Origin of the sequence: Microbispora sp. CL1-1, from assembly GCF_012034195.1 — a bacterium.
In the GTDB taxonomy this organism is placed as follows: domain Bacteria; phylum Actinomycetota; class Actinomycetes; order Streptosporangiales; family Streptosporangiaceae; genus Microbispora.
In genome coordinates this window covers 173,015-228,122 of sequence record NZ_JAATEK010000007.1, presented here as the reverse complement: position 1 = coordinate 228,122, position 55,108 = coordinate 173,015, and the positions used below count along the sequence as shown (strand labels likewise).

The following is a 55,108-nucleotide window of genomic DNA, read 5'->3' as shown; positions in this document are numbered from 1 at the left end:
CGATGTTCCAGCCGATGACGCCGTCGCACTCCAGCGCCACCCGGCGACGGGAGAACGAGCCCCAGCGGGTGACCAGATATCCGGACGTCAGAGCGTGGCCGAGCGAGTGGTAGCGGTCGGCGGCGAGCAGGGCGGTCAGCGGCAGCAGCGCGGCGGCCGTGAGCCACGTCCACGAGGGCAGCCCGGCCCACCACCACAGCGCGAGCAGCACGGCCAGCACCAGCGCGTGCACGCCGTACGCGCGGGTGAACCTGCGGCGCAGCGCGGCTGGGCCGTGGGGGATCAGGGGCGTGGTGACCGGCGAGGCATCGGAGCCTGCGGAGGCGGCTCCGGAGACACGGGGGAGCACGAGCCGGGCCACCGACACGGCCTCCGCGCGTGGCGCGGGCGGCAGCAGCAACGATCCGCCGCGCTGAGCGCCCTGCGCCGCCCGCAGGCCGGTCGTCACCGCGGACAGGCGGGCCCCGCGTACGGCACGCAGCAGCAGTGGCTCGGTGACCTCGACCCCGCGCAGCCGCCGTTCCTCGATGGTGGTGGCCCTCCTGGTCAGCAGCCCGCGGGTCACGTGGAGGGTGCCCTCGGGGTGCCGGGTCAGCCGGAAATGGCCGAAGGCCAGGACGTAGCCGAGCGTGGAGGCGACGCTGACGAACACCACCAGCACGAGCACCACCGTCGCGATCTCCAGCGGGAGCGACATCTCCCGGAACCACCGCCAGGTCTCCTGGACGGGTCCGACCTTGCCGAGATCGACGTTGCCCTCCGAGACCAGGCGGGACACGAACCCGGCGACGACGCCCACGGTGACGAGCCCGGACATCGTGAACGGCCCGAACCTCACCCACTCGGGACGCATCCGCGCGAGTTCGGCCTCCACGACCGGCATGCCGGAGGGGACGGCAGGCGCGGCGGAGGCGGCGGGGGCCGCGGCGGGAGCGCGGTGCAGCAGCTCCACGCGCAGGCGGGCGGCCTCGGCGGCGCTCAGCGCGTCGAGCTTGAGCCGGCCCTCGTGCCTGCGCTCCGACGTGCCCGTTCCCACCTCGACCCGGGCCAGGCCGAGCACCCGGTGCAGCACGTGGGAGGTGACGTCGACCGTGCGGACCCGGTCGCGGGGCACGGTCACGACCTTGCGGGTCACCAGGCCGCGGCGGACCTGCACGTGCTCAGGGGTGATGCGGTAGGTCGTGGTGAACCAGCGGAGCATGCCGAGCACGACCATGAGGCCGACGCCCGCGAGGCTCCACCAGTGGCCCTGCCCGCCGCTGCTCGTCCCCGCGATCAGCAGGCCGAGCAGCGCCGGGGCGGCCCGCACGACCTCCTGGACCGGATGGATCACCAGCATGCGCGGGCTCAGCCGCCGCCAGGCCAGGGTCGCATCGGCGACGTCGATCACGTGGCGTCACCCGCCGTCGCCTGCGCGGTGGCGGTGAGCTCGGCGACCAGGCGCTGGGCCGTGTCCCGGTCGAGGCCGCCGATCTTGATCGGGCCGGCCGCAGAGGCGGTGGTGACGGTGACGTTGGCCAGGCGGAAGAGCTGCTCCAGCGGGCCGCGCTCGCTGTCCACCGTCTGGATGCGGGAGACCGGGGCGATGCGCCACTCCTGCTTGAACCAGCCCGACTGGGTGAACACGGCCGCGGAGGTGGCCTCCCAGCGGTGCACCCGATAGCGCCATTGCGGCATGATCGTGACGTGCGCCACCGCGACGACGGCGGTGAGCACGAGAACGGTCACATGGCCGGCGACCGACAGACCGGTCCCGTCGCTGTCGGTCACGAGCCAGACGACCTGGGCCGCCAGGATGACCAGCCAGCCGATGGCGGCCCGTGCGGCCCAATACCAGACGGCGGTACGGCTCACGCGGTGCTGAGGAGATCGGAGGGTCGGCGTGTCCACGCCTCAACTCTGCCTGATCGCGCGCGCTATGGCGTAGTCAGGCCGATCCCGGTTTTCCCAGGACAAATGTCATGTCCCCCGTGGCGGGGTCAGAGGGCGGACAGCAGCTTGTGGACGTGCGAGAGCGGGTCGGCGCCGACCGGGCGGACGGCGACCGTGGACACGCCCGCCTCCCACATCGCCCTGACCAGGGTGGCCGCCTCCTCCGGCGAACCGGCCGCCATGACGACCTCCTCCGGGGCGACCTGGAGGAACCCGGCCTGCTCCTCGGCCGCCTTCCGCAGGGCCGCGCGTGCGTCGTCGCCGACGTAGAGATGGACGAACGCCACCACTTCATGATCTCCGGTCGCGCCGATCCCCTCGATCATCGACCGCAGCCGTTCCGGGGTGAAACCCTCGGGGAGGATGGTGCCCTGGGCGACCCGTCCCGACAGGGCCAGCGAGCGCGGGTTCACCACTCCGGCGAGCACGGGCGGCGGCTCGGCCGGCGGATGGACGAGGCGGACGCCGTCCAGGCCGACCTCGCGTCCGTGCAGGGTGACGGTCTCACCGCGCAGCAGCGCTCGTACGGACGTGATCGTCTCCTCCAGCAGCGACAGCGGCGACGCGGCTGCGGCGCCCACCTGGCGCATCCACGCCTGCACGCCGTGCCCGATCCCGGCGGCCAGCCGCCCGGGGTGGAGGCGGGCCAGGTTGGCCAGCTCCATCGCCAGCAGCATCGGATTGCGCAGGGGCGCCGGGGTGATGCCGATGCCCACGCGCAGCCGCGAGGTCGCGGCCAGCGCCGTGGCGGCCGAGGAGATCGCGCCCGTCCAGCCGAGGTCCTCCACCACCCACAGGTCGGAGACCGTCGTGCCGTCCAGCTCCGCGGCGAACGACGGGAGCGACTCCGGCGGGAGATCGCGGTCGAAGACGACTCCAAGCCTCACGGGCGGCCCTCCAGGAGAGATCGACTCTAGGGGCTTCGAGTATCCAGGACGGAGGGAACCAGTGCATACCAGGATGCTCCGCATAAATCGGCCGGGCTGCCGAGCGGCTGGGCAGCGCCCTGGAGCGGGTGGTTCGCCCGTCCCACAGGGGGAACAGAGGAGGGCCGGGCCGCGGTGGGCCCGGCCCGGATCATGGTGGCACCGGCCGTACGGCCGTCACTCGCCCGCGCCCTCGGCGGGGCGGTTGGCCTTCTTCGCCTGCTTCGCCGAGCGGGCTTCCTTGATGGCCATCCTCTTCGCCTTGCCGGTGGACTTCGCGGGCTTCTTCTTCTGAGCGTCGTCAGCCATGATTCCCCCGAATGTCGATGATGCGCCTTATGTGCGCATCTGAGGGGGTTGATACCCAAGTGGGCAGTAAGACACCCGGCGGCTCGCGCCTCGAAGACGCGAGCCGTACCGATGGGCCAGGTCAGACCATCTGGCGCTGCTCGGCGCTGAGCGGCGCGGCGATGTCCTCCAGCGAGCGCCGGGCGGCCTCCACACCCATGAACCACTGCACCAGCCCGGCCGCCATCATCAGGCCGGCGCCGATGACATAACCGACCACGACGTTGCCGACGACCCCGCTCTCCACCAGGCGGCCGAACAGCACGGGCCCGATGATGCCGCCGAGCCCGGTGCCCACGGCGTAGAACAGCGCGATCGCCAGTGCCCTGGTCTCCATCGGGAAGATCTCCGAGACCGTCAGGTAGGCGCTGCTCGCCCCGGCAGAGGCGAAGAAGAACACCACCATCCAGCAGGCCGTGAGGGTCATCGGGGTCAGCACGCGCGCGTCGAACAGCGCGGCGGTGCCCAGCAGGAGCAGGCCCGACAGCACGTAGGTGCCCGAGATCATCGTGCGGCGGCCGACCGTGTCGAAGAACCGGCCGAGCAGGACCGGGCCGAGGAAGTTCCCGATCGCGATCGGGACGAGATACCAGGGCGTGCTGCCGTCCGGCACCTTGAAGAACGTCGACAGCACCAGCGCGTACGTGAAGAAGATCGAGTTGTAGAGGAACGCCTGGCCGACGAACAACGACAGGCCGACGGTCGTGCGTTTGGGATAGCGGCGCAGCAGCGTGGCCGCCACCTCCGCCAGCGGGGTGTGGGTCCGCTGGTTGATCCTGATCTCCCCGTGCGCCGCTTCGAGCGCCCTGCCGCTCTCCTCGCGGACCTTCCTCTCGATGCCCCCCACGATCTGTTCGGCCTCTTCGCCGCGGCCGTGGATGAACAGCCAGCGCGGGCTCTCCGGCACGGTTCTGCGTACCAGCAGGATCGCCACGCCGAGCACGGCGCCCAGGCCGAACAGCAGGCGCCAGCCGAGACCGGCCGGCAGCAGGCTCGTGTCGAGCGCCGGGATCGCGATGAGCGCGCCGAGCGCGGTGCCGAGCCAGAAGGAGCCGTTCACCACCAGGTCGACCGTGCCGCGCACGCGGGCCGGGATGAGCTCGTCGATCGCCGAGTTGATCGCGGCGTACTCGCCCCCGATGCCGGCGCCGGTGAAGAACCGGCACAGGTAGAAGTACCAGGCGTCGTGCGAGAACGCCGTGGCCACGGTGGCGGCGAGATAGACGGCGAGCGTCACCAGGAAGAGCTTCTTGCGCCCGAACCGGTCCGTCAGGTGACCGAAGAAGAGAGCGCCGAGACACGCTCCCGCGACGTACACGCCGGCGGCGATCCCGACCTCGCTCTCGGTGAGCCCCAGCCCGCTGTCCGGGTTCGTGATCCGGGGGCCGATGACCCCGACGATGGTCACTTCGAGCCCGTCGAGGATCCAGACGGTGCCGAGTCCGATGAGCACGAGCCAGTGCCAGCGGGCCCAGGGGAGCCGATCCAGCCGCGCGGGAATGTCGGTGCTTATTTGCGCCATATCGTCCCCTTCTCCGGAAGATATGGCGCCCGTCTACCCCGGATCCGGCCAGAAATTCGTGTCAGGCCGTCGTCGTGCTCTCGCTCTCCACGCCTCTGGGCGGCGGTACGGCGGCGTCGTGCCCGACCTCGAACCACACGGAGACCCCGGTGCGGCTGGCCGACACGCCCCACCGGCGGGTGAACAGGTCCACGAGGTGGACGCCGCGGCCCGGCGTGAGCTCGGGAGACGTCCAGCACCCGCAGCCCTGGGTCGACAACGTGACGCGGGCCGCGGCGGGCGTGGCCAGGACCGACACGCCGTACCCCGGCGGGCGCCCGCACGAGGCGGCGTGCCGCAGCGACTCGGCGACCAGCTCGCCGATCAGTTGCACGGCGTCGTCGCGGCAGGGGTGGCCGTCACCGAGACGGTTCGCCACGAACCGCCGGGCGGCCCGCACCCGGGAGGGGTCTCCCGAGAAGGGGTGTGAGATCGCGATTCTCCCCGTGAGGTTGAGAATTGTCATCCCGTGATAACTCCCTGTGCACCCGCCTGCGGATGGCGATTCGAGGTCCGTGCAAGACTTCGTTCATCCTGCACTTTGCAAAACGGCTACGCAATATGGCGAATGCACGATTGCATAGTTTCCTTTTGCGGCGAAAGGGAGAGTTCGGTCCATGAGGGGAGTTGGCGGCCCTACTGTCCGGCTCCGTCGGCTTTCCGGCGAGCTGACGCGGCTGCGGCGCGAAGCGGGGTTCGCCCGCGAGGAGGTCGCGCGACGGCTCGGCATGGCGGCCTCCACCGTCTATCGGATCGAGACCGGCCACACCCGCCCGCATGCCCGGACCATCCGCGACCTGCTCGACCTCTACGCCGTCGAAGGCTCCGAACGCGACGCGCTGATCGCGCTGGCCAGGGACGCCGCCCGGCGGGGATGGTGGCGCGCCTACGACGACGTCCTGCCCGGGCCGTACGTCGGGCTGGAGTCCGAGGCGTCGTCGGTGCGCAACTACGAGCCGCTGCTGGTCCCCGGGCTGCTCCAGACGGAGGACTACGCCCGCGCGGTCATCGGCGCAGCCCTCGTCAAGGACCCGGCGGAGATCGAGCGCCGGGCGGCGGCCCGGATGGAGCGCCAGCGCCGCCTGACCGGGCCGACCCCGCTGGAGCTGTGGGCCGTCATCGACGAGGCCGCGCTGCGCCGCCCCGTCGGCGGGCCGGCCGTGATGGCCGAGCAGCTGCGCAGGCTGCAGGAGATGGCCGTCCAGCCGAACGTCACCGTGCAGGTGCTGCCGTTCGACGCGGGCGCCTACCTCGGCATGGGCAACCCCACGGCGATCCTGGCCTTCCCCGATCCCGGCGACGCCGCCGTCGTGCTCCTGGAGAACATGAGCGGCGAGCTCTACCTGGAGGACCCCGCCGAGATCCGCGGATACGTCCAGGTCTTCGATCATCTTCGTGCCGCCGCGCTCGGCCCGGAGAAGTCCATGGAAATGATCAACTCGGTCGAGAAGGAGATGGCAGGACGATGAGGGGACTCGTACCGGCGGACGACCTGGCCTGCGCGGTCTGGCGCAAGGCGGCGCGCTCGAACACCGTCGGCAACCAGTGCGTGGAGGTCGCGCGCCTGCGCGACGGCGTCGCCGTGCGCGACTCGAAGGATCCCCAGGGACCCCGGCTGATGTTCACCCCCGGGGAGTGGGAGGCGTTCATCGAAGGGGTGAAGGGCGGGGAGTTCGACCTGTCCTGAGCACTCCCGTCCCCGTAGGGCCCGTCTCCGTCGCTCGATGGAGCGGGCCGTACGGCTTGCTGGGGGATGCGGTGGGGCTCGGGTGGGAATGGGTGGCGCTTCGCCGGGCAGGAGACCTGGCATGCGACGAGAAGACGACCGATACATCGATACCGAGGGCGAGCCGGACTTCGCCGAGGAGTGGACTCCGTCCGCCACCGACCCGCCGAACGCTGAGCCGGACGACAAGAACCCCGACGAGCGCTGGGACAAGCCGACAGAGGTGTGAAGGAGGACCGCCATGACCATGGGAGTCGACCCGCGGGACCTGAGCGACGAGGACCTGATCCGCGAGCTGCGCCACCTGCACGAGACCCGGTCGGACACGCTCTTCCACGGATCGGACGACGCGCTGGAGCACCACACCTCGCGTATGCAGGAGCTGGAACGCGAATACCTCGAACGCTACCCGGACCGGCAGGTCGATCCGGAGCGACTCCGCGAGGGGGCGAGGCAGCGCAGTGCCTGACAAGGAGAGCGCGGCGCCTGACGCGGTGCCTGGCGGGGAGAGCGCGGTGCCTGGTGGGGAGAGCGGGGCGCCTGGTGGGGAGAGCGGGGCGCCTGGCGGGGAGAGCGGGACGCCTGACGAGGACAGCCTGGAGGACGTCCAGGAGATGACGACGGCGGATATGACGGTCTACGAGGCCGTCGCCGCTCTGAACATGGAAAACCGGCCCGCGACCGTCGCCGCCGTCGCCGCGATGACCGGGTTTCCCGAAGACTCCGTACGGCGATGCCTCGGCACGCTGACCGACGGCGGCAGGCTGGTGCCGGAAGGGGACGCCTACACCCTCGGCACCCACGACTGGGGGCTCGAATACTGAGCGCAGGGACGGCGTCGAAGTGGTGCTGCGGGACGGGGCGGGTGCCGCGTGCTGGGCTTCGTGAGGCTGTCGTGAAGCGGAGGGCTACACCGAGGCTGGTTGTGCTCGCGGCCGGCAAAGGTGGGTGTGCTCAAGAGCCCTTTTGATTCGTAGCCGCACTCCGCTTCGTGTTCACAGGCGGGCTTTGCTCTACCCGTTGCTCCACCCATCCTTTGCCCGACCACATTGCCCGACCGCGACGCTCACGGGCGGGCGGGTGCTCCGGCCGGCCGTGATAGTTGCGGTCTGGTGAGCCTCGGGAGCGGCCATCGCGGGCGCGGTGGTACAGGGCACGGTCTTACGCCGGCCTCCGCACCCGCCCGCCCCCGGCGCAGGCGCCGGCGGCGTGGCGGGGCGGGGCCGTAAAGATCATGAGCAGGCGGAGGCGAGCTGCTGGGTCGCCTGGATGGCCTTCTGGCCCGACTCCGCGAGCTTGGTCGCGGCGGCCGGGTCCGAAAGGTCGATCTTGAAGGACCCCCACGAGTCGGCCAGACCGGTGAGCGTCACCTTCAGGTCGCCGTCGGCCTTGCCCGACAGCTCCTTGAGCTGCGCGGCCAGATCACTGGTCGCGGCGTTGAGGCCCTTGATGTCGCCGGCCGCGCCGGCCGCCTTGGAGCTGTAGTCGGTGAACGCCTTGGTCGCCTCCTCGCAGACGGCCGTCTGGCCCCCGCTGCAGGCGGCGGTCAGACCGAGAAGGGCGGACGCCGCGACGACGGCGAGGCTGTTCCTGAGGATGTTCATGGTGCCTTCCTGGGAGATCTGCAACACGGCAGACGCTAGGAATCACCTCTTTCACAGTGCTTTCAGCCCGCTTGCAACCGTGTCATCGAAGATCCTTGGCACGGCCGTTCCGCGTCGTATGCTTGCCGCCATGACGCGACGGCTTGCGGAGGTTGCGAAGAAGGTCGGGGTCAGCGAGGCCACGGTGAGTCGCGTCCTCAACGGCAAGGCCGGGGTATCCGAGGCCACCCGAGAGGCCGTGCTGACGGCCCTCGACGTGCTCGGGTATGAGCGGCCCACGCAGTTGCGCGGCGAGCGTGCCCGCCTTGTCGGGCTCGTCCTGCCCGAGCTGCAGAACCCCATCTTCCCGGCGTTCGCCGAGGTCGTCGGCGGGGCGCTGGCCCAGCAGGGGTTCACCCCCGTGCTGTGCACCCGTACGGTCGGTGGGATCTCCGAGGCCGACTACGTCGATCTTCTGCTGCAGCAGCAGGTGTCCGGCGTGGTCTTCGCCGGGGGGCTCTACACCCAGACCGGCGTCGTCCACGAGCACTACCTGCGGCTGGTCGAACGGCGGCTGCCCACCGTGCTGGTCAACGCGGCCGCCGATCACTGGGACTTCCCCCGGGTCTCCTGCGACGACACGATCGCGGTGGAGCAGGCGCTCGGTCATCTGCGCGCGCTCGGCCACCAGCGGATCGGCCTCGTCGTCGGCCCCGCCGACCACATGCCGTCCATCCGCAAGCTGGAGGCGTTCCGGGCCGCGGGCGGCGAGCTGGTCGAGCACACGATGCACTCGCTGGAGGGCGGCCACGCGGCGGCGCTGAAGCTCGTGCGGCAGGACGTCACCGGGATCATCTGCGGCAGCGACCCGCTGGCCCTCGGGGCGATCCGCGCGGCGCGGCGGGCCGGCCGGCGCGTGCCCCAGGACATCTCTGTCGTGGGATATGACGACTCCGCGCTCATGACGTGCGTGGACCCGCCGCTGACTACCGTACGTCAGCCGATCGAGGCGATGGGCCGGGCCGCGGTGGAGCTGCTGGTCAGCCAGATCGAGGGCGCCGCCGTCGCCACCGGCGAGCTGTTGTTCGAGCCGGAGCTTGTCGTCCGCTCCTCCACCGGCCGCGTCGGCGTCCCCGTCTCCTGACGGCCCACCGAGGGGGTCATGCTGTGTGGGGGAGCCCGGAGGAGGAGGCGTCCACTCCTCCTCCGGGCGTCCCGTTCCGGGTTACGAGGCGTACGCCTCGAACTCGGAGATCTGGGCGGCCGGCCAGCCGGTGTTCCCGGTGACCGTCACCCGGACATACCGGACGTTGGCGGTGGAGAACGGGATGCTCACTGTGTTGCCCGAGGCGGGGTCGAACGTGCGGCCTGCCGAGGGGGACAAGGTGGTGTAGTTGGAGCCGTCGGTGCTGCCGAGGATGGACAGGGTTTGGGTGCGGGTGGCCCAGGCGGAGCTCGGCGGCAGTTTGAGCACTACCCGCTGGATCGGGGTCACCGCGCACAGATCGACGGTGATCGACTGGGGGAAGGCGTTGTTGGCCGACTCCCAGTAGGTCGAGGTGTCTCCGTCGGTGGCGTTGGCCGGGGCGTACGTCTGGGTGCTGCTGGTCGCCGTGACCGCCTTGCCCCGGGCGAGGTCGCCGCTGCCAGGAGCGCACGTCGTCGGGGTGGGCGAGGGAGAAGGACTGGGGGAGGCGGACGGCGAGGGGCTCGGGCCGGGGGTGGCGCCGGTGCCGTACACCTCGAAGGCCGACAGCTGCCCGGCCGGCCAGCCGGTGTTCCCGGTGACCGTTACCCGGACATACCGGACGTTGGCGGTGGAGAACGGGATGCTCACTGTGTTGCCCGAGGCGGGGTCGAACGTGCGGCCTGCCGAGGGGGACAAGGTGGTGTAGTTGGAGCCGTCGGTGCTGCCGAGGATGGACAGGGTTTGGGTGCGGGTGGCCCAGGCGGAGCTCGGCGGCAGTTTGAGCACTACCCGCTGGATCGGGGTCACCGCGCACAGATCGACGGTGATCGACTGGGGGAAGGCGTTGTTGGCCGACTCCCAGTAGGTCGAGGTGTCTCCGTCGGTGGCGTTGGCCGGGGCGTACGTCTGGGTGCTGCTGGTCGCCGTGACCGCCTTGCCCCGGGCGAGGTCGCCGCTGCCGGGAGCGCACGTCGTCGGGGTGGGCGAGGGAGAAGGACTGGGGGAGGCGGACGGCGAGGGGCTCGGGCTGGGGCCGCTGCCGTCGTAGATGTAGTTGGGCTCGGGCCACTGGCCGGTGCAGACGGTGGAGCTCAGGCTCCAGCCGGAGTTGCCCGTGCCGTACGCGGGGGCGAACCCGGTGCCGACGCAGTTGTGGATGGCCACGCCCGCGCCGATGTGGGCCGCGCTCACGTTGGTGAAGGTCGCCTTCGCCGCCGCCTGCGCCTGGATCAGGTACGTCCCGGTGCCGTCCACGTTCACGTTCGAGAAGTTGACGGTCTGGGTGCTGCCCTCGATGAACTGGATGGCCTCGTAGGAGCTGTCGATGACGTCGGTGTCGGTCACGTTGATCGTGGCGTTGACCGGCTCGTTGAGCGCGTCGAACCAGATCGCGCCGACGCCGAAGTTCCAGTTGTAGTCGCTGTTGCCGGCCCGGATCAGGGTGTTGCGGGCGACGCTGATCGTGCCGGCGACGGCCGTGCCCTGACCGGAGTTCACCCCGGGATAGCGGTTGGCGACGTGGATGCCGCCGCCGTTGGTGACGGTGTCGCTCACCACGTTGTCGGTGATCTTTATGTCCCGGCCGCCGTACGTGACGATGTTGTTGGCCAGCACCGGCGCGACCACGGTGTTGTGGGTGAACGCGTTGTTCACGTTGGCGATCCGGTCGGGCCACATCGCCAGGCCGTCGTCGCCGCTGTTGCGCACGAAGGTGTTGGTCACCGTCGAGTTGGTGACTCCCGTGTGGAAGTTCACGCCGTCGGCCGTCTGGTCGAGGATGCGGCTGTTCTTCAGCGTGAAGTTGTCCATCGGGCCGTCCATCCAGGCCCCGACCTTGGTGTGCTGGATCCACAGGTTGTCGACGACCGAGTCGGTCATCGCGCCCCCGAGGGCGTTGACCTGGTCATCGTCCACCCGCTCGGTGATGTCACCGATGATCGCGAAGTCCCGCAGGGTGACGTTGCGGCTCGGCCCGCCCGCCTCGTGCGGCCGGATCGGGCCGGTGTAGCCGCCGCCGCTCACGTACTTGCCGTAGATGCCGACGGCGCGGTTGCGCTGGGTGGGGTGGCGGCCGGTGAGCACGCTGTACCAGGGCCCGGCGCCGCGCAGCGTGACCCCGTCCACGACCACGTGATCCCACAGGGTGTACGTCCCCTCCGGGATGTAGACCTCCTTGCCCTGGGCCTTCCCGGCGTCGACGGCGGCCTGGAAGGCGGCGGTCGAGTCGCTCGTGCCGTTGCGATCGGCGCCGAAGTCGTCGACCGACAGCGACCCGGCGGGCCGGGGGATCGCGTCCGGCACGAGCTCGAAGTCGGCGACGTCCACGACGAACCACGGCGCTGTCGAGGTGGAGGCCACCTGAATCCTGACCTTGGTCCCCGCCGCCAAGGTGGACCCGAACATCGTCCGCGTCTCGTCGTAGAAGTGGTGCGGCTTGTCGCCGGGCGAGTTGCCGAACGGATAGCCGCCGTAGAACCAGCCATACCGGGAGGTGAACTGCAGGTCCTTGAGCTTCGTCCCGTTGATCCGCAGATCGACCGGCGCCGTGATGCCCGTTCCGGCCGCGTTGTCCGGCACGCTGTAGCGCACCGTCATCGCGTTGGCGGGCTTGGGCAGGGTGAACTCGACGTACTCTCCCGGCGCGTCGAGCCGTACGGCCCGGCGGCCCGACGCCTCGGACGGCAGGTGGGTGTAGACGCGGTCCGGGCCGATCTGCTCGCCGTTGGTCGCGGCGGCCTCGGCCTCGATCTCCGTGAACGGCACGGTCGCGCCTCTTCCCGGGATGGAGAAGGGCGACGGCGAGGTCGCGGCCGACGAGGTGCCGGGGAACGCCACCACGGTCCCCACGGCGATCAGCGCCCCCGCCACCGCGACGGCGGCTCCGGATCTTCTCATGAGCTTCCTTTCCCGCATGCGAGACCCGGGAGATGCGGCGTGGACGCTGGACCGCCACACCTCCGAAGAAGGTGAGTGGCCCACACGATAAGTTGACGAACATCCAACTGCAATATTGCGACGAGAATTCGCAAGATGACATGCGCGTTACGTCATCACATCTCCCCAGCACTCGGGTCCCTGGAACGCTCCCCATATCACCCCGAGGATCGCCGGACTCGTCCCGTGCCGATCACGTCAGCGGCGGGAGCCCCGCGGTCGCAAGACGGTGGCCTGACCTGCTGATCCTCCGCGCATGCGCAAGTGGATGAAAATGTTTGCGCGCGCTGTCGTATAGTTGCGTCCATGACACGACGGCTTGCGGAAGTGGCCAAGAAGGTGGGCGTGAGCGAGGCGACGGTGAGTCGCGTCCTCAACGGCAAGCCGGGAGTCTCCGACGCCACCAGAGAGGCCGTGCTCACCGCGCTCGACGTGCTGGGATACGAACGCCCCACCCAGCTGCGCGGCGACCGAGGCCGGCTCGTCGGCCTGGTCCTCCCGGAACTGCAGAACCCGATCTTCCCGGCGTTCGCCGAGGTCGTCGGAGGCGCGCTGGCCCAGCAGGGGTTCACGTCCGTCCTGTGCACCCGGACCGTGGGCGGCGTCTCCGAGTCCGACTACGTCGACCTGCTCCTCCAGCAGCACGTCTCGGGCATGGTCTTCGCCGGCGGCCTGTACGCCCAGGGGGACGCCTCCCACAGCCACTACCGCAGGGTCCTCGACCGCAAGCTGCCGACCGTGCTGGTCAACGCGGCGGTCGAGCATCTCGGGTTTCCGCAGGTCTCGTGCGACGACGTCGCCGCCGCCGAGATCGCGCTCGCCCACCTCATGGCGCTCGGGCACCGCCAGGTCGCGATGCTGCTCGGCCCGCCCGACCACGTGCCGTCCCAGCGCAAGCTCGCCGCGTTCCGCGCGTACGCCTCCGCCAACGGCCTGGAACTCGGCCCCGACCACGTCGAGCACACGATGTTCTCGCTGGAAGGCGGCCACGCCGCCGCCGCGCGCATGGTCGCCGCGGGCGTGACCGGCATCATCTGCGCCAGCGACGTGCTCGCCCTCGGCGCCATCAGGGCGGCCCGCCGGGCGGGACTGTCGGTGCCCGAAGACGTCTCCGTCATCGGCTACGACGACTCCGCGCTGATGAACTGCGTGGACCCGCCCCTGACCACCGTCCGCCAGCCCATCGACGCCATGGGCCGGGCCGCCGTCGAGCTGCTCGTCGCCCAGATCGACGCGGCCGTGGTGCCCGGCGACGAGCTGCTCTTCGAGCCCGAACTCGTCGTCCGCGCCTCCACCGCCCCCGCCCCCCGCCCCTGAGCCCGGCCGCACAGGCTTGGCCACAGGTCAGCGTGGGGAACCTTGGCCATGCCGTTCAGCGCATGGACCTTGGGCGTGCTGGTCAGGGCGATGAACCTTGGTGGGGTCGGATATCGCATGGACCCTGGGCGTGCTGGTCAGCATGGGGGACCTTGGCGGTGCTGTTCAGCGTGCTGGATGTTGGCGGTGCCGGCCAGCGCATGGACCTTGGGCAAGTCGGTCACTGCGCCGGAAGGAACCTCCGGTCCTCGCGAAACCCGCTCCGCTGGGCCTTCGCTGCGGTCCTCGCTCCCTTCCGCTCCGCTCCCTCCACCCCGGTGCTCTGGCAGCGTGGTGGGGTTCCCCGGCACATCGATGATGACGCGGAGCGCGGGGGCGGGCGGGTGCGGAGGCCGGCGTAAGACCGTGCCCTGTACCACCGCGCCCGCGATGGCCGCTCCCGAGGCTCACCAGACCGCAACTATCACGGCCGGCCGGAGCACCCGCCCGCCCGTGAGCGGCGGTGGAGCGATGTGGTCGAGCACAGGGTGGGTGGAGCAACGGGTAGAGCAAAGCCTGGCCATGAGCGGTGGAAGCAATGTGGTTGGGCAAAGGATGAGTTGGAGCAACGGGTAGAGCAAAGCCTGGCCATGAGCGGTGGGAGCGATGTGGTCGAGCACAGGGTGGGTGGAGCAACGGGTGGGGCGAAGCCCGCCCGTGAGTGCGCCCGTGAGTGGTGGAGCGACGGGTAGAGCAAAGCCTGCCCACGAGCCTCAAGGAACCAACCAGGCTCGCGAGCACAACCAGCCGTACAAGCCGTGAGCACGACCAGCCGTACAAGCCGGGTCTAGCCTCACGAGCATGCTCGTGAACGCGCTTGCGGCCGTCGTGCCAGCTTGCCGATCATGGCCTGCCAGTTGCAGAGCGATCACTGTCACTTTTTTGCACAGTTAATGACGAACTATTGCTCACTCCTGCATGCCTCTGTATGTTTCTCGCAACCGAGCGGATCGGGGCGCTCCAGTCGGCCCCGAGCCGTGTGCTTCGACGGGTCGTGGTGCGCGGTTCCAGAAGGGAACGAGGATGAAATCCCACAAGCTCTCGATACTGCTGGTCTCGGGACTTGCCATTGCAGCGGCCGCGGCGTGCGGCACCGACGACAGCGGTAGCGGTGGCGACAAGGCGAGTGCGGCGCCGGGCAACGCCGGGCCGGTGTCGATCAGCGTCAACTGCGAGCCGCCGAAGACGAACAAGGCGGAGCGGGCGACCTTCGAGGAGGACCTTGCGGCCTTCCAGCAGCAGAACCCCAACATCAAGATCTCGAAGGTCACCGACGCCTTCCCCTGCTACGACCCGCGCACGTTCGAGCCCAAGCTGGCCAGCGGTGACCTGGAGACGGTCTTCTACGTCAACTTCCCCAACGTGGCCCGTCTGATCGAAAGCGGCCAGGCCGCCGACATCACGCCGTACGTCAACGAGATCAAGACGTTCCAGGACTACAACAACTCGATCGACCTGTTCAAGAAGGACGGCAAGATCTACGGCCTGCCGACCGACGGCTACGGCATGGGCCTCGTCTACAACAAGGAGGTCTTCACCAAGGCCGGGCTCGACCCGAACAACCCGCCCAAGACCTGGGCCGAGGTGCAGGCCGCCGCGAAGAAGATCGCCGGGCTCGGTCCCGGTTACGTCGGGTACGGCGAGTACAGCGGCAACAACGTCGGCGGCTGGCACTTCACCGCCTCCCTCTACGGCCGGGGCGGGTCGGTCCTCACCGACGACGGCAAGAAGGCCGCCTTCAACACCCCCGAGGGCAAGGCCGTGCTGGAGAACCTCCACCAGATGCGGTGGGTCGACAACAGCATGGGCTCCCAGCTCTACATCGACTGGCCGGCCCTGATGAAGGCCATGGCCGGCGGCAAGATGGGCATGATGCTGGGCGCGCCCGACGTGCTCATCTCGCTGCGCAACGACTTCGGCGGCAAGTTCGAGAACTACGCCATCACCGCGCAGCCGGAGGCGAAGGCGCTGTTCAACGGCGGCGCCGGCTACATGATCAACCCGAAGGCCACCCCTGAGCAGATCAAGGCCGGCCTCAAGTGGATCGAGTACAAGTTCCTCACCCCCGGTAAGGGCCAGTTCGACTACGTGCGGGCCAAGGGCGCGAACCTGACCGTCGGCCAGCCGTACCCGGACCTGTACCGCCCGGACACCGAGTCAGGCAAGGCCGTGAACGACCTGCGCCAGCAGAACGCGAACATCGACGCTTCCCAGTTCGCCGGCTGGGTTGAGGGCTCCAAGGGCATCCCGCCCAAGGCCGAGCCCGGGCCGTACGCGCAGGAGATCTACAAGATCCTCGACACCCCGATGTCGGCCGTGCTGACCCGCAAGGACGCGAACATCGACCAGCTTCTGTCCGATGCCGAGTCGAAGGTCAACTCCCTGCTGGCCTCGAAGAGCTGACGCCCTGATGATCCGGGCCTAGGGAGTGGCTGACAAATGCCGCCCGTCGCGAGCCTGGGCCACGCGCAGCAGGGCCATGATTTGTCAGCCACGACCTAAACCCCGGGGCGCCGCCCGCCGCCGTACGTGTGCGGCCGGCGCCCCGGCAATCACGTCGAGATCGGATTCACAACGATGACCACAGCGAGCATTCCGGCAGCGGGCGGCAGGCGGCAGCGGCAGCCGACGAAACTACGGCGCGCCGTGCGGCGCAACGTGACCGCCTACGGCTTCCTGTGCGGCGCTCTGATCTGTTTCGCGTTCTTCTCCTGGTATCCGATGATCCGGGAGGTCATCCTCAGCTTCCAGAAGACCAACTTCGTGGACCCGCCCAAGTGGGTGGGGCTGGAGAACTTCCGCACCGTCGTCAGCGACCCGGCCTTCGGGCCGGCCTGGCTCAACACCGCGCTGTTCACGGTGCTCGCCCTGCTGTGCGGCTACGGGATCCCCTTCGTCACGGCGATCGTCCTCAACGAGCTGCGGCACGCACGCGCCTACCTGCGCTTCGTGGTCTACCTGCCGGTCATGCTGCCGCCCGCGGTGAGCGTGCTGCTGTTCCAGTGGTTCTACAACCCCGACTACGGGCTGTTCAACCAGGTCCTGGGCCTGGTGCACCTGCCCGGCCTGCAGTGGCTCAACTCGACCAGCACCGCGCTGATCTCGCTGGTCATCGTCTCCACCTGGATGAACATGGGCAGCGGCACGCTCATCTATCTCGCCGCCCTGCAGACGATCCCGAGCGAGCTGTACGAGGCCGCCGAGCTCGACGGCGCCGGCCTGTTCAAGCGGATCTGGCACGTCACGATCCCGCAGACCAAGCTCATCTTGTTAGTGATGCTGCTGCTCCAGATCGTGGCGACCATGCAGGTGTTCATCGAGCCCTACCTGCTCACCGGCGGCGGCCCGGAGAACGCCACGGTCAGCGTCGTCTACCTCATGTACCAGTACGCCTTCAACTTCGGCAATCTCAACGCGGGCAACGCGCTCGGCCTGATGCTCATGATCGTGCTCATGGTGTTCTCCGCTATCTACCTGCGCGTCTCGCGCGACAACACGGTGTGAGGGGAGCGACCATGTCGAACACCACCGTCATGCCCGACCGTTCGGCCGGGGCGCCGGCCATCTCCTCCCGGCAGGAGCGCCGCGGGCCGCGGCGGCCGCGCAAGCCGATGAACACGCAGTTCCGCACTGCCGTGTCGCCGCACCAGCTCAACACGACGCGGGGCCGGATCATCTACTGGATCGTGCTGGTGGTCGTGGTGGTGAGCTTCACCGCCGCGTTCGTCTTCCCGCTCTACTGGATGATCACCGGTGCGATGAAGTCGACCGAGGAACTCAACTCGATCCCGCCGACGTTCCTGCCGTCGCACTTCTCCCTGGACGGCTACCTGGAGGCGTGGGACCTGCTGGACCTGGGCAGGCTGCTCGGCAACACCGCCCTGTACGCCGGCGGTGCCTGGCTGCTGACCCTCGCGGTGGACGTCTCGGCGGCCTACGCGCTGTCGAAGCTCCGCCCGGCGCTCGGCAAGGTCGTGCTGGCTCTGATGCTGTCGACGCTGATGATCCCGCCCATGGTCATCATGCTCCCGGCGTACCTGACGGTGAAGGACGTGCCGTTCCTCCACTGGAACCTGCTCAACACGCCGTGGGCGATCTGGCTGCCGGCGGCGGCCAACGGCTTCAACGTCTTCCTGCTCAAACGGTTCTTCGACTCGATCCCGAGGGAGTTGCTCGAAGCCGCCGAGATCGACGGCGCGTCGCCTGGCCGCATCCTGTGGTCGATCGTGATCCCGATCTCCCGGCCCATCCTCGGCGTGGTCTCGATCCTGACCGTCGTCAACGTCTGGCGTGACTTCGTCTGGCCCCTGCTGGTCCTGCCGGACAGCGACAAGATGTCGGTGAGCATCGGCATCGCCTCGCTCTCCTCGCAGATGCCGCAGAACGTGCTGGTCGCCTCCCTGGTGATCGCGAGCATCCCGACCATCGTCGTGTTCTTCCTGTTCCAGCGGCACATCATGGCCGGTCTCACCGCCGGCAGCCTCAAGGGCTGAACGTCCCCCGCCGCTAACACCCGTAAGGAGTTGTATTCAGCATGCCCGGCAACACCTCGACCCCCGAATGGTGGCGCGGGGCCGCTATCTACCAGGTCTACCTGCGCAGCTTCGCCGACGGGAACGGCGACGGGACGGGTGACCTGGCGGGGCTGCGGTCACGCCTGCCCTACCTGGCGGGTCTCGGCGTCGACGCCATCTGGCTCAACCCGTGGTATCCCTCGCCGATGGCCGACGGCGGCTACGACGTCGCCGACTACCGCAGCATCGAGCCGGTCTTCGGCACCCTGGCGGAGGCGGAGAAGCTGATCGAGGAGGCCCACGGCCTGGGCATCCGTACGATCATCGACGTCGTGCCCAACCACGCGTCCGATCAGCACGCCTGGTTCCAGGAGGCGCTGGCGGCCGGTCCCGGTTCGGAGGCCCGGGAGCGGTTCTGGTTCCGCCCCGGCGTCGGCGACGGCCCGCCCAACGGCTGGAAGTCGATCTTCGGCGGCCCGGCGTGGACGCAGGTGCCCGACGGCGAGTGGTACCTCCACCTGTTCGCCCCCGAGCAGCCCGACTTCAACTGGAACAACCCCGAGGTACGCGAGGAGTTCCTCGACGTGCTGCGGTTCTGGTTCGACCGGGGCGTGGACGGCGTACGCATCGACTCGGCCGCCGTCATCGTCAAGGACCTCGACAGCGTCGAGGAGTCGTACACCGACCACGACGGGGTCCACGAGATCTACCGCGAGTGGCGGCGGGTGGCCGACTCCTACGACGCGCGGATCCTCATCGGTGAGGTGTGGCTGCCCGACCAGGAGCGGTTCGCCAAGTATCTGCGCCCCGACGAGCTCCACACCGCGTTCAACTTCGACTTCCTGTCGAGCGCGTGGGAGCCGGCCGCGCTGCGCGACAGCATCGACCTGACCCTCGCCACCCACGTGCCGATCGGCGCGCCGGCGACGTGGGTGCTGTCGAACCACGACGTCGCCCGTCCGGTCACCCGCTATGGCCGGGCCGTCACGTCCTGGGACAACGCGGAGCGCCGCGACGGCATGCCGTCCGACCTGGAGCTCGGCCGCCGCCGGGCGCGGGCGGCGGCGCTGCTCGCGATGGCGCTGCCCGGGAGCGTCTACGTCTACCAGGGGGAGGAGCTCGGCCTCAACGAGGTCGAGGACATCCCCGAGGAGCTCATCGACGACCCGATGTGGGAGCGTTCCGGCGGCAAGGTCCGCGGCCGCGACGGCTGCCGGGTGCCGCTGCCGTGGTCGGGCAGCGAGCCGCCCTTCGGCTACAGCACCGGCGAGCCCTGGCTGCCGCAGCCGGCCGGGTGGCGCGACCTCACCGTGGAGGCCCAGGAGGCCGACGCCGACTCGATGCTCTCCCTTTATCGCTCGGCCCTGCGGCTGCGCCGCGAGCTGCTCGGCGACGGCACGCTGACCTGGCTGCCATACGGGGACGAGGTGATCGCGTTCCGCCGCGACTCCGGCCTGGTGTGCGTGGTCAACCTCGGCGCCGAGCCGGTCGCGCTCCCGGAGACGGGCTCGGTGCTGCTGGCCAGTGGCCCCCTCGACGGCGGTCTGCTGCCGTCCGACACCGCCATCTGGATCATGGAGGCCTGATGAGAATCCTGCTGGCGGCGGCCCTGGCCGCCACCGGGCTCGTGGTCTTATCCACGCCCGCGTCCGCCACGGTGAAGCCCACGGTCGTGACGCGGGCCGCTCTCGACCCGGCGCTCGTCGCCGGACGTGGAGCCGACGTCGACTTCGCCGAACAGGAGGCGGAGAACGCGGCGACGAACGGCACGGTCATCGGCCCCGGCCGCGACGCCTACACGCTGCCCGCGGAGGCGTCCGGCCGCAAGGCCGTCAAGCTGACCCCCGGGCAGTACGTCGAGTTCCGGCTGCCCAAGGCGGCCAACGCGATCACCGTGCGCTACAGCATCCCGGACGCGCCCGGTGGCGGCGGCATCACCGCGCCGCTCGACGTCGCGGTGAACGGCCACAAGCGCGCCACGATGACCCTCACGTCGCAGTACGCCTGGCTCTACAACCAATATCCGTTCTCCAACGATCCGAACGCCGGGCTGCTGCACTCCGACTGGTGGATCACCGAGTGCTCCTGCGTGCCGGATGCCACCACCCCGACGCCGGAGATCACCAAGCCGTTCCGCCCGAACCACTTCTATGACGAGCAGCGCCTCCTGCTCGACCGTACGTACCGGGCGGGCGACACGGTGCGGCTGACGGTGCCTGCCGGGAGCAAGGCGGCCTGGACGGTCGTCGACCTGCTCGACTCGCACCTCGTCGGGCCGCCGCGCGTCGAGGTCCTCGCGGCGAACGTGCTGCTCTTCGGCGCCGACCCCACCGGCAAGCGCGACTCCGCCGGGGCGATCGACAAGGCGATCGCGTTCGCGAAGCGTACGCACCTGAAGGTCTACATCCCGCCGGGCACCTACCAGGTGAACCGTCACATCGTCGTGGACGACGTGACGATCACCGGTGCCGGAAGCTGGTACACGATCATCAAGGGACGTCAGGTCGACCTGGCCACCCCGGCCCCGGACGGTTCGGTGCACACCGGTGTCGGCTTCTATGGCAAGGACGCCGCGGCCGGCGGCAGCCGCAACGTGCACCTGTCCGGCTTCGCCATCGAGGGCGACGTACGGGAGCGCATCGACACCGACCAGGTCAACGGCGTCGGCGGCGCGATGAGCGACTCGACCATCGACGGGCTCTACATCCACCACACCAAGGTCGGCATGTGGTTCGACGGCCCGATGCGCAACATCAAGATCACCAACAACGTGATCGTCGACCAGATCGCGGACGGGCTCAACTTCCACACCGGCGTGACGGGCTCCGTCGTGTCGAACAACTTCTTCCGCAACACCGGTGACGACGCCCTCGCCATGTGGTCGGAGAAGACCGCCGACGCGGGCAACACGTTCGACCACAACACGATCCAGACGCCCGTGCTGGCCAACGGCATCGCGATCTACGGAGGCAAGGACAACATGGTCTCCAACAACCTGATCGCCGACCCGATCAGGGAGGGCAGCGCCATCCAGGTCGGCTCCCGGTTCGGCGCCGAGCCGTTCACCGGCAGGCTCCGCATCAACGGCAACACGACCGTGCGAGCCGGCACGTACGAGCTGAACTGGAACATCGGCCTGGGCGCCATCTGGTTCTACGCCCTGGAGAAGGACATCGACGCCGACATCGAGGTCAGCGGCGACCACTACCTGGACAGCACATACAACGCGATCATGCTGGTCAGCGAGTGGTCGGTGAAGGACCAGTACGCCATCCCGAAGGTCCGCTTCAAGGACATCCGGGTCGACGGCACGGGCACCTCCGTGCTCAGTGCCCGCGTGAAGGGCTCGGCGTCCTTCGAGAACGTGGACGCCCGCAACGTCGGCGCGGTGGGTGTCAACAACTGCGGGTCGTTCAACTTCCCGCCCACGGGGTCGGAGTTTTCCCTGACCGACCTCGGCGGCAACGACGGCGGCTGGCTCGCTCCCTGGATGCTGCCCAACACCATCACCTGCGACGACCGACCCCCGGTCGTCCCCCCACCCGCCCCGTCCCCCTGGTGAACCTCTTCACCCACTGAAAGGGCTTCCCCGGCCATCAGCCCGGGGAAGCCCTCACGCGTGCCCGTCGATGTCAGGACGGGTCGAACGCCCCGGTCTTGGCCTCCTGCAGGAATGCCCGCCATTCCTCGGCAGTGAAGGCCAGCACAGGACTGTCGTCGCCCTGCTTCCCGTCGCGAACGCCGACTCGCCCATCCTGAAAAGCCACTTCGACGCAGTTACCGCCGCCGCAGGCCCGCCGCCATGTCGCATCGCTGAACGTAGGTCGGCCTGCCATCCACCCTCCCGAACGTGAGTTGCGCAGCAACGGCGAAAGCGCCACTCCCATAAATTTACCTTTGCAGGCCCTCTTCGGGATAGTGGCGAGCGCGGCAGATCACTTCGTGAGGTCGTAGGCGCCCGCTTTCGCAGCCGCCACGAAGGCGTGCCATTCCTGGAGTGAGTAATAGAGCGCTCCGGCGTCCGGATTTTTCGAGTCCCGAAGGGCGACTCCCTCCGTCACCTGCGCGAACTGCACGCAGTTCCCACCGCTGCAGCGCGAGGAGACACGCCATTCCACGTTTCTCTCAATCGGTTTCATATGCTCCTGTCCCTCAGTAGAGTGTCCCGAGAGACGGTCGCTCCCTCTGTGATCTGGGTGGTCAGCTGGGGCTGAAGTCCGATTTAGCACGGGCAATGCGTTTGAGGGACTCGTTGGGAGAGAGCGCGATAGCGCGTAGGCGGTCGACCGCCTCACGGTAAACTTCTAACTCGTTGGGCTTCTCCAGATACTCCACTCGGTCCAGTGATTCGTGATAGACGACATCCGACAGATGTGAGTCGCGGAAGCGGAACATCACGAAGGGGTCGTCCGCACACATGTAGGGTCCCGCGGTGAAGGGGATTACCTGCACCGTCACATGCGGAGCCTGTCCCACGGCGAGCAGATGCTCCAGCTGGGCGGCCATGACCGCCGCGTCGCCGGTCACTCGGTGCAGTGCCGCCTCGTCGACAAAGGTCCAGTAGCGAGGGGGTTCGTGCTTCGCCAGGAGCTCTTGGCGCTTTATGCGAGCCTCGACGCGCCTGTCCAGCACCTCCTGCCTGATGCCCGGAAGTAGCCCTCGGATCAGCGCCCGGGCGTACTCCTCTGTCTGGAACAGTGCGGGAAGGTAGCTGATCTGCAGTTCGATGATCGAAGACGCCGCCGCCTCGAGGTCCATGTACGTGTAGATCGCGTCGTAGCCTAGGTCGCCGTACTCTTGGCGGAGCCCCGGCAGGCGCGACTCTCTGGCCCAGTTCATTAGCTGGCGAACCTGGTCCTCGTCCGTCACGCCGTAGATGCGGCACAGATCTCGTACGTCGCGCTGGCTGATGCCACGCTGCGCCTTTTCCATGCGCGTTATCTTGGCTGCGCTGCAGAGCAGCTGCTCCGCGACCTGCTCGGCCGTCATCCCTGCGGAAGTCCGCATCTCTCTGAGCCGGTTCGCCAACTGGCGCCGGCGGATGGTCACGTTCGTCCCGGCCATGAGCGGTCACCTTCTGAGCCCATGAAGCGCTAAGAGTCGCAGGTTAACACGCGGATGGCAGGTGCCGCAGGAAAATGTCGTTTGTCAATTGCCAACAGCTGATTGCCGCAGGCAAAGGACGGGTATGAGCCAGACATAAGCCTCAACGTGGCGGCTGGACCAGCCGGTTCCCGGAAGGAGGCGATGCGAGGCGGGGGCCCATCTTCTGGCCCTCTTTTCCCCGGAAACGCGCTGCTGGGCCGATGGTGGCACATCGACCCAGCGCAGACGACCATCCGACCTGCCTGCTCAGCAAAGGGATGATCCCGTGCACTCTAACAACAAGAACATGCGTGCTCCTTCCCCCACTGGATTACGGATGCGCATCATCGCCCTCCTGTGGAGGGTCGGTGAGGAGGCGTTCGCCGAGATCGACGCGTTCGCTTGGGTGCAGCGCTGGGAGATCCGGCGCACCTGGCACACGCACACCTACCGCGACACCCGGTTCGACGCGCTGGTCGCCTGTACGGTCTGCTCGGCGCAAGGGCAATGCCCGACGGGGCTGCCGTGCCGCCGATGCCGGGGCACCGGGCGGGTCAACCTGCTCGAACCGCCGGCCTCCCGCAGGCCGGAGCGCCCCTCGGGTGGCCGGGCATGAGGCACCTCGTCAGGCGGAATCCGCACCTGGTCCTGCGGTTCATCGAGCGGGAGACCTCTCCCGTCGCGCGCCCGGGACCGCTGGTGGTGCTGTGGAGGTGGCGTTACGAGGCGATGCTGCTGGCGGGTGGACCGGCGGTTGTGGCCGTCGCCGTACGGGCGGCGGGCCCGGCCGTGACGATCGTCGCCGGATCCCTGGTCTGCCTGCTCATCCTGGTGTGGCCGCAGGCACGCCGGGAGATGGCGGGCCGCTTCTGGTGCGTGGTGACCCCCCACCGCGTACGGAAGGCCTGCGCCGAGGCGTTGATCGTCAACCGGCGGGGCAAGCTGCCCATGATCCTCCGTACGAGGCCGGAGCCGTTCGGCGAGCGCCTGTGGGTGTGGTGCAGGGCGGGGACCAGCCCGGGCGACCTCGAACGGGCCCGGGACATGATCGCCGCCGCGTGCTGGCTGGCCCACGGGGTGCGGATCACCAGGGACCCGCACCGGACGTCGCTCGTCATCGTGGACGTGCTGCGGCGCGCCGGCCGCCCCGTTCCCGGGGAACTGCCGGAAACCGGAGAGCGGACGTTGAGCCGGTTCCGCCCCTGACGACGAGGACGGGCCCGCGGAGAGGTCAGGCAGGGGGCTTCTCGGCGGCGGGGACGATGGACAGTTCGGCTGTGCAGAAGGCGCAGCGCCTGGCGCCGACGGGGATGTCGGACAGGCACTCGGGGCACTTCTTCTCGGTGGCCTCCTTCTTGGTGTCGAAAAGGCTCAGGAAACGGGTCATCGGCAGGACGACCAGCCAGTAGATGACGGCGGCGATGATCAGGAATGTCAACAGGTGGTTGACGAAGTCGCCATACTTGAACACCGCGCCGTTGACGGTGAACGTGAAGCCGGAGAAGTCGGGTTGCCTCCCGCCGGTGACGGCCGCGATCAGGGGGGTGATCAGGTCCTCTACCAGGGCCTGGATGAGTCCACTGAACGTCGCGCCCACGACCACGGCGACGGCGAGCTCCACCAGATTGCCCCGCATGAGGAACTTCTTGAATCCGCTCATGAGGCAACGGCCTATCTGTTTTACCTCCCCTATGCAAGGGTGTGGCCCGTAGGGATCTGAAATAGACCCATGCGGGGAAGGGGACGACGATGTCCGAGCGACCGGAAAACCCCGCCGGTGATTCGTTCGGCGGACGGCCTCCGACCAGTCATGAACGTATGACGGGGCTGCCGTGGGACGCGTCGTATCACGACGGCCCCGCGCCATGGGACATCGGGGGTCCGCAGCCGGCGATCGTACGTCTGGCGGCCGAGGGCCGGTTCGCCGGAACGGTTCTCGACGCGGGCTGCGGGAGCGGAGAGAACGCCCTGCACGTCGCCGCGCTGGGCTTGCCGGTTCTGGGCGTCGACGTGGCCGAGACGGCACTGGCGAGAGCGCGGGCGAAGGCCGGCGAGCGGGGGATCGAGGCCGAGTTCGCCGTGGCCGACGCCCTCCACCTGGAACGCCTGGGGCGCAGGTTCGAGACGGTGCTCGACTGCGGGCTGTTCCATACTTTCGACGGCGACGAGCGCCTCGGATACGTGGCGAGCCTGGCGGCGGTGACCGAGCGCGACGGCATCGTGTTCGTGCTGTGCTTCAGCGACAGGGGTCCTGACACCGGCCCGCATCCGGTCGGTGAGGAAGAGCTGAGGGGGCGTTCGCCGCGGTCGGCGGATGGGATGTCGTGGCCGTCGAACCGGATCGGGTTCACACGCGATGTCACGACAACGGCGCACCGGCGTGGCTCGCGACGATCAAACGGATCTGAACACCGTCCGGGGGCTGGGCTTCGTCGGCCGGCCCTACGGCGGTAGAAGATGATTTCGGTCCCAGCTTGACCGATTAACGGACACGGCTGGACTTTCGGTCCTGACGGAACTCAACAGAGGGTTGTTCTGGGAGCGCTCCCACTTTAGGTATCGCTGGCCTCGCTGAGAGCGGCTTCAACCCGGTCGAGCGCGGCCAGCAGTTCCCCCTTCAGCGTGAGCGGCAGGCGTCCCTCCTGATAGCGGACCTCGACCTTGGTGCGCATGACGGCCAGTCCCTCGCCGTTGCCGACGGCGTTGCGCAGCACCTGCTTGAGGTCGAGCGCGACGTCGTCGTCGATGTCGTGGGTGGCCTCCGCGCCGTCCACGAGCAGGTTGAACTGCCGGACCGCGGTGTCGACCCGCATCGGCGCGGCCGTGGTGGCCAGCGGCAGCGGCGCCACGTCGGCCTTGCGGGTGGCCGAGGTCTCCGGCTGCCGCACCGTGTCGCCGGCGTGGCGGTCCTTCTTGACGACCCTCACCTTGACCGAGGGGGAGGGGCGGTGCCTGCCCGGCCCGGCCTCCTGCAGGGGGTCGGCGACGGGGGCGACGGTGTGCCGGAGTTCGGCGACGGCTCCGGCCTGCGGCGCCGGCGAGGCGGTGACCTGCGAGGCGGTGACCTGCGACTGCGCGGGCGAGGGGGTGGGCGGGACGGCGACGGCTCCGACCTCGGGGCCCTGCACCTGGGTGAACCACAGAATGCCGCCGAGGGCGGCTGCCCCGACGGCGGTGGCTCCCCAGCCGGCCCCGCGTGGGCCGGGCGGCTTCTTCATCGAGGTCAGCGCGGCGGCGACGGCCCGCGCGGTCGGCCGGTCGACCGGGTCGGGGCACAGGCAGCGCCGGCACAGGTCGGCGACCTCCTGCGGCAGGCCCGGCACCCCTTCCGGCGTCGGCGGCGGGCCTTCCCGCCGTGCCGCCTCGATGTCCTCCCAGGTCTTCTCCGGGTAGGGCAGGGTGCCCGTGAGCATCTCGAACAGCAGCACGCCGAGCGCGTAGACGTCCACGGCCGGGTCGGCCGTCGTCCCCTTCAGCCGCTCCGGCGCCACGTACGGCGGGGTGCCGAAGTCGGCGACGAGCTGGTCGTCGGCCTCGCCGATGAACGCGGCGATCCCGAAGTCGAGCAGCTTGGGCCCGTCGTCGGCGAGCAGCACGTTCTCCGGGGTGACGTCGCGGTGGACGATGCCCCGGTCGTGGGCCGCGGCCAGCACCTTCGCCAGCCCGGCGGCGATCTCCACCGCCTCGGCCCAGGGCAGCGGGCCCTCGATGATCCGGTCGGCCAGCGACCGGCCCTCCAGCAGGCGCATGACCACGAAGGACGCCAGCCTGCCGCCGTTCGTGACCGTCTCGCCGTAGTCGTAGACCTCGATCGCGTCCGGGTGGATGAGCCGGGCGGTGGCCCTGGCCTCCCGGCGCATGAGTTCCCGTCCGGGATTGTCGTCGCCGAGCGAGCCGTCCAGCACCTTGATCGCGACCAGGCGCTGGAGTGACTGGTCGAAGGCGCGCCAAATGACCGACATCCCGCCCGTCGCTATCCGCTCCTGGAGCAGATAGCGACGGGTCAGGACGTCGCCTTCTCGAAGCTCAGGCCGATTCACGAACCACCAGTTCCGTGGGCAGCACCGGATTGCCCTTGGGATTGTCCCCGTCCCCGAGTGTCATGAGAAGCAGTCGTGCGGCGAGCGTGGCCATTTCCTCGACGGGCTGCCTGACCGTGGTCAGCGTCGGCGAGGTGTGCCTGGCCACGGGCGCGTCGTCGTATCCGATGACGGCCACGTCGTCAGGCACTTTCCGCCCGGCGCGGCGCAGTGTCTGCATCGCCCCGGCCGCCATCACGTCCGACGCCGCGAACACGGCGTCGAGGTGCGGCGCCCGTTGCAGCAGCCACTGCATGGCGTGCGCACCCGAGGCGTGGGTGAAGTCGCCGTACGCCACCGGCATGTCGAGCACACCGGCGTCGCGAAGCGTCTGCCGGAAGCCCTCCAGCCGGTCGCGCGCGGCCGGCAGGGTCGGCGGCCCGGCGATGGTGGCGATGTGCTTGCGGTTGTTGAGCAGCAGGTGCTCGGCCGCCTGCCGTCCGCCGTCACGGTTGTCCATGTCGACGAACGGGAGGTCGATGCCGTCTGGCGGCCGCCCGGCACAGCGTACGGGGACGCCCGAGGCCGCCAGCGTGACCGCGAGGGGGTGCCGCGCGCGTGCCCCGATCAGCAGGACGCCGTCGACGGCGCCCGCGACCAGCGGCGGTGCGGCGATGGAGGCGGTCGCAGGGGTCGCGGTCATCACGACCATCGGCACCCCATGCGTCGTCAACACCTCCTCGCAGGCGGACAGGAGCCTGGCGTAGAACGGCTCGGTGAAAAGGCGTGGACTGTGCTCGCAGACGACCGCGGCGATGATCTGCTCGGCCCGCCTGCCCGCGGATCCCCGGGGGGCGCGGCGCCGTACATAGCCCAGACGCGACATCGCGTCGTGGACTTGTCGGCGGGTCGACGTGGTCACGCGTACCGAGCCGGTCAAGACCCGGGAAGCTGTTGCCGGGGAGACGCCGGCTGCGGCGGCTACCTCTGCGAGGGTGGGAAGATCGGCCATCCGGTCTCCTCGGCCCGAAGGTTCACACGGCTTGGGAGCGCTCCCAAGCGAAAGTATCACTGTTTCGCTCGTGTCAACAGAGGTTTCCTCGGTGTGAAACCTTTCGTAGAGTTTCGCTCCTGTTTGGCACAGTTGGAGGCTAGAGCACAAGGGTGATCCAGGGAAGTGAATGGGAATTTTGACACGCGATGCCCAGCTTGTCCGATAATCACCGTAAATATGCCGAAACGCCGTGCGGAGGGCGGCCGGAACTGCCCGGCGGTAGGGTCCTGCGGCAAGGGATCACGGACGGACCCGCTCGCCGGGCCCCGGTGGGCGTCGCGGCCGTCCCCGAGCCAGAACCGGAAAGGCCTTCCAGTGACGACCACTATCCGCCGTCTCCCCGCCGTCACGATCCGTGTGACGGGAGCATTAACGGGCATGCTCACGGCGGCCCTGCTCGCCGGATGCGGAACCCCGGACCTGGCGGGCGAGGCCGCCTCACCGGCTCCGGTGGGACAGGCCGCCGCCTCGCCCCCCGCCACGCCTGAGACGACGCCCACACCGAGCCCCGACGCCACTGATACTTCCGAGGCCGCCGCGGCACCGGACGAGACCGATGCGGCGCAGCAGCCCGGCGGGAGCAAGGCCGCCGACGTGGCGTTCGCCCGGAAGATGGTGCCGCACCACCTCCAGGCCCTGGAGATGGCCAGGATCGCGCAGACCCGGGCGGGCGACCCGTGGGTCGGGCAGTTCGCGGCGAAGGTCGCCACGGCCCGCGACGCCGACATCCGCACGTTCAAGGGCTGGCTCGACATGTGGGGCGCGGAGCCTCTGCCGCGCGACCACGCGATGCCCGGCACGCAGACGCGCGCCGAGATCGAGGCGCTGGCCAAGCTGAACGGCCCGTCCTTCGACCGGAAGTACGTGACGCTGATGATCGAGCACGACAACGGCGCGATCAAGCTCGCCCGGGCCGAGCAGGCCGACGGCTCCTTCGACGGGGCCAAGGCGCTGGCCACCGCCACCGTCACCGCGCTGGGCGCCGAGGTCAAGGAGCTCAAGAAATACCGCGACCTGCTCGACTGAGCCCCGCCGCCGGAACCCCTCAGTTCTCGTACGTGTCGAGCCTGGGGGGCAGGGCGTTCCAGGTGCAGAACGCCGACGACTCATGGGCGTCCCGGAGGAACGCGACCCGCAGCCACTGGTCCTCCTCCCAGACCTTGACCTCGTAGCCGTCGTTCGGGGTCGCCGTCACCACATGGCAGTCCGCGGAGGTCACCGCGATCGTCGCCCGGCCGCCCTTCAGCGTGAACGTGTGCAGGCTCTCCCCGTCGGCGGCCTTGCGCTGCCGGGGGGCGGGTGCGGACTCCGTCGTACGCGCCGGCCGCGTGGCCCGGGCCGGGCGCGGTGCCGGGGAGGTCCGCACGGTCCGCACCGGAGTGGCGGCGGGCCGGGAGGGAGACCGCCGGCCGGGTGTCGCGCCGCCGGAGGGCCGCGGCCCGGACGGCGCTGGGGACGGCTTCTCCGACACCCCCACCACGGTCGGCGAGACGGTCGGCGGGACCGGCGGCGAGACGGACGGGGGCGCGGCGACGGCCACCACGGGAGCGAGTGGAGCATCGTCGAGGATCGCGCTGCGCAACACGTCGCGCACGCCGAGCCAGGACACGCCGACGGCGACGGCGGTGGCCCCGCACCAGGCGATCACGTAACCGGCGGTCCTTCTCATGTGGCCGCTCACTCTAGTCCGTGATCGGAATTGTCGCTCGGTCCATTTTGGTCAACCTCTACTAATTTGAGCATGCCGTAAATGGCCATAAAGCCGCGTGTTTCGGATCGCTCTTCCCGGGACGCCGCGCCGGGTCGGAGTGTACGTTTCGGGTTCATGGCGACCGTTCTGGTGGTTGAGGACGACGAGTTCGTCCGATCCGCGATCATCCGCGACCTGACCGGGCGCAGCCACGCGGTCCGCAGCGCGGGCCGGGCGCTCGACGCCCTGCGCGAGATCGCCCACGTCGCCCCCGACGTGGTCGTCCTCGATCTGGGGCTGCCCGACCTCGACGGCGCGGAGGCGCTGAAGATGCTCCGCGCGATCTCCGACGTGCCGGTCATCGTGGCCACCGCGCGGGACGACGAGGCCGAGATCGTCCGCCTGCTGCGCGACGGCGCGGACGACTACCTGGTCAAGCCGTTCTCCGGCGACCACCTCAACGCCCGGCTTGAAGCCGTGCTGCGCCGGGCCAGGCCCGGGGCGTCGTCGTCGGTCGCGAGGGTCGGCGGCCTGGTCGTCGACGCCGACCGCCGGGAGGCCCGCCTCGACGGCGCGCCGCTCGACCTCACCCGCCGGGAGTTCGACCTGCTGGCCTACCTCGCCGCCCGTCCCGACCGCGTGATCTCGCGCAGGGAGCTGCTGGCGGAGGTGTGGCGGCAGTCGTACGGAGACGACCAGACGATCGATGTGCACCTGTCCTGGCTGCGGCGCAAGCTCGGCGAGAGCGCCTCCCGGCCCCGCTATCTGCACACGGTGCGGGGCGTCGGCGTGCGCCTCAGCCCCCCTGCAGAGGGCTGAACCCCGGCGTCTTGAGCGGGAGCGGCGGTGAGACGGAGCCTGGCCCTGGTGGCGGTGGCCGTGACGGCGATGGTCGCGCTGGCCTTCCTCATCCCGCTGGCCGTGGCCGTGAAGGAGATCGCCGAGAGCCGCGCGCTCGCCGACGCCGAGCGCCAGGCCGCCACGATCGTGCCCGCCCTCGTCGTGACCGACGACGCCGTCGCGCTGGAGCGCGCGCTGGCCAGCACCCCGGCGGGGACCTCGCGCCTGGCCGTCCATCTACCGGACGGGCGTACGGTGGGCCGCTCCCGGGTCACGGCGACCGACGTCGCGGGCGCGGCGGAAAGGGCCAGGACCGTGCCGGTAGGCAAGGGATATGTGCTGCTCAGGCCGGTCGCGCTGGGCGACGGGCGGTGGGCCGTCATCGAGGTGTACGCGCCCGAGGCCGACGCGAGGAAGGGCGTGTCCACCTCATGGGCCGTGCTGACCGGCGTCGCGGTCACCCTCGTGGTGGGGTCGGTGGTGGTGGCCGACCGGCTCGGGGCCCGGGTGGTGCGGGCGGCCCGCAGGCTCGGGCAGGCGGCTGCGGCCCTCGGCGCGGGCGACCTGACCGTGCGCATCACCCCTGACGGCCCGCCCGAGCTGGTGGCCGCCGGGCGGGCGTTCAACGCGATGGCCGACCAGGTCGCGGGACTGCTCGCGGCCGAGCGCGAGCTCGCCGCCGACCTGTCGCACCGGCTGCGCACCCCGCTGACCGCGCTGCGGCTCAACCTGGGCGGCACCGGACCCGAGGCCGAGCAGCGCAGGCTCGCCATCGACCGGCTCGAACGGGCCGTCGACGAGATCATCGAGGCCGCCCGGCGGCCGTCCCGGACGGTGCCCGCGGGCTGCGACGCCGCGCTCGTGCTCCGGGAACGGCTCGCCTTCTGGTCGGCGCTGGCCGAGGACCAGGCGCGGCCGTGGCAGCTCGTCGGCGCCGACGAGCCCAGCCCGGTGCCGGTCGCCGCGGCCGATCTCGGCGCGGTGGTCGACGCGCTGCTCGGCAACGTCTTCCGTCACACGCCGCAGGGCACGGCCTTCCGCGTCACACTGCACCGGGGGAGCGGCATGGTGGGCATCCTCGTCGCCGACGCGGGCCCGGGCATCCCCGATCCCGAGAAGGCGCTGCGGCGGGGCAACAGCGGGGCCGGCTCGACCGGGCTCGGTCTCGACATCGCCCGGCGGCTGGCCGAGTCGACGGGCGGCGGGGTGCGCATCGAGCCCTCGGCGCTCGGGGGGACCGGTGTCAACCTGTGGCTGCACACCGACGGCCGGGCCGCGGGCCCGCGCCGCCGCCTGCTGCGGCGCACCCGGGCCCACGGCTCCCGCCCCTGACTCCGCGCCGGGGATCGTCCGAAAACTCCTCCTGCCGTGAGGTGAATTCGGAGGACCGCAACCGGAGAGAAGCCGGGCGGGTGATCAGCCGTTCTTCAGGGCCTCCGCGAGGGTGTCGCGCAGCGGCGTGGTCGGCCTTTCGATGAGGCGGGACAGGTCGCCGGGGGTGGCGCCGAGCCAGCCGTCGGCGATGCCGGCGTCGGTCTGGGCGAACATCGCCGCGACCGGCTCGGGCAGGCCGTACGACTCCAGGACCTTGGCGTACTCCGCGACGGGCAGGTCCCGATATTCGACCGGCGCGCCGGACAGCTCGGAGACCAGGGCGGCCAGCTCGGGCAGGCTCCAGGCGACGTCGCCCGTCAGTTCGTACACCGCGCTGCGGTGGCCTTCACCGGTGAGGACGGCCGCCGCGGCGGCGGCGTAGTCGGCGCGTGCCGCCGAGGCGACGCGGCCGTCGCGCGCGCTGCCGGCGATGACGCCGCTCTGCACGGCCTGCCGGGCCGTCGCGACGTAGTTCTCGTGATACCAGCCGTTGCGCAGGAACGCGAAGGGCACCCCGCTCGCGCGGATGTACTCCTCGGTCGCCTTGTGCTCGGGCGCGAGCCCCAGCGGGGTGGTGTCGGCGTGCACGATGCTGGTGTAGGCGAGCAGCTCCACACCGGCGGCCTTGGCGGCGTCCACCACGGCCTTGTGCTGGCCGACGCGCCGGCCGACCTCGCTGCCGGAGATGAGCAGGACCTTGGTGGCGCCCTCGAACGCCGGTCCGAGCGTGTCGGGGCGGTCGTAGTCGGCCTCGCGCACCTGGACGCCGCGCTCGGCCAGGTCGGCCACCTTCTCCGGGCTGCGTACCGCCGCGACGATCCGCTCGGCGGGCACGCGCCCGGAGAGCTCCTCGACGACCAGACGGCCGAGGTGTCCGGAGGCTCCGGTCACGACGATCATGGTTTCTCCCTCCACGGGACTTTCCCTTGGTTAGTGCTTTCTATCAGAAAGCACTATGGGAGCGTAAGCTGGCGGACATGGAGGAGTTCGAGGACTTCGTCGCCGATGTCTTCTCGCGGAAATGCACATCGCGCTCGGTGCTGGAGACGATCACCGGCCGGTGGGCGATCCTGGCGCTGGCGGCCCTGTACGAGGCGCCCTACCGATTCAACGCGCTGCGCCGCCGCGTCGACGGGGTGAGCGAGAAGATGCTGTCCCAGACCCTCCAGGCACTCGAACGCGACGGCATGGTGCTGCGCGAGGCCGAGCACACGATCCCGCCCCGGGTCGAATACAGCATCACCCCGCTCGGGCGCGAGGCCGCCGAGCGCCTGCTTCCCCTCATCGCCTGGGCGGAGGAGCGCATGCCCGACGTCGTGGCGGCCCGCCTGCGCCACGAACGACGCTGACCGGGCGTCGGTGCAGGTCACCGGTGGTTTGCTCGCCGATGGGCGGTTCAACCCGTTGCCATACACGCAGTTAACGTGGCGAGACTGTCGAAGCCATTTCCGGGCAGGCACGATGTCTTGTGAACGACATTCAGCACCACGATCCCGCGCGCGGGGTGTCCGGGACCGGCCGGGCCGTGCGCGGGCGCGACCATAGAGCCGGTGGGCTCCGGGACCTTCCCGGCGCGACCGCCGAGCCGGAGGGCGAGGAGGTCCAGTGAGGGAGATCTGGCCGGGGGATTCCTATCCGCTCGGGGCGACGTACGACGGCGCGGGCACCAACTTCTCGCTCTTCTCCGAGGTGGCCGAGCGCGTCGAGCTGTGCCTTTTCGACGACGACGGCAACGAGGAACGCGTCACGCTGAGCGAGGTGGACGGCTTCGTCTGGCACTGCTACCTACCCGGTGTGGGGCCGGGCCAGCGGTACGGCTACCGCGTCCACGGGCCCTACTCGCCCGCCGACGGCCTGCGCTGCAACCCCGGCAAGCTGCTGCTCGACCCGTACGCCAAGGCGGTGGAGGGCTCGGTGCAGTGGGACCAGGCGGTCTACGGATACCGCTTCGGCGAGCCGGACAGCCGGGACGACAGCGACTCGGCGCCCTACGTGCCGAGGTCGATCGTCGTCAACCCCTTCTTCGGCTGGGGACACGACCGGCCGCCTGCCACGCCGTACCACGACACGGTGATCTACGAGGCGCACGTGCGCGGCCTGACGATCAGCCACCCGAAGATCCCCGAGCGGATCCGGGGCACGTACGCCGCCCTGGGCCACCCCGAGATCATCGACCACCTCACCTCGCTCGGCGTCACCGCGATCGAGCTCATGCCGGTGCACCAGTTCGTGACCGACCACATGCTGGAGAAGCGCGGGCTGTCCAACTACTGGGGCTACAACACGATCGGGTTCTTCGCGCCGCACAACGCGTACTCCAGCTCGGGGCAGCGCGGCGGGCAGGTGCTGGAGTTCAAGGCGATGGTGAAGGCCCTACACGAGGCGGGCATCGAGGTGATCCTCGACGTCGTCTACAACCACACGGCGGAGGGCAACCACCTGGGCCCGACCCTGTCGATGCGGGGCATCGACAACGCCAACTACTACCGCCTGGTCGAGGACGACCGGCGCTACTACATGGACACCACCGGCACCGGCAACAGCCTGCTGATGCGCAGCCCCCACGCGCTGCAGTTGATCATGGACTCGCTGCGTTACTGGGTCCGCGACATGCACGTGGACGGCTTCCGCTTCGACCTCGCGGCCTCCCTCGCCCGCGAGCTGCACGAGGTCGACCGGCTGAGCGCGTTCTTCGACCTCGTGCAGCAGGACCCGGTGCTGTCGCAGGTCAAGCTCATCGCCGAGCCGTGGGACGTCGGCCCCGGCGGCTACCAGGTCGGCAACTTCCCGGCCCGCTGGACCGAGTGGAACGGCCGCTATCGCGACACGATCCGCGACCTGTGGCGGGGCGAGCCCGCCGCGCTGCCGGAGTTCGCCAGCCGTCTCACCGGGTCGAGCGACCTCTACCAGGACGACAGCCGCCGCCCGGCCGCGTCGATCAACTTCGTCACCTGTCACGACGGGTTCACGCTCCAGGACCTCGTGTCGTACAACGACAAGCACAACGAGGCCAACGGCGAGGACAACCGCGACGGCGCCGACGACAACCGCGCCTGGAACTGCGGGGTGGAGGGCCCGGCCACCGGCCCGGTCGCCCAGCTCCGTGAACGGCAGAAGCGCAACTTCCTGGCCACGCTGTTCCTGTCGCAGGGCGTGCCGCTGCTGTCGCACGGCGACGAGATCGGCCGCACCCAGCAGGGCAACAACAACTCCTACTGCCAGGACAACGAGATCAGCTGGGTCGACTGGGGCGCGATCCTGGACGCCAATGCGCGGGCCGACGCGGGCACCAGGGAGAAGCGCCAGCTCCTCGACTTCACCCGGCGCCTGGCCCGGCTGCGCCGCGACCACCCGGTCTTCCGCCGCCGCCGCTTCTTCTACGGCCGGCCCGTACGCGGATCGCACGACGAGCTGAGCGACATCGCCTGGCTCACGCCGTCCGGCACGGAGATGACCGACGCCGACTGGACCAACGGCTACGCCAAGGCGCTGGCGGTGTTCCTGAACGGCGACGCAATCACCGAGCCCGACCGGCGCGGCCGGCGGATCAGCGACGACTCGTTCCTGCTGCTGTTCAACGCCCACCACGAGGTGATCAAGTTCACGATCCCGGACGACTACGGCGAGCTGTGGGCCACCGACCTGGACACCGCGATGCCGGTGATGCGCGAGTCGCGCGTGTGCCGGGCGGGCGAGGCCGTGCCGGTGAGCGGCCGGTCGGTGCGGGTGCTGCGCAGGGTCCGGCCGGGGCTGGGGTCCTGACCAGCGCCGATGCCCGAATAGAGTGCGCTTCGGCCGTCGGCCGGCGCGACACCGGGCAGGAGGGGAGCTGCTCGTGCGCTCCTCCTGCACGGTGCTTCTCCTGCACGGTGCTTCTCCTGTCCGGGCGGTGGTGGCAGGGGCGCGCCCGTGCCGTGCACTATGAACACGACCTCCGGAAACGCGCGGTGAAAGGCGGTTCGGTGACTTCTACCTATCGGGTGCAGCTGACGCCCGGCTTCGGATTCGCCCAGGCCGCGAGTCTCGTCGGATATCTCCGTGACCTGGGGGTGGGCCACCTTTATCTGTCGCCGATCCTCCAGTCGTGCCGGGAGTCGCAGCACGGCTACGACGTGACCGACCACAGCCGCGTACGCGAGGAGTTCGGCGGCGAGGAGGGCCTGCGGGCGCTGGCGGCCGAGGGCATGCCGCTGATCTCCGACATCGTGCCCAACCACATGACCGTCCCGGTGCCCGAGTCGGACAACGCCCAGCTATGGGCGGCGCTGCGCGACGGGCCGGGGTCGCCGGCCGCCCGGTGGTTCGACTTCCAATGGCCGGTCACCCTGCCGCTGCTCGGCGACGACGCGAGCGAGGCGCTGCGCGTGGACGGCGACGTGCTGCGTTATCACGACCACGCGTTCCCGATCAGGCCCGGCACCGGGCACCTGCCGCTGCCGGAACTGCTGGAGGCCCAGCACTACCGGCTGGCCCACTGGCGGGAAAGCCCCGGTTATCGGCGGTTCTTCGACGTGTCGTCGCTGATGGGCCTGCGCGTGGAGGACCCCGAGGTCTTCGAGGCCACCCACGCCGTCACCTTCCGCCTCATCGAGGAGGGACTGATCCACGGACTGCGCGTCGACCACCCCGACGGCCTGGCCGACCCCCGCGGCTACCTGCGGCGGCTGCGCCCCCACGTGCCCGGGCCGCTGTGGGTGGAGAAGATCCTCATCGACGGCGAACGGCTGCCCGCCGACTGGCCGTGCGACGGCACCACCGGATATGACGCGCTCAACATGGTCACCCGGCTGTTCGTCGACCCGGCCGGCCGCGACGCGCTGGTCGAGACGTTCGGCCGTCACACCGGTGTGCGCGACGACTACGAGACCGTGCGTCACGACTCCAAGAAGCACGTGATCGACCTGTTCTTCTCCGGCGAGATCGACCGGCTGACCGGTGATCTCGGCGATCCGGCGCTGCGCGAGGCAGTCGTGGAGCTGCTGGCCGCGATGCCCGTCTACCGGGCGTACGTGAACCCGGGCGAGCAGCCGTCCGCCGAGTCGGAGGCGATCATCCGGGAGGCGGCCGGGGTGGCGGCCACCAGGACCGACCCCGCCGCGGTGGCCAAGGTCGCCGACCTGGTCCTGTACGGCCCGCCGGAGGCGGTCACCCGCTTCCAGCAGACCTGCGGGCCGGTGATGGCCAAGGGCGTGGAGGACACCGCGCTCTATCGGTGGTATCCGCTGGCCTGCCTCAACGAGGTCGGCGGGGAACCGGACAGGTTCGGGGTGTCGCCCGCCGAGTTCCACGCGTTCTGCGCCGGCCTGCCGCCGCGCACCATGACCACGCTGTCCACCCACGACACCAAGCGGTCGGAGGACGTGCGCGCCCGCCTGGCCGTGCTGTCGGAGCTGCCCGAGGAGTGGACGGCGGCCGTCGACTCCTGGGCCGCGGCCGTGTCGTTCGATCCCCGGCTCGACTACCTCGCCTGGCAGTCGCTGATGGCGGCCTGGCCGATCCGGCTCGACCGCTTCACCGACTATCTGCTCAAGGCGGCACGCGAGGCCAAGACGTCGATCTCCTGGCTGAACCCCGACCTGGCGTACGAGGAGGGCGTCAGGGACTTCGCCCGGCGGGCCATCGACGCCTGCGGCTACTCGGTCGCCGCGTTCACCGAGATCGTGGACCGCTACGCGCGGGTCAACTCGCTGGGGCAGAAGGCCGTCCAGCTCCTCATGCCGGGCATACCAGACGTCTACCAGGGCAACGAGATCACCGACTTCTCGCTGGTCGATCCGGACAACCGGCGGCCGGTGGACTTCGAACGCCGCCGCCGGCTGCTCGCCGAGCCCGACGACAGCTGGGACGGTCAGAAGATCCGCGTCACCGCCGCCGCCCTCCGGCTGCGGCGGCGGCTCGACCCCGAGGCGCCGTACGCGCCGATCGAGGCGGGGGAGCACGCGGTGGCGTTCACGCGCGGCGTTCCCGGGCAAGGGACGGCCGCCGTCGTGGTCGCGACCCGGCTGCCGGTCGGGCTGGAGCGCAAGGGCGGCTGGGGGAGTGAGACGATCACGCTGCCGCCGGGGCGCTGGCGCGACCTGCTCACCGGCGCCGAGCACGCCGGCGAGGTGCGGATGGCCGCCCTGCTGTCGGCCTGTCCGGTCGCGATTCTCGAAGCCTGATCAGCGGGGGGAGACGACGCATGTTCGAGGTGTGGGCGCCGGCGGCGGCGCGGGTCGAGGTCGAGCACGGGGGTGCCCGGCACCCGATGGCGCGAAGCGAGGGCGGCCGGTGGACCGCCCCCGGCGACGAGCACGACCTCGACTACACCTTCTGGGTGGACGGCGACGGGCCGTTCCCCGACCCCCGCACGCGGCGGCAGCCGTACGGGGTGAACGGCCCGAGCCGGGTCTACCACCACGACAGGTTCGCCTGGACCGACCAGAGCTGGCACGGACGCGACCTGCGCGGCGGGGTGATCTACGAGCTGCACGTCGGCACGTTCTCGCCCGAGGGCACCTTCCAGGGGGTGGCCGACCGGCTCGATCACCTGGCCGGTCTCGGCGTCGACTTCGTCGAGATCATGCCGGTGCCGCCGGTGCCGGGGAGGCGCAACTGGGGCTACGACGGCGTGGACCTCTACGCGGTCTTCGAGGAGTACGGCGGGCCCGACGGGCTGAAGAGCCTGGTGGACGCCTGCCACCGGGCCGGTATCGGCGTGATCCTCGACGTCGTCTACAACCACCTCGGGCCGTCCGGCAACTACCTGGCCAGGTTCGGGCCCTACTTCCACGACGCGAAGGGGTCCTACTGGGGCGACGCGGTCAACCTCGACGGGCCCGGCTCGGACGAGGTGCGCCGCTACTTCATCGAGAACGCCCTGCAGTGGCTGCGCGACTACCACGTCGACGGGCTGCGCCTCGACGCCGTGCACGCCCTGCACGACAAGCGCGCCGTCCACTTCCTGGAGGAGCTGTCGGCCGAGGTCGACGCGCTGTCTGCCGCCGTGGGCCGTCCGCTGACGCTCATCGCCGAGTCGGACCTCAACGACCCCCGCATGGTCACCCCGCGCGAGGCCGGCGGCCTCGGTATGCACGCGGCCTGGAACGACGACGTCCACCACGCCATCCACGCGAACGTCACGGGGGAGAGCAACGCCTACTACGGCGACTTCGCCACCCTGTCGTCCCTGGCCAAGGTGCTTACGTCCGGCTATTTCCACGACGGCACCTACTCGTCGTTCCGCGGCCGTTCGCACGGCAGGCCGGCGACCGGGGTGCCCGGCCACCGGTTCGTCTGCTGCGCGCAGAACCACGACCAGATCGGCAACCGGCCCGAGGGCGACCGCATGCGGCCCGACCAGCTCCGCCTCGCCTCCGGGCTGCTGCTGACCTCGCCGTTCACCCCGATGCTGTTCATGGGCGAGGAGTGGGGGGCGACCACGCCGTTCTACTTCTTCACCGACCACTTCGAGCCGCACCTGGCGGCGGGCGAGGGCGAACGGCGCAGGAGGGAGTTCGAGGGCTTCGGCTACGACTGGAAGGCCCCCGAGCCGGGCGACGAGACGACATTCCTGAGCTCCAAGCTCGACTGGGAGGAGCCGGCCAAGGGCGAGCACGCCGCGCTGCTGGGCTGGTATCGCGACCTGATCGCGCTCCGCAAGTCGCGTCCCGACCTCACCGATCCCCGCCTCGACCGGGTGCGGGTCGAGGTGGACGAGGACCGGCGCGTCGTGGTGATCGAACGCGGCTCACTGCGGATCGCCGCCAACTTCGCCGAAGGCCCGGTGCCCGTACGGCTGGCCGCGTCACGGCTCCTGCTCGCCTCCGACGACTCCGTCCGCCTGACCGGTCATGTCCTCGACCTCCCCGCCCGCTCCCTGGCTGTCCTGGAGGTGTAGCTCAGGGGCGCGGAGCGAGCACGTCGACGATGATCCGACGTGCGGTCGCGACCACCTCGTCGCGGCCGTACGGCGCGCCGCCGGCCAGCGCCTCGTGAAGCGTGCCGTGCGCGCCGTGGTAGACCACGTTCGCGAAGGCCGCCGGGTCGCAGGGCCGCAGGGCGCCCGCGTCCACACCGCGCCGGATCGCCTCGGCGATCACCTCGACCACCCTCTGGTCGATCTCCCGGCAGAGGGCGAGAGCCCGGGCGTCGGCGGAGCCGTACACGATGCGGTGCAGGTCGGCGTGCGCCACGGCGTGGTCGATCAGCCGTTCCAAGAGGGCGGTCAACGCGCCTGCGGCGGTGGGATCCGCGAGCGCCTTGCCGGCCAGGTCGAGGAAGCCGTTCACGTATCGCTCCCACAGCGCCGCCACCAGGTGGTCCTTCGACGGGAAGTACAGGTAGAAGGTGCCTTCGGCCACGTCGGCGCGGGTGGTGATGTCGCTGACGGTGGCCTCGTCGACGCCGCGTTCGGCGAAGACCGCCAGCGCGGCGTCCAGCAGATCCGCCCGCCGCTCCTCGCCTGGCTTGATCACCCGTCTTCTCGCCACCGCGTCCTCCCATTCGACGCCCTCGGCGTGGACCGTTCGGTGACGCTCGTCGCGCTGGCGTTCGGTGCGGGAGCGCCTCGTGCCGGAGCTCCGCTACCGGGGCTTCAAGCGCGCCCTGCTGTCGGCCGTCCGCAACCTGCCGATCCACCGGGCGGAAGACCTTTACCGCAGGGTCGATGCGAGCGACCTGCCCGTCCAGCTCGTCTGGGGCCGTCAGGACCCCGTGACCCCCATGCCGCCCGAGAGCCGTGTCCACGAGGTGTTCTCGAACGCCGACATCCGATTGCTGGACGGGGTGGGCCATCTGCCTCACTGGGAACGCCCCGGCGAGACCGCCCGAAATCCTCCTGGAGTTTCTCAGCGTGCGGGATTGAGCACCCTCCGCACTCACGATGCCGGTCGCGGCGAGACGCTCACGCCCTGCCGAGGATGAGGTCGGCGGCGTGCCAGGCCATCGCCATGATGGGGCCGTTCAGGTTGCCCGAGATCATGGTGGGCAGCACCGAGCAGTCGACGATCCGCAGGTTGTCGAGTCCTCGCACGCGCAGCCGCGAGTCGACCACGTCGTCGTCGTGCGGGCCCATGGCGCAGGTGCCCATCGCGTGGTAGCCGCAGTAGCCGCCGCCGAGCGCCGCGTCGATGATCTCCTCGTCCGAGTCGACCCCGGGACCGGGGAACGTCTCGGACGCCAGCCGTCCCGCGATGGGCTCCTGGGCGAAGTACTCGCGCATGCGGCGGAACAGGTCGACGCCGACCTGCCGGTCGTGCTCGGAGCCGAAGTAGTTGGGCTCGATGTGGAGCGGCGCGGCGGGGTCTCCGGAGGTGATGGCCACGCTGCCCTCCGCGGTCGGGCGGAGGATCTCGGCGACGACCGAGACTCCGGGTTGCCGCTCGACCGTGACCGTCTCGCCCGCCCGGTAGGTCGCCACCGACCACGGCCCCATCAGCAACTGGGCGTCCGGCCGGTCCAGCTCGGGGCGGGTCTTGAGGAAGGCGATCACATCGTAGGCCGGGGCGGCGAGCGGGCCCCTGTGGTTCATCAGGTAGCGCAGCGCGGTGAGGCCCTGCCGCAACGGCGTGGACAGCATGCGGTTGTAGCCCAGGTCGTCCTTCAGCCGGAACTTCAGCGCCAGGCACCGGTGCTCGCGCATGCGGGCGCCGACCATCGGCCGGTCCAGCCGGACCTCCACGCCGGCCGCCCGCAGCACCTCCGCGGGGCCGATGCCGGACGACTGCAGCAGCTTCGGCGTGCCCAGGCTGCCCAGCGACAGGACGACCTCGCGGGCCGCCCGATATTCGACGGTGGCGCCGCCGGCGTCGCGGGCGGTGACCCCGACGACCTTGTCGCCGTCGAACAGCAGCCCGGTCACCGTCGTCCCGGTCACGACGGTGAGGTTGCTCCGGTGGCGTACGGGGTGGAGGAAGGCACGGGCCGTGCTGAACCGCCGCCCGTCCTTGATGGTCGCCATCGCGTGGCCGACGCGTTCGTCGTCGGACTCGTTGATGTCCGGCATCGCGGTCAGGCCGAGCGCGGCGCCGGATGCGATCATCTCGTCGCAGAGCGGATCGGGGTCGCGCGGAGGGGACACGTGCAGCGGCCCGCCTGCCCCGCGCGTCGCCGTGGCGCCCAGGGCGTTGTCCTCCATCGCCCGGAAGATCGGCAGGATCGTGTCCCAGCCCCAGCCGGGGTTGCCGAGCCGTACGAGCTCGTCGTAGTCGGCGCGGTGGCCGCGGTTGTACACCATGCCGTTGATGGAGCTCGACCCGCCGAGCACCCGGCCGCGCGGCCAGATCTCGGCCTGTCCGTCGGGCCCGAACGGCTGTGTCCGGTAGTGCCAGACCTTCCGCGGATCGTCGAAGAGCTTCCCGAACCCCTTGGGCACCTGGTAGAGCGGGTGACGGTCGGCGCCGCCCGCCTCGACGAGCAGCACGCGGACGGCGGGATCCTCCGACAGCCGGTTCGCCAGGACACATCCGGCCGAACCGGCGCCGATCACCAAATAGTCGATCATTCACCCCATCTTGCCCACATCGCTCGGGCGGGGATAGATCTCAGGCGGCCTGGGCGGCGGGCAGTTCGAAAGTGACGGTGTCGGGGACGGCGGTGTAGAGCCGCCAGCTCAGGCAGGTGCGCTGGGCGACGACGGTCACGTGCAGGCCGCGGCCCGCAAGCCAGAGGGCGAGGTCGGCGAAGTAGCCGTCGCCCGACCCGATCACCGCCCGCTCGAACCGCAGGTCCACCCGGGTCGTACGGGCCGCGTCGTCGAGGGCATGGTCGGCGCCGTCCGGGCCCGAACGGGCCAGCAACTGCACCCCGCTCAGCACGATCCCCACGGGGACGAGCGCGTTGTGGTTGACCGCCACGATGAACTGGTCGAGCGGCCCGACCGGCACCGTCCGCTGGTAGGTGCTCATCACCCGCCGTACGTCATGGCTGCTCGGCAGGGGAGATCCGGTCAGGTTCTCGATGTCCAGGAGATGGATCGCGCGCCCGCGACGCAGTGACCTGAGGCGAGTGATGGGGGTGCTCACGATCCTTGCTCCCTTCCATGCCGACTCCAGGCGTCCATTAGAGCATGTGTTGACACAATCAACCAGACCTTGGCGCGACGTTGCCCAGGTCCAGGGCATCGGATATCGTCCGGTCGGATCGAAGAACCAGCGGAAGGGCGGAGCGGCGTGCGGCGAGACGTACACGTCACCGCGGCGGACATCGCCCGCCTGGCCGGCGTGGGACGTGCGGCGGTCAGCAACTGGCGGCGCAGGCACGACGACTTCCCCGAGCCCGTGGGAGGCACGTCCACCAGCCCGGCCTTCTCCCTCGCCGAGATCCGCGAGTGGCTGCGCGGCCACACCGAGGGCAGGGACCTCCCCCTGGACGAATGGCTCTGGCAGGACCTGCGCACCACCGTCGTCGACGACGACCTCGCCGACCTGATCGCCGACCTCGGGGCCTTCCTCGTGTACGTGCAGCACGAGGCCGACGACTGGGCCAGGCTCTCGGCCGGGACCGACGAGGAGGTGGCGCGGGAGCTTCCGGCCCGGGTGCGCGCGGCGTGCGCGGAGACCGTCAGCGCGGAGGCGTTCCCGGAGACCGTTCCGGTGACCCGCGTGCCGCTGGTCCGCTCGATCGCCCGGCTGGCCGCCGAACGCGGCGCCCGCGACACCTTCGAGTTCCTGCGTGAGCGTTACTTCGAGGTGCACACCCGGCGCGTCTACTCCACGCCCGTCGAGATCGTGATGCTGACGCTCGACCTCGTGGGCGACGGGTTCCGCTCCCTGCTCGACCCCGCCTGCGGCTCGGGCCGCATCCTCGGCCGGGCGCTCGAACGCGCGCCGGGGGCCCGGCTGCTCGGCCAGGACGTCGATCCCGTGGCCGCCCGGCTCACCGCCGTACGGCTCGCGCTGCGCTGCGACACCGCGCGGATCAGGCCGGGAGACTCCCTGCGCGCGGACGCCTTCCCCAGCGAGCTGGTGGACGCGGTGGTGTGCAACCCGCCGTTCAACGACCGCAACTGGGGTTACGAGGAGCTGACGGCCGACCCCCGCTGGGAGTACGGCCTGCCGCCGCGCGTGGAGCCGGAGCTGGCCTGGGTGCAGCACGCGCTCGCCCACCTGGCGCCCAGAGGCGTGGCCGTGCTCCTCATGCCTCCAGCCGTCGCCTCCCGCAGATCGGGCCGCCGGATCAGGTCCCAGCTGCTGCGGCGCGGCGCGCTGCGCGCGGTCATCGCGCTTCCGCAGGGCGCCGTGCCCAACGTGGCGGTCGGCCTGACGCTGTGGATCCTGTGCCCGCCGCCCGAGGGCGGCACGCCGAGTCATGTGCTGATGGTGGACACCTCCGGCAGGCCGGACGACTACGCCGGGGTGGCCGCCGCTGCCTGGCGCGAGTTCAGCGCCGGTCGCGAGCTGGACGAGCCGGGCGTCAGCAGGTCGGTCCCGCTCGTCGATCTACTTGACGAGGACGTGGACCTCACCCCCGCCCGCTACCTGTCCACGGTCGCCGACGACCTGTCACCGGAGCGCATCGCCGGAGCCCGATCCCGGCTCGACGAGCTGCTGGGGAGCGTCGCCCGGCTGCTGCCGTCCGTCGCGGCGGCGCCGGCGGACGAGCTCGCCCTGGTCCCGCTGCCCGAGCTGGTGCGGCGCGGCATGCTCGTGGTCGAGCAGCAGACGCCGGCCCGGCCGGGGGACGAACCGCTTCGGGGCGCGCCGGTGCTCACCGTCGATGACGTGCTGGCGGACCGGACCGCGACGGGATCCTCGGAGCAGGCCGGAGCCCGGCCGATCGTCACCCGGCCCGGCGACGTCGTGGTGCCGCAGGTCGTGGCCGCCCCGGTCGCGCGGGTGGTGACGAAGGGCGACGCCCTGCTCGGCCCCCACCTGTCCCTGCTGCGGCCCGATCCCGAGGTGCTCGACCCCGACTTTCTCGCCGGTTTCCTCTGCGCGTCCGTGAACGTCCGCCACTACACCTCCATGTCCTCGCGCTATCGGGTCGACGTACGGCGTGCCGAGCTGCCGCTGCTGCCGTTGGAGGAGCAACGCCGATATGGCGCGGTGTTCCGGCGCCTGGCCGACTTCCGGTCGGCCCTGCGGGAGGCGGCGATGCTCGGCGAGGACCTGGTCAGGCTGGTGGCCGACGGCCTCACGCACGGCGCCGTACGGCCGCCGAGTAGGGTCGGCTGACGTGAGCGGTGAGCTGGAGCACCTGGCCGCCCGGCTGCGCGAGTTCGTCCGCGAGCGCGACTGGGAGAGGTTCCACACGCCCAAGAACCTGGCGATGGCCCTCGCCGGAGAGGCGGGGGAGCTGGTCGCCGAGTTCCAGTGGCTGACGGCCGAGGAGTCGTGCGACCTCGGCGAGGACGCCCTGCGCAGGGTCCGCGCCGAGCTCGGGGACGTGACGCTGTATCTGGTCAGGCTGGCCGACGCGCTGGGCGTCGACCTCGCCGAGGCGGCGCACGCCAAGCTGGACGAGAACGAACGCCGCTACGATCCCGAGACCTATCGCGGCTCGGCCAGGAAGGCGCCCCCGCTGACCTCGTGACGGCGTCCGGTCACGACTCCGGGCGGCGCGGCGGGGGCGGCGTCATCGATGCCTTCTGCGGCCTGGCGGCCGACGGCCAGGCGAGGAGCTGGAACCAGACGGACTTGCCGTACGGCGTGAGGGTCCAGCCCCAGTGGTGGGAGCATGCCTGGACGATCGCGAGCCCCCGGCCGTACGGGTCGAGTGCGCCGGCACGGCGCAGCCGGGGGAGCGCGGGGCAGGGGTCGTGGACGTCCACGACGAGCAGGTCGTTCTCCCGGCTGACCGTGACCCGGACCGTGCTCGCCGCCGATGCCGCGCCGATGCCGGTAGTGCCGTGGACGAGCGCGTTGGTGACGAGTTCCGAGGCCAGGAGTTCGGCGACCTCCGGGACGTCGCCGGCCGCGTTCCAGTCGGTGGCCACATCCTTGACGAACCGCCGGGCCGAGGCGACGCAGCGGATGTCGCGGGGCAGCCATTTCTCGCCGAGGACGGGGACGAGCCGGTCGGGCGTGTAGCGATATTCGGCCAGCACCGTGCGGGCCGCGATTGCCTCGGTCATCGGCGTACTCCCGTTGTCGAAAATCCACGTCCGGACTGTCTGCTCACGACTACTGTAAGTGTCGATTTCGTTACCAAGAACGACATTTGAAGGTCGTGTCCATTCGTTGAACTCCGACACGAGGGGACGTTGTGGTCGATATCTACTCACCACAGGCGATATGGGGCAGAGAATTACGGCACTACCGGCAGGCGGCGGGGCTGACCCAGGCCCAGATGGCCCACAAGGTGCATTTCAGCGAGTCGCTGATCAGCGGTGTCGAGACGGGCCAGCTTCCGGCCAGCGCGGAGTTCGCGCGGTGCTGCGATGAGGCGCTGTCCACAGGCGGCGCGCTCTATCGCCTGCTCGACTGGCGCAAGGGCCAGGTCTCCCCCTCCTGGTTCGGCAAGTGGCGCGACAAGGAACAGGTCGCCACCACACTTCGCTCCTATCAGCCGCTTGTCATACCCGGCCTGCTGCAGACAGAGGCGTACGCCCGCGTGCTGTTGTCGGGGGACGAGACGGCGGTGGCCGCACGGCTGGACCGTCAGCGGATCCTCACCCGCGAGGATCCGCACCCTCCGATCCTCCGATGCGTCATCGACGAGGCCGTTTTGCATCGGCCGATCGGGGCACCGCTGGTCATGCGCGAACAACTGCATCACCTGCTGGCGATGGTGGGCCCGAGGCTGAGCATTCAGGTCGTCCCGCATGGGATGCATTCGGGCTTGCTCGGTGGGTTCTCCATTGCGACGCTGGACGGAGGAAACGATCTGGTCTATATGGAGACGGCCGTCCGAGGCCTCACTACGAGCGACCAAGAGGACGTCACGGCAGCCATCGAGTGCTTCGAATCCATCCGCACCGAGGCGTTGCCGCTGAGCATGTCCACCGACCTCATCAGAAAGACAGTGGAGGAGAGATGGACCTGAGCCGGGCGCGCTGGCGCAAGTCGAGCTACTCGGGAAGCAATGGCGGGGACTGCGTCGAGGTGGCGGAGATCGATGGCGACGGACCCGAGCACAAGAGCGGCCGGTTGATCGCCGTACGGGACTCGAAGGACCCCGACGGCCCGGTGCTGTTCTTCACACCTGAGGAGTGGAAGGCGTTCCTGCTCGGCGTCCACGCCGGCGAGTTCGAGCCCACCCCCTGAGGCCGCGGCCCGTCCAGTAGGCCGTGCCGTTGCGGGGTCCTAAGGTTCAAGAAGGCATGGCACGACCAGGGAACGGGAGTGGACGATGTACCTCGCCGAGGTCAAGGTCTCCGGCATTCGCGGGTTCTCCGGCCCCCGGAGCGTGGACCTTCGGCTTACCCGTCCCGACGGCAGCCATGCGGGCTGGACGGTCCTGGCCGGCCGCAACGGTTCGGGCAAGACGACATTGCTCCGTGCGATGGCGCTGGCGATGGCAGGCCCGTTCGTCGCTCGGAGCCTGGTGCCGGCCTTCGACGGCTGGATCTCCGATGACGAGCAGAAGGGCACCGTCGGAGCGGAAATCGCATTCGACGAGAAATGGGACGGATTTGCGTCTGTCAGGCGGGATGCGAGGAATCCTTTCCCGGTTCGCCTGACCTGGGCCCGGCAGCGGCTCGACGAGTCAGGGCAGTACGGCGCGCAGCCGGCATTGCACGCCGGTGAAAAGACTCCCGCTATGCGGGGGCCGTGGAGGGAAAACCCGCAGGGGTGGTTTGTCGCCGGTTATGGGCCTTTCCGTCGGTTGGTTGGAGGCTCGGCGGATGCCCAGCGGCTCATGCTGGGCACGGGTGCCGTTTCTCGTCTGGCCAGCCTCTTTCACGAGGACGCTTCTCTCGCGGAGAGCGTGAGCTGGCTGATCGACCTGCATTTGCGTCGGCTGGAAGGGCGGCCGGGCGCCGAGCAGTTGCTCTCCTTCGTCATCGACCTCCTGAACGACGGACTTCTGCCCGATGGTTTCCGCGTCGTACGGGTGGACAGCGAGGGCTTGTGGGCCGAGCGGGACGGCCGGTTGATCGCGCTCAGAGAGATGAGCGACGGCTACCGGACCGTCACCGCACTGGTTCTCGACCTGCTGAGGCACATGAGAGATATGTACGGGGGTGCTATCACCGAGGTCTTCCTTGGAGCAGAGCGGTCGGAGGCGGGAAATCCGGTTGTTCATATGCCGGGCGTCGTGCTGATCGATGAGATCGACGTGCATCTGCATGTGAGCTGGCAGAAAAGAATCGGCGAGTGGCTGAAGGCCCACTTTCCGGCTGTTCAGTTCATCGTCACCTCTCACAGCCCGTACATTTGCCAGAGCGCCGACCCCGGCGGGTTGATCAGGCTTGCGGGAGTGGACGAAGACGTTCCTCCACGCGTCGTGGAGCCGGACCTGTATGACCGCATCGTGTACGGCAGCGGTGACGACGCGCTGCTCACGGACCTCTTCGGCATCGACTCGCCCTACTCGGAACGCGCCGAAGAGTTGCGGCGTCGGCTGACCGTGCTCGAACGCGCCGTGCTGCGCGGCAGAGCGACGCCTGCGGAACTGGCCGAGTATGACCGTCTACGCGAAAGGCTCAGCAGCACGTTGACCACGAGAGTGGGCGAGGTGGCCCGGAGGATCGCCGACACGCCATGATCCGCCTATATCGTCTGGCGCTTCCCCCTGAGCTGGCCGAGCAGCTTGATGATCGCACGGGAAAGTTACGAGAGAAACGTGCAGACGGCTCGGTAGCGCGAGCTGAGTGGAAGTCCGCCAGGAACGTCCGGACGCAGCTGACGGTGCATCTCACCGGCATGACCACCGGCATCAGACGATGCATGTACTGCGGTGACGGCCTCGGTACGGACATCGACCACTTCGAGCCGCTCGCCGAGGCGCCGTTACGCGCCTTCGACTGGCCCAACCACCTGCTGGCCTGCTCCCACTGCAACAGCCACCAGAAGCGCGAGCTGTTCCCTCGGGACGAGGACGGCGCACCACTGCTCGTGGACCCTACGGCCGAGGATCCGTACGAGCATCTCGAACTCGTGCTAAGCACCGGCGTCTACGAGGCGTTGACGCGCAGGGGAGACATCACGATCGAGGTCTTCGGCCTTAACCGAGCCGATCTCGTACGGGGCCGCGCCTCCGCCTTCGTCCGGACCGTCTCCATGCTCCGTGATCGGGCCAGGCTGCTCGGCTCGGACGCTGAAGAGGCGGCCGAAATCGTCACGTCCCTGCGCGATCAGCCGTTCGCCGATGTGCTCTACGCCATGCTCCGCTACCGGAGCCTTCCCGGGGCGCATCTTGTCCTGCGCGGCGGGGAAGTCGTCGACGCCCTCGGTGATCCGGCCCTCCAGTTCTGGCCGCACGCCGGCGAGTTCGAGCCGAGCCGGTGACCGGCCCTCGCGCTGATCCGTACGCGAGGGCCGGGCGGGGTGGTCAGCTCTCGATGAGCTGGTGATCGGTCCTGATCCGGCCGTCCTCGCCGAGCGTGAGGAAGTCGAACCCGACCGAGTCCACCTCGCCGGAGGCCGTACGCACCATCTCCCAGTTGAAGCGGACCGCGCCGTGGTGGCCGTTCGCGTTCTCCACGGCCCGGAAGACGTACGTGCCCGGAGCCACCCACTTGTCGTACGACGTGGCGATGCGCTCCTCCAGCTCCGCGTGGCCGTGGGCCTCCATCGACGGGGTGTAGTGGGCGGCGTCGGGGGCGAACAGCCGGGCGATCGACTCGCGGCGTACGGCGGGGTCGGGCTCGTTCCACACGGCGGCGTAGCGGCGGGCCAGGTCGTTGAGATCGTTCATGGTTCTCCTTCGCTGATGACGGGTCAGGCCGTGGCCCTGGCGCGCGGAAGCCACTGGACGAGAGCGGCGATGGCCAGGGTGATGACGATGAGGTGGACGAGCCCGTGCTGGAACGCGACGGTGCCGCCGCCGTGGATAGAACGATCGGTATGCACCGCCCAATTAGATAGACTGGTTGATCTACTGTCAAGTGCGTGCCAGAATCGGCATGTGACGACGAGACCCGGTCCCCGCCAGCGGCTGCTCGACGCCGCCAGGGAGCTCACCTACAGCCAGGGCGTACAGGTGGGCGTCGACGCGATCCTCAAGCAGGCGGACGTCGCGAGACGCTCGCTCTATCAGCACTTCGGCGGCAAGGACGGCCTCGTGGCCGAGGTGCTGCGCAGCGACGGCGGGCTGGACCGCTACCGCCAGGTCATGGACGCGGCGGGGGACGATCCGCGCGAGCGGGTGCTGGCCGTGTTCGACGAGCTCGACGTGATCACCTCGCAGCCGGCCTTCCGCGGGTGCCGTTACACCGCGGCCGAGCTCGCGCTCACCGACCCCGCGCATCCGGCGCACGGGGAGGTGCGGTCCTTCAAGGAGGGCCTGCACCGGTTGATGGCGGCGGAGCTGACCCGCCACGGGCATCCCGCTCCCGACGCGGGCGCCGACCAGCTCCTCGTGCTCATCGACGGCGTGCTCGCCCACGCCGTCACCCGGCCCGCCGCCCGTCCGGCCCTGGCCGCGCGGGCGCTCGCGGAAGCCGTGTTCGCCACGTCGAGATGATTGGCCTCGCCCGAATTTGACTGTTTCGGTCATCTCCTGGTTGATGATCCGCAAAGATGATCGCCAGGACGCCGCCCGGACCGAGGGCGGCGGTTGGGAAAGGACAACGTATGCGCAGGTCCGCGAGTACGGTCGTCGTCGCTGCGGCGCTGGCCGTCGGAGGGCTCGTCGCCAACCCGGCATACGCGATCTCCGCCGGCTACACCCCCGAGGGCGTGTGCGGCTCCGGCTTCGGCCGGGTCAGCGATGACGGCAGCCGGGCGGTGAAGACCCCTTCGGGGCGGGTCTTCGGGCGGGTCTACCTGCTCTACAACCGCAAGACCGGGCAGAACTGCGTCGTCACCATCAAGTCGTCGTACGCCGGCACGGCCACCCGGACGTCCGCGACCCTGGTGACGCAGGTCAGGCGCCACCGCGACGAGCCGGTGACCACCGCGCACAAGAGCGACAGCGGGAAGTACAAGTACTACGCCGGTCCGATCAAGCTGTACGCCAAGGGCCTGTGTGTCAAATACTCGGGCACGATCGCCGACACCCGCATCAACGGCGAGGTCGCGAGCGGCGGTCGCAGCGGATGGGGCAACTGCGGCTGATTCCGGACGTCCGCACCACGGCCCGGTGAGGCCGGCTTGTGGGGGCCGCCCGGCCTGCGCCGGGCGGCCCCTCTCACGTGCGGCTTTCGGGCCGGCCGAAAATGATTGGCGGGCCGGACGGCAGGTCCGATAGAACAGGCGGACCTTCGAGGACGAGAGGAGGGACGAGCCGATGTACACCGAAAACGTCGTGCCGGTTCCTTCCCGGGGTGTGGCCGGACGCTGACCCCTGGGCGCGAGCGGCGCACCTCACCCGAGGAAGTGCAGTGAACCCCGAAAACCTGATCATTCGCCCCATCGCGGGGCGTTCGGAACTCGACCTTTTCCGCCGTCTGCCCTACGTACTGAACGACGAGCTGGACGACGACCTCGCCGCCGGTCGGCGGCGGCCCGAGTGGATGTGGATGGCGTTGCGCGGCGACCACCTCGTCGCACGGTTGTCCTGGTGGGCCCCGCGTGCGGGCGAGCCGCCGGAGCTGCTGGACATCCTCGATCTCGACGACGCCACGCCCGCACCGGCGAGCATCGACGCCGGGGTCCGGCTGTTCGAGACCGCGAGCGCCGCGGTGCTGCCCGCCGGGGTTCGCCCACCGGAGCACAACGCGTACGTCCCCCCGCGGTGGCGCGACGACGCGGAGGCGAGGCGTGCGGTCGAGGGCCGCATCGCCGTACTGGAGCGAACCGGTGCCCGGCCGCTCGTCGAACGGCTGCGGCTGGAGTGGCGTCCGGGCGCGCCCATCGCACCGCCGAGCGGCCGGCTGGCCTTCCGCCCCGTGTCCGGGAGGGAGGAGCTGGTCGCGCTGATGACCCTCGTCCTCGACGGCACGCTCGACGCCCACAGCCGCGCCGACCTCGTCCGCATGCCCGCCGAGCAGGCCGCGGCCCTGCACTACGACGACGAGCTCGCCCACTATCCGAGCCCACGGGAATGGTGGCGGATCGGCACATCACCCGAAGGCGAACCCGTGGGATTCGTCATCCCGGCGCGCAACTCCTACAACGCGATGATCGCGTACATCGGGGTCGTGCCCGCGCACCGCGGCAAGGGCTACATCGACGACCTGCTGGCCGAGGGGACGCGGATCCTCGCGGAGCAGGACGTCCCGCGTGTCCGCGCCGCCACGGATGTCGGGAACGTCCCGATGGCCCAGGCGTTCCTCCGTGCCGGATACGAGGTCATCGGGCGGCGTATCGACATGACCTGGAGCGAAGGCGAGTCCCAGTAGTTCGTCACCCCCGGACCCCGGCGCTCACCGGGTCCGGGGGCCTCCGGGGACCCCTCAGGGCGCCCTTCACGGAGCGTCGCCGCGCGGCGTGCTCACCCGCACACGACCGTCCACACCGGAGACCGTCATCGTGCCGTCGGCGACGAGGCCCGTGATCGAGGCGTCGCGCGGCACGGTGATGTCGTACGCGACACGACACGGGCGGATTCTCGGCTGGCACGCCAGCGTGCAGGAGGAGCGGCCGCCCCACGTCGTCGGGTTCGTCGTCCTGCTGTGCCTCGTGGTCATGCTGGTCGCGTTCCGCTCAATCCTCGTCACCCTGGTCACCGGCCTGCTCAACCTGATCTCCGTGGCGGCGGCCTACTGCATCCTCGTGCTCGTCTTCCAGAATGACTGGGCCGAGCCTGTCCTGGGATTCCAGTCGAACGGCGCCGTCGTCTCGTGGATCCCGTTGATCCTCTTCGTCGTCCTGTTCGGCCTGTCCATGGACTACCACGTGTTCGTGCTCAGCCGGATTCGCGAGGCGGTCGTCAGGGGCGAGGGGGTCAAGGACGCCGTCCGGAGCGGCATCGTCAGGGCCGCGGGGTCGTCACCAGCGCCGCCGTCATCATGGTTGCGGTGTTCGCCCTCCTCGCGACCCTCTCGACGCTGGAGATGAAGCAGCTCGGAGGCGGCCTGGCGGTGGCGATCCTGCTGGACGCGACCGTCGTCCGGGGCCTGCTGCGGCCGGGGCTCCTGGCCCTCCTCGGCCGTCCGGCCTGGCGGGAGGTGCGGTTTCTTCGCAGGCTTCCGTCGGTCGCGCACGACTGACACCGTCCTCGGGCGCCGGGAACGGCGGAGGACACGCGCGGAAAATGGTTTGCGGGTCCCGCCGTCGTCCTCGCTAGGGTGACGCTCATGGGCTGCTTCGCATGCTTCACGAGGATCCGCCGCTCATAGCGGCGGATCCCTTCCTTTCGTACGGCTCCGCCGCCATCGGTGTCCTCGCCGGTGCGGCGCTTCGTGCTGCCCGGCTCCGATCGCGCACTCGCGGAGCACTTTCATGGTTCATCAGGGCGGACGGCACGAGCTCGGCCAGAACTTCCTCGTCGACCGCATGGTGGTCGCACGCATAGGGGACCTCGTCGCCGGGACGACCGGCCCGATCGTCGAGGTCGGCGCGGGCGACGGCGCGCTCACGCTTCCCCTCAGCCGGTACGGCAGGCCGGTGACGGCCGTCGAGGTCGATCCCGGGCGGGCACGCCGGCTGGCCCGGCGCGTCCCGGCCAACGTCACCGTCGTCGCCGCCGACATCCTGCGGTTCCGGTTTCCCCGGCATCCTCACGTGGTCGTCGGAAACCTGCCGTTCCATCTCACGACCTCGATCATGCGGCGGCTCCTCGCGGCGTCCGGCTGGAGAACGTCGGTGCTGCTGGTGCAGTGGGAGGTCGCCCGGCGGCGGGCCGGCGTCGGCGGCGCCAGCATGCTGACCGCCGCCTGGTGGCCGTGGTACGCGTTCGAGGTGCATGCGCGGGTGCCCGCCCGTTCGTTCCGGCCCACCCCCTCGGTCGACGGCGGGCTGCTCACCATGACGCGCAGGGCCGCACCTCTCGTCGATGAGCGGGAGCCCTACCAGGACCTCGTACGCCGGGTCTTCACCGGCCGAGGGCGCGGCCTCGCGGAGATCCTCGAACGCACCGGATGCCTGGACCGCCGGGCCGTACGCGCCTGGGCGCGTGAGGCCGGGGTGGCGCCCAACGCGCTGCCCAAGGACCTGACCGCCGATCAGTGGGCGTCCCTCTGGCGGGAAGTGGCGCGGAACCGGCGGCCAGGCCTGTGATGATGTCCTTTTCCCCGCATCGTGGACGAAAGGAATCACGTGAACGATCTGGTCGCCCGGCTGTGGCGGAGCATCGGCGGCTCATTGCAGTGGCGGCTGCTGTGGATGTCGCAGGCGAAGTTCATGATCGGCGTCACGGGGATCGTTCGCGACGGAGACGGGCGGGTTCTGTTGCTCCGGCACCGGTTGTGGCCGGAAGGCCGGCAATGGGGGTTGCCCACCGGCAGCGCCAAGAAGAGGGAGACGTTCCAGGACACGGTCGTCCGGGAGGTGCGTGAAGAGACCGGTCTGACCGTGCGCGTCGGCGAGCTCGTCCAGCTCAGGAGCGGCTACCGGCTGCGGGTCGAGGTGGCGGCGTACGAGGCCGAGTTCGTGGGCGGCACGATGAAGCTCGACCCCAGGGAGATCCTGGAGGCCCGGTGGTGCGCGCCCGACGACCTGCCGGAGGGGACGTTGGAGGCCCATCGGCTCCTGATCTCGGGCAGGGCCGGTTAGAGGGCCGATCGGACGGTCGCCGGACAGGTTGGTCGACCGGCGACCTGTGGATAGGGGTGATGCGGCACGGAGATTCGCCCGTTCTGTTCGCCGACTATCCACAGAATGGCGTTCGGCCGGGCCGGGCGACGGTGGTTTCGCGCAGGCTGTGGACCTGCGGCAGTGCGGGGAGCGGCAGGCGCGGGGCCGTCTGCTCCTACGGCACTTCCCGCGGCCGCTTCGGCGGTTGTAGATGCAGCACGTCGCGGAGGAGGAGCCATGCGAATCACCTATCCCGTGCCCGCGCAGACCTCGT

The 55,108-nt window shown here is 70.0% G+C and carries 60 protein-coding genes (2 of these 60 cut by a window edge); 38 read left to right on the top strand and 22 right to left on the bottom strand.

What is annotated here, in order from left to right; translation table 11 throughout:
- The 6 genes from HCK04_RS11940 to HCK04_RS11920 form a co-directional block, all read right to left on the bottom strand.
- A protein-coding gene (locus HCK04_RS11940) for a PH domain-containing protein (RefSeq protein WP_205830115.1) crosses the window boundary here: on the bottom strand, positions 1-1,390 show its 5' portion. Its footprint begins 188 nt before the window's first position; only the first 1,390 of its 1,578 coding nucleotides appear in the window; the start codon lies at positions 1,388-1,390; its stop codon lies beyond the left edge, outside the window.
- Positions 1,387-1,854 carry a PH domain-containing protein gene (locus HCK04_RS11935; protein WP_260617213.1) on the bottom strand — a complete coding sequence of 156 codons (468 nt, stop codon included), beginning with the start codon at positions 1,852-1,854 and terminating at the stop codon, positions 1,387-1,389. The genes HCK04_RS11940 and HCK04_RS11935 overlap by 4 nt, the downstream gene beginning before the upstream one ends.
- A gap of 125 nt (positions 1,855-1,979) precedes the next feature.
- Complete coding sequence (locus HCK04_RS11930; RefSeq protein WP_260617212.1) at positions 1,980-2,819, bottom strand: LLM class flavin-dependent oxidoreductase; 840 nt, start codon at positions 2,817-2,819, stop codon at positions 1,980-1,982.
- Positions 2,820-3,035: 216 nt separating this feature from the next.
- Positions 3,036-3,167, bottom strand: coding sequence for a hypothetical protein (locus HCK04_RS43530; protein ID WP_260617211.1), 132 nt, complete (start codon positions 3,165-3,167; stop codon positions 3,036-3,038).
- 121 nt (positions 3,168-3,288) lie between these two features.
- On the bottom strand, positions 3,289-4,728 hold the full coding sequence (locus tag HCK04_RS11925) for an MFS transporter (protein WP_185948958.1): 1,440 nt from the start codon (positions 4,726-4,728) through the stop codon (positions 3,289-3,291).
- Positions 4,729-4,789: 61 nt separating this feature from the next.
- Complete coding sequence (locus HCK04_RS11920) at positions 4,790-5,233, bottom strand: ATP-binding protein (protein ID WP_142624765.1); 444 nt, start codon at positions 5,231-5,233, stop codon at positions 4,790-4,792.
- A gap of 151 nt (positions 5,234-5,384) precedes the next feature.
- Between HCK04_RS11920 and HCK04_RS11915 the strand changes: the two genes are divergently transcribed.
- From HCK04_RS11915 to HCK04_RS11895, 5 genes are all read left to right on the top strand, one after another.
- A complete protein-coding gene (locus HCK04_RS11915; protein WP_142647227.1) occupies positions 5,385-6,236 on the top strand; it encodes a helix-turn-helix transcriptional regulator in 852 nt (283 codons plus the stop codon).
- A complete protein-coding gene (locus tag HCK04_RS11910; protein WP_030510575.1) occupies positions 6,233-6,454 on the top strand; it encodes a DUF397 domain-containing protein in 222 nt (73 codons plus the stop codon). The genes HCK04_RS11915 and HCK04_RS11910 overlap by 4 nt, the downstream gene beginning before the upstream one ends.
- 121 nt (positions 6,455-6,575) lie before the next feature.
- Positions 6,576-6,722, top strand: a complete 147-nt coding sequence (locus tag HCK04_RS11905) for a hypothetical protein (protein WP_168065849.1) — start codon at positions 6,576-6,578, stop codon at positions 6,720-6,722.
- Positions 6,723-6,734: 12 nt separating this feature from the next.
- The gene (locus HCK04_RS11900) at positions 6,735-6,962 is read left to right on the top strand and encodes a DUF6158 family protein (protein ID WP_142647226.1); all 228 of its coding nucleotides are present in this window, start codon (positions 6,735-6,737) and stop codon (positions 6,960-6,962) included.
- Positions 6,963-7,008: 46 nt separating this feature from the next.
- Positions 7,009-7,317: a hypothetical protein gene (locus HCK04_RS11895; protein WP_168065847.1), complete on the top strand. Its 309-nt coding sequence runs from the start codon at positions 7,009-7,011 to the stop codon at positions 7,315-7,317.
- A gap of 408 nt (positions 7,318-7,725) precedes the next feature.
- Here the strand turns inward: HCK04_RS11895 and HCK04_RS11890 are convergent, their stop codons facing one another.
- A complete protein-coding gene (locus tag HCK04_RS11890) occupies positions 7,726-8,097 on the bottom strand; it encodes a hypothetical protein (protein WP_142647224.1) in 372 nt (123 codons plus the stop codon).
- Between the two features lie 130 nt (positions 8,098-8,227).
- Here HCK04_RS11890 and HCK04_RS11885 point away from each other — a divergent pair, with 130 nt between their 5' ends.
- Entirely contained in the window at positions 8,228-9,220 is a 993-nt protein-coding gene (locus HCK04_RS11885; protein WP_142647223.1) for a LacI family DNA-binding transcriptional regulator, read from the top strand.
- 81 nt (positions 9,221-9,301) lie between these two features.
- Here HCK04_RS11885 and HCK04_RS11880 read toward each other — a convergent pair whose 3' ends face one another.
- Positions 9,302-12,160, bottom strand: coding sequence for a discoidin domain-containing protein (locus HCK04_RS11880; RefSeq protein WP_142647222.1), 2,859 nt, complete (start codon positions 12,158-12,160; stop codon positions 9,302-9,304).
- Positions 12,161-12,505: 345 nt separating this feature from the next.
- On the opposite strand from HCK04_RS11880, the gene HCK04_RS11875 reads away from it, so the two are divergent.
- From HCK04_RS11875 to HCK04_RS11850, 6 genes are all read left to right on the top strand, one after another.
- A complete protein-coding gene (locus tag HCK04_RS11875) occupies positions 12,506-13,516 on the top strand; it encodes a LacI family DNA-binding transcriptional regulator (protein ID WP_142647221.1) in 1,011 nt (336 codons plus the stop codon).
- 1,062 nt (positions 13,517-14,578) lie between these two features.
- Positions 14,579-15,958: an extracellular solute-binding protein gene (locus HCK04_RS11870; RefSeq protein WP_142647220.1), complete on the top strand. Its 1,380-nt coding sequence runs from the start codon at positions 14,579-14,581 to the stop codon at positions 15,956-15,958.
- Between the two features lie 174 nt (positions 15,959-16,132).
- Positions 16,133-17,059, top strand: coding sequence for a sugar ABC transporter permease (locus tag HCK04_RS11865; RefSeq protein WP_142647219.1), 927 nt, complete (start codon positions 16,133-16,135; stop codon positions 17,057-17,059).
- A gap of 11 nt (positions 17,060-17,070) precedes the next feature.
- Complete coding sequence (locus HCK04_RS11860) at positions 17,071-18,048, top strand: carbohydrate ABC transporter permease (protein ID WP_142647218.1); 978 nt, start codon at positions 17,071-17,073, stop codon at positions 18,046-18,048.
- A gap of 41 nt (positions 18,049-18,089) precedes the next feature.
- Positions 18,090-19,655, top strand: coding sequence for a glycoside hydrolase family 13 protein (locus HCK04_RS11855; protein WP_142647217.1), 1,566 nt, complete (start codon positions 18,090-18,092; stop codon positions 19,653-19,655).
- A complete protein-coding gene (locus HCK04_RS11850; RefSeq protein WP_142647216.1) occupies positions 19,655-21,631 on the top strand; it encodes a glycosyl hydrolase family 28-related protein in 1,977 nt (658 codons plus the stop codon). The genes HCK04_RS11855 and HCK04_RS11850 overlap by 1 nt, the downstream gene beginning before the upstream one ends.
- A 70-nt stretch (positions 21,632-21,701) precedes the next feature.
- On the opposite strand, the gene HCK04_RS11845 is transcribed toward HCK04_RS11850, so the two are convergent.
- The 3 genes from HCK04_RS11845 to HCK04_RS11835 form a co-directional block, all read right to left on the bottom strand.
- Positions 21,702-21,956: a DUF397 domain-containing protein gene (locus HCK04_RS11845; RefSeq protein ID WP_346776132.1), complete on the bottom strand. Its 255-nt coding sequence runs from the start codon at positions 21,954-21,956 to the stop codon at positions 21,702-21,704.
- A gap of 48 nt (positions 21,957-22,004) precedes the next feature.
- Complete coding sequence (locus tag HCK04_RS11840) at positions 22,005-22,208, bottom strand: DUF397 domain-containing protein (protein ID WP_142647215.1); 204 nt, start codon at positions 22,206-22,208, stop codon at positions 22,005-22,007.
- Positions 22,209-22,269: 61 nt separating this feature from the next.
- Positions 22,270-23,133: a helix-turn-helix transcriptional regulator gene (locus tag HCK04_RS11835; protein WP_142647214.1), complete on the bottom strand. Its 864-nt coding sequence runs from the start codon at positions 23,131-23,133 to the stop codon at positions 22,270-22,272.
- A 358-nt stretch (positions 23,134-23,491) separates the two neighbouring features.
- Between HCK04_RS11835 and HCK04_RS11830 the strand changes: the two genes are divergently transcribed.
- Positions 23,492-23,770: a hypothetical protein gene (locus tag HCK04_RS11830; protein ID WP_142647213.1), complete on the top strand. Its 279-nt coding sequence runs from the start codon at positions 23,492-23,494 to the stop codon at positions 23,768-23,770.
- Positions 23,767-24,360, top strand: a complete 594-nt coding sequence (locus HCK04_RS11825; protein WP_142647212.1) for a hypothetical protein — start codon at positions 23,767-23,769, stop codon at positions 24,358-24,360. The genes HCK04_RS11830 and HCK04_RS11825 overlap by 4 nt, the downstream gene beginning before the upstream one ends.
- A gap of 25 nt (positions 24,361-24,385) precedes the next feature.
- On the opposite strand, the gene mscL is transcribed toward HCK04_RS11825, so the two are convergent.
- Positions 24,386-24,814: a large conductance mechanosensitive channel protein MscL gene (gene mscL / locus HCK04_RS11820; RefSeq protein ID WP_142647211.1), complete on the bottom strand. Its 429-nt coding sequence runs from the start codon at positions 24,812-24,814 to the stop codon at positions 24,386-24,388.
- 158 nt (positions 24,815-24,972) lie between these two features.
- On the opposite strand from mscL, the gene HCK04_RS11815 reads away from it, so the two are divergent.
- Positions 24,973-25,608 carry a class I SAM-dependent methyltransferase gene (locus tag HCK04_RS11815; RefSeq protein WP_221889902.1) on the top strand — a complete coding sequence of 212 codons (636 nt, stop codon included), beginning with the start codon at positions 24,973-24,975 and terminating at the stop codon, positions 25,606-25,608.
- A gap of 98 nt (positions 25,609-25,706) precedes the next feature.
- Here the strand turns inward: HCK04_RS11815 and HCK04_RS11810 are convergent, their stop codons facing one another.
- Positions 25,707-27,194 (bottom strand): serine/threonine-protein kinase, encoded by a 1,488-nt coding sequence (locus HCK04_RS11810; protein ID WP_260617210.1) that lies wholly within the window; start codon positions 27,192-27,194, stop codon positions 25,707-25,709.
- On the bottom strand, positions 27,181-28,185 hold the full coding sequence (locus HCK04_RS11805; RefSeq protein WP_030510556.1) for a LacI family DNA-binding transcriptional regulator: 1,005 nt from the start codon (positions 28,183-28,185) through the stop codon (positions 27,181-27,183). Before HCK04_RS11805 ends, HCK04_RS11810 begins: the two co-directional genes overlap by 14 nt.
- A 357-nt stretch (positions 28,186-28,542) precedes the next feature.
- Here HCK04_RS11805 and HCK04_RS43525 point away from each other — a divergent pair, with 357 nt between their 5' ends.
- The gene (locus HCK04_RS43525) at positions 28,543-29,253 is read left to right on the top strand and encodes a DUF305 domain-containing protein (protein WP_168065844.1); all 711 of its coding nucleotides are present in this window, start codon (positions 28,543-28,545) and stop codon (positions 29,251-29,253) included.
- A 19-nt stretch (positions 29,254-29,272) separates the two neighbouring features.
- Here the strand turns inward: HCK04_RS43525 and HCK04_RS11795 are convergent, their stop codons facing one another.
- Positions 29,273-29,896, bottom strand: coding sequence for a hypothetical protein (locus HCK04_RS11795; protein ID WP_142647208.1), 624 nt, complete (start codon positions 29,894-29,896; stop codon positions 29,273-29,275).
- Positions 29,897-30,052: 156 nt separating this feature from the next.
- Between HCK04_RS11795 and HCK04_RS11790 the strand changes: the two genes are divergently transcribed.
- Both HCK04_RS11790 and HCK04_RS11785 read left to right on the top strand, forming a co-directional pair.
- Complete coding sequence (locus HCK04_RS11790) at positions 30,053-30,736, top strand: response regulator transcription factor (protein ID WP_142647207.1); 684 nt, start codon at positions 30,053-30,055, stop codon at positions 30,734-30,736.
- A 27-nt stretch (positions 30,737-30,763) separates the two neighbouring features.
- Positions 30,764-32,089 carry a HAMP domain-containing sensor histidine kinase gene (locus HCK04_RS11785; protein ID WP_142647206.1) on the top strand — a complete coding sequence of 442 codons (1,326 nt, stop codon included), beginning with the start codon at positions 30,764-30,766 and terminating at the stop codon, positions 32,087-32,089.
- Between the two features lie 84 nt (positions 32,090-32,173).
- Here HCK04_RS11785 and HCK04_RS11780 read toward each other — a convergent pair whose 3' ends face one another.
- Entirely contained in the window at positions 32,174-33,031 is an 858-nt protein-coding gene (locus tag HCK04_RS11780; RefSeq protein ID WP_142647205.1) for an SDR family oxidoreductase, read from the bottom strand.
- Between the two features lie 77 nt (positions 33,032-33,108).
- Here HCK04_RS11780 and HCK04_RS11775 point away from each other — a divergent pair, with 77 nt between their 5' ends.
- The 5 genes from HCK04_RS11775 (at position 33,109) to treZ (ending at position 40,010) form a co-directional block, all read left to right on the top strand.
- Positions 33,109-33,480 carry a helix-turn-helix domain-containing protein gene (locus tag HCK04_RS11775; RefSeq protein ID WP_142647204.1) on the top strand — a complete coding sequence of 124 codons (372 nt, stop codon included), beginning with the start codon at positions 33,109-33,111 and terminating at the stop codon, positions 33,478-33,480.
- A 119-nt stretch (positions 33,481-33,599) separates the two neighbouring features.
- Positions 33,600-33,740 carry a hypothetical protein gene (locus HCK04_RS11770; protein ID WP_168065842.1) on the top strand — a complete coding sequence of 47 codons (141 nt, stop codon included), beginning with the start codon at positions 33,600-33,602 and terminating at the stop codon, positions 33,738-33,740.
- Complete coding sequence (gene glgX, locus HCK04_RS11765) at positions 33,737-35,893, top strand: glycogen debranching protein GlgX (RefSeq protein ID WP_142647203.1); 2,157 nt, start codon at positions 33,737-33,739, stop codon at positions 35,891-35,893. The genes HCK04_RS11770 and glgX overlap by 4 nt, the downstream gene beginning before the upstream one ends.
- A 200-nt stretch (positions 35,894-36,093) precedes the next feature.
- A complete protein-coding gene (gene treY, locus HCK04_RS11760; protein ID WP_260617209.1) occupies positions 36,094-38,292 on the top strand; it encodes a malto-oligosyltrehalose synthase in 2,199 nt (732 codons plus the stop codon).
- A gap of 20 nt (positions 38,293-38,312) precedes the next feature.
- Positions 38,313-40,010 carry a malto-oligosyltrehalose trehalohydrolase gene (treZ, locus tag HCK04_RS11755; RefSeq protein WP_142647201.1) on the top strand — a complete coding sequence of 566 codons (1,698 nt, stop codon included), beginning with the start codon at positions 38,313-38,315 and terminating at the stop codon, positions 40,008-40,010.
- Between the two features lies 1 nt (position 40,011).
- Here the strand turns inward: treZ and HCK04_RS11750 are convergent, their stop codons facing one another.
- Entirely contained in the window at positions 40,012-40,602 is a 591-nt protein-coding gene (locus tag HCK04_RS11750; RefSeq protein ID WP_142647200.1) for a TetR/AcrR family transcriptional regulator, read from the bottom strand.
- A gap of 79 nt (positions 40,603-40,681) precedes the next feature.
- On the opposite strand from HCK04_RS11750, the gene HCK04_RS11745 reads away from it, so the two are divergent.
- On the top strand, positions 40,682-41,035 hold the full coding sequence (locus tag HCK04_RS11745; RefSeq protein WP_142647199.1) for a hypothetical protein: 354 nt from the start codon (positions 40,682-40,684) through the stop codon (positions 41,033-41,035).
- Here the strand turns inward: HCK04_RS11745 and HCK04_RS11740 are convergent.
- Together HCK04_RS11740 and HCK04_RS11735 are read right to left on the bottom strand one after the other, a co-directional pair.
- Positions 41,016-42,614 carry a GMC family oxidoreductase N-terminal domain-containing protein gene (locus tag HCK04_RS11740; protein ID WP_142647198.1) on the bottom strand — a complete coding sequence of 533 codons (1,599 nt, stop codon included), beginning with the start codon at positions 42,612-42,614 and terminating at the stop codon, positions 41,016-41,018. The two genes, HCK04_RS11745 and HCK04_RS11740, sit on opposite strands and share 20 nt — an antisense overlap.
- Before the next feature lie 40 nt (positions 42,615-42,654).
- Positions 42,655-43,134, bottom strand: a complete 480-nt coding sequence (locus tag HCK04_RS11735; RefSeq protein ID WP_142647197.1) for an NYN domain-containing protein — start codon at positions 43,132-43,134, stop codon at positions 42,655-42,657.
- A 147-nt stretch (positions 43,135-43,281) separates the two neighbouring features.
- Between HCK04_RS11735 and HCK04_RS11730 the strand changes: the two genes are divergently transcribed.
- Positions 43,282-45,285: an N-6 DNA methylase gene (locus HCK04_RS11730; protein WP_142647196.1), complete on the top strand. Its 2,004-nt coding sequence runs from the start codon at positions 43,282-43,284 to the stop codon at positions 45,283-45,285.
- A 1-nt stretch (position 45,286) separates the two neighbouring features.
- Complete coding sequence (locus HCK04_RS11725) at positions 45,287-45,643, top strand: nucleotide pyrophosphohydrolase (protein ID WP_221889901.1); 357 nt, start codon at positions 45,287-45,289, stop codon at positions 45,641-45,643.
- A 10-nt stretch (positions 45,644-45,653) separates the two neighbouring features.
- Here the strand turns inward: HCK04_RS11725 and HCK04_RS11720 are convergent, their stop codons facing one another.
- Positions 45,654-46,184 carry an ATP-binding protein gene (locus tag HCK04_RS11720; protein ID WP_142647195.1) on the bottom strand — a complete coding sequence of 177 codons (531 nt, stop codon included), beginning with the start codon at positions 46,182-46,184 and terminating at the stop codon, positions 45,654-45,656.
- A gap of 131 nt (positions 46,185-46,315) precedes the next feature.
- Between HCK04_RS11720 and HCK04_RS11715 the strand changes: the two genes are divergently transcribed.
- From HCK04_RS11715 to HCK04_RS11700, 4 genes are all read left to right on the top strand, one after another.
- Positions 46,316-47,095, top strand: a complete 780-nt coding sequence (locus HCK04_RS11715) for a helix-turn-helix transcriptional regulator (RefSeq protein WP_142647194.1) — start codon at positions 46,316-46,318, stop codon at positions 47,093-47,095.
- Positions 47,086-47,316, top strand: a complete 231-nt coding sequence (locus HCK04_RS11710) for a DUF397 domain-containing protein (RefSeq protein WP_142647193.1) — start codon at positions 47,086-47,088, stop codon at positions 47,314-47,316. The genes HCK04_RS11715 and HCK04_RS11710 overlap by 10 nt, the downstream gene beginning before the upstream one ends.
- 85 nt (positions 47,317-47,401) lie before the next feature.
- On the top strand, positions 47,402-48,760 hold the full coding sequence (locus HCK04_RS11705; RefSeq protein ID WP_142647192.1) for an ATP-binding protein: 1,359 nt from the start codon (positions 47,402-47,404) through the stop codon (positions 48,758-48,760).
- A 158-nt stretch (positions 48,761-48,918) separates the two neighbouring features.
- Positions 48,919-49,503 carry an HNH endonuclease gene (locus HCK04_RS11700; RefSeq protein ID WP_205830112.1) on the top strand — a complete coding sequence of 195 codons (585 nt, stop codon included), beginning with the start codon at positions 48,919-48,921 and terminating at the stop codon, positions 49,501-49,503.
- Positions 49,504-49,546: 43 nt separating this feature from the next.
- On the opposite strand, the gene HCK04_RS11695 is transcribed toward HCK04_RS11700, so the two are convergent.
- Positions 49,547-49,912, bottom strand: coding sequence for a nuclear transport factor 2 family protein (locus HCK04_RS11695; protein ID WP_142647190.1), 366 nt, complete (start codon positions 49,910-49,912; stop codon positions 49,547-49,549).
- 23 nt (positions 49,913-49,935) lie between these two features.
- Positions 49,936-50,067: a hypothetical protein gene (locus HCK04_RS43515; protein ID WP_260617208.1), complete on the bottom strand. Its 132-nt coding sequence runs from the start codon at positions 50,065-50,067 to the stop codon at positions 49,936-49,938.
- Positions 50,068-50,122: 55 nt separating this feature from the next.
- On the opposite strand from HCK04_RS43515, the gene HCK04_RS11690 reads away from it, so the two are divergent.
- The 8 genes from HCK04_RS11690 to HCK04_RS11660 all read left to right on the top strand — a co-directional run.
- Positions 50,123-50,680 carry a TetR/AcrR family transcriptional regulator gene (locus tag HCK04_RS11690; protein WP_221889900.1) on the top strand — a complete coding sequence of 186 codons (558 nt, stop codon included), beginning with the start codon at positions 50,123-50,125 and terminating at the stop codon, positions 50,678-50,680.
- 110 nt (positions 50,681-50,790) lie between these two features.
- A complete protein-coding gene (locus tag HCK04_RS11685; protein WP_142647189.1) occupies positions 50,791-51,273 on the top strand; it encodes a hypothetical protein in 483 nt (160 codons plus the stop codon).
- A 266-nt stretch (positions 51,274-51,539) separates the two neighbouring features.
- Positions 51,540-52,499, top strand: a complete 960-nt coding sequence (locus tag HCK04_RS11680) for a GNAT family N-acetyltransferase (RefSeq protein WP_260617207.1) — start codon at positions 51,540-51,542, stop codon at positions 52,497-52,499.
- A gap of 88 nt (positions 52,500-52,587) precedes the next feature.
- Positions 52,588-53,157 carry an MMPL family transporter gene (locus tag HCK04_RS42205; RefSeq protein ID WP_205830111.1) on the top strand — a complete coding sequence of 190 codons (570 nt, stop codon included), beginning with the start codon at positions 52,588-52,590 and terminating at the stop codon, positions 53,155-53,157.
- Positions 53,118-53,309, top strand: a complete 192-nt coding sequence (locus HCK04_RS43510; protein WP_205830110.1) for an MMPL family transporter — start codon at positions 53,118-53,120, stop codon at positions 53,307-53,309. The genes HCK04_RS42205 and HCK04_RS43510 overlap by 40 nt, the downstream gene beginning before the upstream one ends.
- A 232-nt stretch (positions 53,310-53,541) precedes the next feature.
- Complete coding sequence (gene erm / locus HCK04_RS11670) at positions 53,542-54,318, top strand: 23S ribosomal RNA methyltransferase Erm (protein ID WP_142647188.1); 777 nt, start codon at positions 53,542-53,544, stop codon at positions 54,316-54,318.
- 39 nt (positions 54,319-54,357) lie between these two features.
- Positions 54,358-54,813 carry an NUDIX domain-containing protein gene (locus HCK04_RS11665; protein ID WP_142647187.1) on the top strand — a complete coding sequence of 152 codons (456 nt, stop codon included), beginning with the start codon at positions 54,358-54,360 and terminating at the stop codon, positions 54,811-54,813.
- A 258-nt stretch (positions 54,814-55,071) separates the two neighbouring features.
- On the top strand, positions 55,072-55,108 hold the 5' end (the start) of the coding sequence (locus HCK04_RS11660; protein ID WP_142647186.1) for a hypothetical protein. 1,040 nt of this gene lie beyond the right edge of the window; only the first 37 of its 1,077 coding nucleotides appear in the window; it begins with the start codon at positions 55,072-55,074; its stop codon lies off the right edge, out of view.

Excerpts from the sequence above, each read along its gene's own strand:
- HCK04_RS11915 (WP_142647227.1), top strand. The coding sequence starts at position 5,385 with ATGAGGGGAGTTGGCGGCCCTACTGTCCGGCTCCGTCGGCTTTCCGGC.
- HCK04_RS11685 (WP_142647189.1), top strand. The coding sequence starts at position 50,791 with ATGCGCAGGTCCGCGAGTACGGTCGTCGTCGCTGCGGCGCTGGCCGTC.
- HCK04_RS11695 (WP_142647190.1), bottom strand. The coding sequence starts at position 49,912 with ATGAACGATCTCAACGACCTGGCCCGCCGCTACGCCGCCGTGTGGAAC.
- HCK04_RS11830 (WP_142647213.1), top strand. The coding sequence starts at position 23,492 with ATGCGCATCATCGCCCTCCTGTGGAGGGTCGGTGAGGAGGCGTTCGCC.
- treZ (WP_142647201.1), top strand. The coding sequence starts at position 38,313 with ATGTTCGAGGTGTGGGCGCCGGCGGCGGCGCGGGTCGAGGTCGAGCAC.
- HCK04_RS11825 (WP_142647212.1), top strand. The coding sequence starts at position 23,767 with ATGAGGCACCTCGTCAGGCGGAATCCGCACCTGGTCCTGCGGTTCATC.
- HCK04_RS11905 (WP_168065849.1), top strand. The coding sequence starts at position 6,576 with ATGCGACGAGAAGACGACCGATACATCGATACCGAGGGCGAGCCGGAC.
- HCK04_RS11790 (WP_142647207.1), top strand. The coding sequence starts at position 30,053 with ATGGCGACCGTTCTGGTGGTTGAGGACGACGAGTTCGTCCGATCCGCG.
- HCK04_RS11910 (WP_030510575.1), top strand. The coding sequence starts at position 6,233 with ATGAGGGGACTCGTACCGGCGGACGACCTGGCCTGCGCGGTCTGGCGC.
- HCK04_RS11885 (WP_142647223.1), top strand. The coding sequence starts at position 8,228 with ATGACGCGACGGCTTGCGGAGGTTGCGAAGAAGGTCGGGGTCAGCGAG.
- mscL (WP_142647211.1), bottom strand. The coding sequence starts at position 24,814 with ATGAGCGGATTCAAGAAGTTCCTCATGCGGGGCAATCTGGTGGAGCTC.
- HCK04_RS11855 (WP_142647217.1), top strand. The coding sequence starts at position 18,090 with ATGCCCGGCAACACCTCGACCCCCGAATGGTGGCGCGGGGCCGCTATC.
- HCK04_RS11720 (WP_142647195.1), bottom strand. The coding sequence starts at position 46,184 with ATGACCGAGGCAATCGCGGCCCGCACGGTGCTGGCCGAATATCGCTAC.
- HCK04_RS11710 (WP_142647193.1), top strand. The coding sequence starts at position 47,086 with ATGGACCTGAGCCGGGCGCGCTGGCGCAAGTCGAGCTACTCGGGAAGC.
- HCK04_RS11780 (WP_142647205.1), bottom strand. The coding sequence starts at position 33,031 with ATGATCGTCGTGACCGGAGCCTCCGGACACCTCGGCCGTCTGGTCGTC.
- HCK04_RS11890 (WP_142647224.1), bottom strand. The coding sequence starts at position 8,097 with ATGAACATCCTCAGGAACAGCCTCGCCGTCGTCGCGGCGTCCGCCCTT.
- HCK04_RS11840 (WP_142647215.1), bottom strand. The coding sequence starts at position 22,208 with ATGAAACCGATTGAGAGAAACGTGGAATGGCGTGTCTCCTCGCGCTGC.
- HCK04_RS11835 (WP_142647214.1), bottom strand. The coding sequence starts at position 23,133 with ATGGCCGGGACGAACGTGACCATCCGCCGGCGCCAGTTGGCGAACCGG.
- HCK04_RS11860 (WP_142647218.1), top strand. The coding sequence starts at position 17,071 with ATGTCGAACACCACCGTCATGCCCGACCGTTCGGCCGGGGCGCCGGCC.
- HCK04_RS11705 (WP_142647192.1), top strand. The coding sequence starts at position 47,402 with ATGTACCTCGCCGAGGTCAAGGTCTCCGGCATTCGCGGGTTCTCCGGC.
- HCK04_RS11865 (WP_142647219.1), top strand. The coding sequence starts at position 16,133 with ATGACCACAGCGAGCATTCCGGCAGCGGGCGGCAGGCGGCAGCGGCAG.
- HCK04_RS11815 (WP_221889902.1), top strand. The coding sequence starts at position 24,973 with ATGACGGGGCTGCCGTGGGACGCGTCGTATCACGACGGCCCCGCGCCA.
- HCK04_RS11870 (WP_142647220.1), top strand. The coding sequence starts at position 14,579 with ATGAAATCCCACAAGCTCTCGATACTGCTGGTCTCGGGACTTGCCATT.
- erm (WP_142647188.1), top strand. The coding sequence starts at position 53,542 with ATGGTTCATCAGGGCGGACGGCACGAGCTCGGCCAGAACTTCCTCGTC.
- HCK04_RS11850 (WP_142647216.1), top strand. The coding sequence starts at position 19,655 with ATGAGAATCCTGCTGGCGGCGGCCCTGGCCGCCACCGGGCTCGTGGTC.
- HCK04_RS11775 (WP_142647204.1), top strand. The coding sequence starts at position 33,109 with ATGGAGGAGTTCGAGGACTTCGTCGCCGATGTCTTCTCGCGGAAATGC.
- HCK04_RS11700 (WP_205830112.1), top strand. The coding sequence starts at position 48,919 with ATGACCACCGGCATCAGACGATGCATGTACTGCGGTGACGGCCTCGGT.
- HCK04_RS11795 (WP_142647208.1), bottom strand. The coding sequence starts at position 29,896 with ATGAGAAGGACCGCCGGTTACGTGATCGCCTGGTGCGGGGCCACCGCC.
- HCK04_RS43530 (WP_260617211.1), bottom strand. The coding sequence starts at position 3,167 with ATGGCTGACGACGCTCAGAAGAAGAAGCCCGCGAAGTCCACCGGCAAG.
- HCK04_RS11900 (WP_142647226.1), top strand. The coding sequence starts at position 6,735 with ATGACCATGGGAGTCGACCCGCGGGACCTGAGCGACGAGGACCTGATC.
- HCK04_RS11920 (WP_142624765.1), bottom strand. The coding sequence starts at position 5,233 with ATGACAATTCTCAACCTCACGGGGAGAATCGCGATCTCACACCCCTTC.
- HCK04_RS11845 (WP_346776132.1), bottom strand. The coding sequence starts at position 21,956 with ATGGGAGTGGCGCTTTCGCCGTTGCTGCGCAACTCACGTTCGGGAGGG.
- HCK04_RS11805 (WP_030510556.1), bottom strand. The coding sequence starts at position 28,185 with ATGGCCGATCTTCCCACCCTCGCAGAGGTAGCCGCCGCAGCCGGCGTC.
- HCK04_RS11875 (WP_142647221.1), top strand. The coding sequence starts at position 12,506 with ATGACACGACGGCTTGCGGAAGTGGCCAAGAAGGTGGGCGTGAGCGAG.
- HCK04_RS11880 (WP_142647222.1), bottom strand. The coding sequence starts at position 12,160 with ATGAGAAGATCCGGAGCCGCCGTCGCGGTGGCGGGGGCGCTGATCGCC.
- HCK04_RS11925 (WP_185948958.1), bottom strand. The coding sequence starts at position 4,728 with ATGGCGCAAATAAGCACCGACATTCCCGCGCGGCTGGATCGGCTCCCC.
- HCK04_RS11740 (WP_142647198.1), bottom strand. The coding sequence starts at position 42,614 with ATGATCGACTATTTGGTGATCGGCGCCGGTTCGGCCGGATGTGTCCTG.